This is a genomic window from Streptomyces sp. A 4/2, from assembly GCF_940670765.1.
Classification (GTDB): Bacteria; Actinomycetota; Actinomycetes; order Streptomycetales; family Streptomycetaceae; genus Streptomyces.
The window spans coordinates 1-49,204 of sequence record NZ_CALNVW010000054.1; the positions used below are offsets into that span (position 1 = coordinate 1).

Annotated in this window: 43 protein-coding genes; 29 read left to right on the forward strand and 14 right to left on the reverse strand. The window is 70.6% G+C overall.

Annotation, left to right across the window (positions count from 1 at the left end):
• Positions 1-58: 58 nt before the first annotated feature.
• The 3 genes from NBY69_RS34375 to NBY69_RS34385 form a co-directional block, all read right to left on the reverse strand.
• A complete protein-coding gene (locus NBY69_RS34375; protein ID WP_250306073.1) occupies positions 59-1,255 on the reverse strand; it encodes a cytochrome P450 in 1,197 nt (398 codons plus the stop codon).
• Positions 1,256-1,519: 264 nt separating this feature from the next.
• Positions 1,520-2,980: an MFS transporter gene (locus NBY69_RS34380; RefSeq protein ID WP_250306074.1), complete on the reverse strand. Its 1,461-nt coding sequence runs from the start codon at positions 2,978-2,980 to the stop codon at positions 1,520-1,522.
• A 200-nt stretch (positions 2,981-3,180) separates the two neighbouring features.
• A complete protein-coding gene (locus NBY69_RS34385; protein ID WP_250306075.1) occupies positions 3,181-3,708 on the reverse strand; it encodes a flavin reductase family protein in 528 nt (175 codons plus the stop codon).
• A gap of 231 nt (positions 3,709-3,939) precedes the next feature.
• On the opposite strand from NBY69_RS34385, the gene NBY69_RS34390 reads away from it, so the two are divergent.
• Positions 3,940-4,215 (forward strand): acyl carrier protein, encoded by a 276-nt coding sequence (locus tag NBY69_RS34390; protein WP_250306076.1) that lies wholly within the window; start codon positions 3,940-3,942, stop codon positions 4,213-4,215.
• 97 nt (positions 4,216-4,312) lie between these two features.
• On the opposite strand, the gene NBY69_RS34395 is transcribed toward NBY69_RS34390, so the two are convergent.
• From NBY69_RS34395 to NBY69_RS34410, 4 genes are all read right to left on the reverse strand, one after another.
• The gene (locus NBY69_RS34395) at positions 4,313-5,737 is read right to left on the reverse strand and encodes an MFS transporter (RefSeq protein ID WP_250306077.1); all 1,425 of its coding nucleotides are present in this window, start codon (positions 5,735-5,737) and stop codon (positions 4,313-4,315) included.
• A 175-nt stretch (positions 5,738-5,912) separates the two neighbouring features.
• Positions 5,913-7,034, reverse strand: a complete 1,122-nt coding sequence (locus NBY69_RS34400) for an acyl-CoA desaturase (protein WP_250306079.1) — start codon at positions 7,032-7,034, stop codon at positions 5,913-5,915.
• A gap of 202 nt (positions 7,035-7,236) precedes the next feature.
• Positions 7,237-7,443 carry a hypothetical protein gene (locus NBY69_RS34405; RefSeq protein WP_250306080.1) on the reverse strand — a complete coding sequence of 69 codons (207 nt, stop codon included), beginning with the start codon at positions 7,441-7,443 and terminating at the stop codon, positions 7,237-7,239.
• 54 nt (positions 7,444-7,497) lie between these two features.
• Positions 7,498-8,496 (reverse strand): bifunctional lysylphosphatidylglycerol flippase/synthetase MprF, encoded by a 999-nt coding sequence (locus NBY69_RS34410; RefSeq protein ID WP_250306081.1) that lies wholly within the window; start codon positions 8,494-8,496, stop codon positions 7,498-7,500.
• Between the two features lie 398 nt (positions 8,497-8,894).
• On the opposite strand from NBY69_RS34410, the gene NBY69_RS34415 reads away from it, so the two are divergent.
• From NBY69_RS34415 to serS, 11 genes are all read left to right on the forward strand, one after another.
• Entirely contained in the window at positions 8,895-9,887 is a 993-nt protein-coding gene (locus NBY69_RS34415; protein WP_250306082.1) for a diacylglycerol kinase family protein, read from the forward strand.
• Positions 9,838-11,307, forward strand: a complete 1,470-nt coding sequence (locus NBY69_RS34420; RefSeq protein WP_250306083.1) for an MmgE/PrpD family protein — start codon at positions 9,838-9,840, stop codon at positions 11,305-11,307. Before NBY69_RS34415 ends, NBY69_RS34420 begins: the two co-directional genes overlap by 50 nt.
• A gap of 99 nt (positions 11,308-11,406) precedes the next feature.
• Positions 11,407-13,008 carry an aldehyde dehydrogenase gene (locus tag NBY69_RS34425; protein WP_250306085.1) on the forward strand — a complete coding sequence of 534 codons (1,602 nt, stop codon included), beginning with the start codon at positions 11,407-11,409 and terminating at the stop codon, positions 13,006-13,008.
• A 41-nt stretch (positions 13,009-13,049) separates the two neighbouring features.
• Complete coding sequence (locus tag NBY69_RS34430; RefSeq protein ID WP_250306086.1) at positions 13,050-14,189, forward strand: acyl-CoA dehydrogenase family protein; 1,140 nt, start codon at positions 13,050-13,052, stop codon at positions 14,187-14,189.
• 61 nt (positions 14,190-14,250) lie between these two features.
• Positions 14,251-15,537, forward strand: coding sequence for an aspartate aminotransferase family protein (locus NBY69_RS34435; RefSeq protein WP_250306087.1), 1,287 nt, complete (start codon positions 14,251-14,253; stop codon positions 15,535-15,537).
• The gene (locus tag NBY69_RS34440; protein ID WP_250306089.1) at positions 15,537-16,019 is read left to right on the forward strand and encodes a type II toxin-antitoxin system RatA family toxin; all 483 of its coding nucleotides are present in this window, start codon (positions 15,537-15,539) and stop codon (positions 16,017-16,019) included. Before NBY69_RS34435 ends, NBY69_RS34440 begins: the two co-directional genes overlap by 1 nt.
• A 9-nt stretch (positions 16,020-16,028) precedes the next feature.
• A complete protein-coding gene (locus NBY69_RS34445) occupies positions 16,029-16,583 on the forward strand; it encodes a hypothetical protein (protein ID WP_250306090.1) in 555 nt (184 codons plus the stop codon).
• A 60-nt stretch (positions 16,584-16,643) separates the two neighbouring features.
• Positions 16,644-17,642: a VlmB-like protein gene (locus NBY69_RS34450; RefSeq protein ID WP_250306091.1), complete on the forward strand. Its 999-nt coding sequence runs from the start codon at positions 16,644-16,646 to the stop codon at positions 17,640-17,642.
• Entirely contained in the window at positions 17,639-18,646 is a 1,008-nt protein-coding gene (locus NBY69_RS34455) for a beta-ketoacyl-ACP synthase III (RefSeq protein ID WP_250306093.1), read from the forward strand. Before NBY69_RS34450 ends, NBY69_RS34455 begins: the two co-directional genes overlap by 4 nt.
• Before the next feature lie 22 nt (positions 18,647-18,668).
• Entirely contained in the window at positions 18,669-18,899 is a 231-nt protein-coding gene (locus NBY69_RS34460; protein ID WP_250306094.1) for an acyl carrier protein, read from the forward strand.
• 69 nt (positions 18,900-18,968) lie between these two features.
• Entirely contained in the window at positions 18,969-20,243 is a 1,275-nt protein-coding gene (serS, locus tag NBY69_RS34465) for a serine--tRNA ligase (RefSeq protein ID WP_250306097.1), read from the forward strand.
• A gap of 69 nt (positions 20,244-20,312) precedes the next feature.
• Here serS and NBY69_RS34470 read toward each other — a convergent pair whose 3' ends face one another.
• Positions 20,313-21,101: an AfsR/SARP family transcriptional regulator gene (locus NBY69_RS34470; protein WP_250306098.1), complete on the reverse strand. Its 789-nt coding sequence runs from the start codon at positions 21,099-21,101 to the stop codon at positions 20,313-20,315.
• Between the two features lie 290 nt (positions 21,102-21,391).
• Between NBY69_RS34470 and NBY69_RS34475 the strand changes: the two genes are divergently transcribed.
• From NBY69_RS34475 to NBY69_RS34515, 9 genes are all read left to right on the forward strand, one after another.
• Positions 21,392-21,763, forward strand: coding sequence for a nuclear transport factor 2 family protein (locus NBY69_RS34475; RefSeq protein WP_250306100.1), 372 nt, complete (start codon positions 21,392-21,394; stop codon positions 21,761-21,763).
• Between the two features lie 86 nt (positions 21,764-21,849).
• A complete protein-coding gene (locus NBY69_RS34480; RefSeq protein WP_250306102.1) occupies positions 21,850-23,292 on the forward strand; it encodes an MFS transporter in 1,443 nt (480 codons plus the stop codon).
• 138 nt (positions 23,293-23,430) lie between these two features.
• Complete coding sequence (locus tag NBY69_RS34485) at positions 23,431-23,817, forward strand: acyl carrier protein (protein WP_250306104.1); 387 nt, start codon at positions 23,431-23,433, stop codon at positions 23,815-23,817.
• A gap of 74 nt (positions 23,818-23,891) precedes the next feature.
• Positions 23,892-29,783, forward strand: coding sequence for a type I polyketide synthase (locus NBY69_RS34490; protein WP_250306105.1), 5,892 nt, complete (start codon positions 23,892-23,894; stop codon positions 29,781-29,783).
• Positions 29,784-29,815: 32 nt separating this feature from the next.
• The gene (locus tag NBY69_RS34495; RefSeq protein WP_250306106.1) at positions 29,816-31,426 is read left to right on the forward strand and encodes a long-chain-fatty-acid--CoA ligase; all 1,611 of its coding nucleotides are present in this window, start codon (positions 29,816-29,818) and stop codon (positions 31,424-31,426) included.
• A 140-nt stretch (positions 31,427-31,566) separates the two neighbouring features.
• Positions 31,567-32,550, forward strand: coding sequence for an LLM class flavin-dependent oxidoreductase (locus tag NBY69_RS34500; protein ID WP_250306107.1), 984 nt, complete (start codon positions 31,567-31,569; stop codon positions 32,548-32,550).
• Between the two features lie 20 nt (positions 32,551-32,570).
• Entirely contained in the window at positions 32,571-33,341 is a 771-nt protein-coding gene (locus tag NBY69_RS34505) for a thioesterase II family protein (protein ID WP_250306131.1), read from the forward strand.
• A gap of 90 nt (positions 33,342-33,431) precedes the next feature.
• Positions 33,432-34,643, forward strand: coding sequence for a cytochrome P450 (locus tag NBY69_RS34510; protein WP_250306108.1), 1,212 nt, complete (start codon positions 33,432-33,434; stop codon positions 34,641-34,643).
• Between the two features lie 5 nt (positions 34,644-34,648).
• Entirely contained in the window at positions 34,649-35,479 is an 831-nt protein-coding gene (locus tag NBY69_RS34515) for an alpha/beta fold hydrolase (RefSeq protein WP_250306110.1), read from the forward strand.
• Positions 35,480-35,617: 138 nt separating this feature from the next.
• On the opposite strand, the gene NBY69_RS34520 is transcribed toward NBY69_RS34515, so the two are convergent.
• Positions 35,618-36,196: a TetR/AcrR family transcriptional regulator gene (locus NBY69_RS34520; RefSeq protein ID WP_250306111.1), complete on the reverse strand. Its 579-nt coding sequence runs from the start codon at positions 36,194-36,196 to the stop codon at positions 35,618-35,620.
• A 90-nt stretch (positions 36,197-36,286) separates the two neighbouring features.
• On the opposite strand from NBY69_RS34520, the gene NBY69_RS34525 reads away from it, so the two are divergent.
• Entirely contained in the window at positions 36,287-36,730 is a 444-nt protein-coding gene (locus tag NBY69_RS34525; protein ID WP_250306112.1) for a DUF1772 domain-containing protein, read from the forward strand.
• A 300-nt stretch (positions 36,731-37,030) separates the two neighbouring features.
• A complete protein-coding gene (locus NBY69_RS34530; RefSeq protein ID WP_250306113.1) occupies positions 37,031-37,456 on the forward strand; it encodes a DUF4267 domain-containing protein in 426 nt (141 codons plus the stop codon).
• A gap of 120 nt (positions 37,457-37,576) precedes the next feature.
• Here the strand turns inward: NBY69_RS34530 and NBY69_RS34535 are convergent, their stop codons facing one another.
• The 3 genes from NBY69_RS34535 to NBY69_RS34545 form a co-directional block, all read right to left on the reverse strand.
• A complete protein-coding gene (locus NBY69_RS34535; protein ID WP_250306114.1) occupies positions 37,577-38,275 on the reverse strand; it encodes a restriction endonuclease in 699 nt (232 codons plus the stop codon).
• Positions 38,276-38,563: 288 nt separating this feature from the next.
• A complete protein-coding gene (locus tag NBY69_RS34540; RefSeq protein WP_250306115.1) occupies positions 38,564-39,124 on the reverse strand; it encodes a GNAT family N-acetyltransferase in 561 nt (186 codons plus the stop codon).
• Between the two features lie 472 nt (positions 39,125-39,596).
• The gene (locus NBY69_RS34545; RefSeq protein WP_250306117.1) at positions 39,597-41,120 is read right to left on the reverse strand and encodes a tetratricopeptide repeat protein; all 1,524 of its coding nucleotides are present in this window, start codon (positions 41,118-41,120) and stop codon (positions 39,597-39,599) included.
• A gap of 528 nt (positions 41,121-41,648) precedes the next feature.
• On the opposite strand from NBY69_RS34545, the gene NBY69_RS34550 reads away from it, so the two are divergent.
• The 6 genes from NBY69_RS34550 to alaS all read left to right on the forward strand — a co-directional run bounded on the left by NBY69_RS34550 (position 41,649) and on the right by alaS (position 48,138).
• On the forward strand, positions 41,649-42,491 hold the full coding sequence (locus tag NBY69_RS34550; protein WP_250306119.1) for an aspartyl/asparaginyl beta-hydroxylase domain-containing protein: 843 nt from the start codon (positions 41,649-41,651) through the stop codon (positions 42,489-42,491).
• A gap of 38 nt (positions 42,492-42,529) precedes the next feature.
• Complete coding sequence (locus NBY69_RS34555; protein WP_250306121.1) at positions 42,530-43,441, forward strand: hypothetical protein; 912 nt, start codon at positions 42,530-42,532, stop codon at positions 43,439-43,441.
• Positions 43,438-44,040, forward strand: coding sequence for an LOG family protein (locus NBY69_RS34560; protein WP_250306123.1), 603 nt, complete (start codon positions 43,438-43,440; stop codon positions 44,038-44,040). The genes NBY69_RS34555 and NBY69_RS34560 overlap by 4 nt, the downstream gene beginning before the upstream one ends.
• Positions 44,037-44,591: an orotate phosphoribosyltransferase gene (locus NBY69_RS34565; RefSeq protein ID WP_250306124.1), complete on the forward strand. Its 555-nt coding sequence runs from the start codon at positions 44,037-44,039 to the stop codon at positions 44,589-44,591. Before NBY69_RS34560 ends, NBY69_RS34565 begins: the two co-directional genes overlap by 4 nt.
• On the forward strand, positions 44,588-45,256 hold the full coding sequence (locus NBY69_RS34570) for an HAD family hydrolase (RefSeq protein WP_250306125.1): 669 nt from the start codon (positions 44,588-44,590) through the stop codon (positions 45,254-45,256). Before NBY69_RS34565 ends, NBY69_RS34570 begins: the two co-directional genes overlap by 4 nt.
• Before the next feature lie 227 nt (positions 45,257-45,483).
• Positions 45,484-48,138: an alanine--tRNA ligase gene (gene alaS, locus NBY69_RS34575; RefSeq protein WP_250306126.1), complete on the forward strand. Its 2,655-nt coding sequence runs from the start codon at positions 45,484-45,486 to the stop codon at positions 48,136-48,138.
• 14 nt (positions 48,139-48,152) lie between these two features.
• Here the strand turns inward: alaS and NBY69_RS34580 are convergent, their stop codons facing one another.
• Positions 48,153-48,371 carry a hypothetical protein gene (locus tag NBY69_RS34580; protein ID WP_250306127.1) on the reverse strand — a complete coding sequence of 73 codons (219 nt, stop codon included), beginning with the start codon at positions 48,369-48,371 and terminating at the stop codon, positions 48,153-48,155.
• Positions 48,372-48,505: 134 nt separating this feature from the next.
• Positions 48,506-49,033: a DinB family protein gene (locus tag NBY69_RS34585; protein WP_250306129.1), complete on the reverse strand. Its 528-nt coding sequence runs from the start codon at positions 49,031-49,033 to the stop codon at positions 48,506-48,508.
• Between the last annotated feature and the right edge of the window lie 171 nt (positions 49,034-49,204).

Consider the following 49,204-nt stretch of genomic DNA (forward strand, 5'->3'; position numbering starts at 1 on the left):
GGGGAAGGCTGCTGATGCGGAACTGATGTTCACCTCGACCCCTGACTTCCGGCCGCTGCTACCAGGCCACCGGCAACCTGTCGAGGCCGTAGACGATGGTGTTCTGGCGGAAGGGGACGTCCTCCAGGGCGATATCGAGGCGCAGGGTGGGGAAGCGGGTGAACAGCGCCTTGAGGGAGACCTCCAGTTCCATCCGGGCCAGCGGAGCACCCGGGCACAGGTGCGTGCCGAAGCCGAAGGCGATGTGCTGCCGGGCTTCCTTGCGGTGGATGTCGACGGTGTGGCCGCCGGGGAAGACCGACTCGTCGTGGTTGGCGCTGGGGATCGCCACGATGACGCCCTCGCCCTTGCGGAGCAGTGCGCCGCTCAGTTCCACGTCTTCGGCGACCACCCGGACCTGGTTGTCCTGGGAGATGGACCAGTAGCGCAGCAATTCGTCGACGGCGGGCCCGAACAGTTCCGGATCGGCGCGGAGTTCGGCGAGCTGGCGCGGCTCCTGGAGCAGGCTGAGCACGCTCAGGCTGATCTGGTGGGCGGTCGTCTCGTGCCCTGCCACGAGGAAGAACCGGGCCATCGACACCAGGTCCTTGTGGTCGAGCTCGCCGCTCGCCACGTACCGGGTGGCGAGCCGGCTGAGCAGGTCGTCCTTCGGGGCCCGTTCGCGCTCCGTGGTGAGCTGGTCGAGGAACTGGCTCATGTCGACGAAAGCGGCGTAGGCCTCCTCGGGCGAGGCCACCTGGGAGAGGATCGTCTGGCTCTGCTCGGTGAAGATGTGCTCGTCCTCCTCAGGCACACCCAGCATCCGCGCGATCACCAGCGACGGCAGTTTGATCGCGAAGTTCTCCACCAGGTCGACGGGGTTGGGCCCGCTCGCCAGGTCGTCGAGGAGCCGGTCGACGAGCGCTTCGACCTCCGGGCGCAGGGCGCGGGTCCGGCGGGCGGTGAACTCGGTCATCGCCATGCGGCGCAGCCGGCCGTGCTCCGGGTTGTCCATCCGGTTGAACGACATCACGCCGGGCTCCGGCGGCAGTTGGATGCGCACGGGGAATCCGGGCTGCTGGTCGTCGGCGCTGAACCGCGGATCGTTGAGTACCTGGCGCACGTCCGCGTACCCGGTGATCAGCCAGGCCTCACCGCCGCGGATACGGACCTTGACGGGCGGTCTGTGGCGCAGCGAGGTGTACTCGTCCGGTGGCGCGAAGGGACAGGAACGTGGCATGGGCCAGTCCGCGAGCTTCTCCTGGGTGGCTAGCATCTGTTGCCTCTCTGGCTTGACTCCGATGGCTGAGATGTTTCGCCGGTCAGTCTTAAAGCCCACCCTGACGGAGCACTGACAGGCCCCTGACCTGCATAAATGCCCGTATCAACTCATGGGTAACTCTTGGGGGAGGCTTGAACTCCAGGCCGCACAAAGAAGAGGTGCCCCCGGAGCCAAGGCTCCGGGGGCACCCACGGGGAGGGATACGGATCGGGCGGATCCGACATCAGGTGGAGAGGGTGGAGAGGGCTGCCGTGGCGGTCAGTTCTGCCGCGCCGGGCGGGGCAGCAACTGCACCAGGGCCGCGACCCCCACACAGATGGCGGCCTGGACGAAGAGGCCGGAGGAGAACGCGTCGGCGAACGCCCCCGGGCCGTGCCGGGTGCCCAGGGTGTTGAAGAAGACGACACCGATGGCGGCGATGCCCACGGCGTTGCCCATCTCCTGGGCGGTCGAGAACACCCCGGACGCCGCAGCCGCGTGCTCGGGCGCCACGCCTTCGAGCACCAGCGAGGTCAGCGGCGCCACGACCAGGCCCATGCCGATGCCGCAGAACAGCATCGCGGGGATGCACCAGGCCACGGACCCGTTGTCGATGTGCAGGGCGGTCTCGGCGAGCGCGACATCGCTGACGGCCAGGATGAGCGCGCCCAGCGCGAGAACCTGCCGGCCCAACTTGGCTGCGATCCGGGGAGCCTGGGTGGAGGAGAGGAAGAAGCCGATACCCAGCGGGACGAACAACAGCCCGGAATCGAGCGCCGAGACGCCGTGGCCTTCTTGCAGGAAGAGCGCGAGCACCAGGAAGAAGGAGGCCATGGCGGCGAAGAACACCAGGATGCCCACCACTCCGACCCGGAAGGCGCGGTCGTGGAAGAGTGCCGGGCTCACCAGGGGCGACCTGCCACGGGCGTGCAGCCGGCGCTGGTGGATCCAGAACGCGGCCAGCAGCGGTACGGCGGCGATCAGGCACTCCCAGGTCCACGTGGGCCAGCCCTGCTCCCGGCCCTGGACCAGGGGCAGGATCACCGCGGTGAGACCGGCGGTCACCAGCACCACACCGGTCAGGTCGAATCCGGTGCGGCCCTCGGCCTTCGACTCGGGGACGACGCGCGGCGTGATCAGCAGGACGGCCGCGCCGATCGGAACGTTGATCAGGAAAATGGAGCGCCAGTCGAGGCCGAACACGTCCGCCTTGATCAGCAGGCCGCCGATCAACTGGCCGAAGACCGCGGACGCCCCGAGGGCCAGCCCGAATCCGTTGAAGGCCGTGACCCGGTCCTTGCCCGAGTAGGTGGTGGTGAGGATGCCCAGGACCTGCGGGATCACCAGCGCGGCAGCCGCGCCCTGGATGCCCCGGGCTCCGATGAGCACGCCCATGTTCGGCGCGAGGCCGCAGGCGAGCGAGGCCAGCGTGAACAGCGCGAGGCCGATCGAGAAGATCCGCCTGCGTCCGTAGAGGTCACCGAGGCGGCCACCGGTGATCAGCGCGGCGGACAGGCCGATGTTGAAGGTCGCGGCGACGAACTGGATCTGCGCCGAGGACGCGTTCATGTCCGACTGCAGTGACGGAATCGCCACGTTGACGATGAAGAAGTCCAGGTTGGTGATGAACAAGCCCGCGAGCACGACCAGCAGCGCACCCCACGACCGTCTGCCCGTCGTGGTGTCCGGTGGTGGCGTGGTCGCCGTCCCCGTCTGCGCCGGGGTTGTTTCGGTGGCCATGTGCAAGCCCTCCTGGCCTGTCGCGTGCGGTCATTCAGACCCTTCCGACAGGTATGTCGCCTGCAACGGCCCAGCCGACGGGCAGGAGTCGGCGCAGCTCCCTGTCGGAGCGATTGCAGCGCACCCGGCCGGAGTATCGCTGGAGTACGGGTGGGGCCGTCTGCCGGCCCCCGGAGGTACCTGCCCGCGGCGGCCGGTGGTCAGTGGGGCACGCCTGTGGGTACGGGCGTGTGGAAGTCACGTGCGTACCACAGCAGCGGCGCCGCGGCGGGGCTGCTGATGCGGATCTCCAGCGGAGTGCCGAGCAGCAGGTCGTGGTCGCCCGCGCGGATCACGTCCACCGTGCGGCAGCGCAGCCGCACCTTGGCGTCCGGCAGGTACGGGAGGGCGACGCCGCCCTCCCAGGCGCCGAAGTCGCCGGGGGCGAAGCGGTCCTCGCCGTGGGTGGCGAAGCGCTGGGCGACCGGCTTGTGCCGCTCGCCGAGGACGTTGACGGCGAACTCCTCGGCCGCCGACATGGCGGCGTGGCAGCTCGAACCGAGCGCGATGCCCACCATGACCAGAGGAGGGTCGAGGGACACCGACGACACGGAGCTCGCGGTGAACCCCCAGCGCCGCCCCGCCCCGTCGAGGGCGGTGACCACCGAGACGGGGGTGGCGAGCAGCGCCATCGCGTCCTTGAACAGCTGGGCGTCCGCCACCGGTAACTGCTCCTGGGCTGTGCTCATGAGTTAGCTCCTTGGGGATGGGCCGTGGGGCACGGGGCCGGGGCTTCAGCACGCTCCTGGGCCGGGTTCTGAAAGTTCCGGCTCAGGGACCATCGCAAGAACCGCTCAAGACCCACTCGAAACGAAGGGGAGCGAAGGGGCCCGGAGGTGCCGGGTCAAGCCGGGGTTGAGTGGCGGGCAGCAGGATGAGGGGGAAGGCACGGTGCCGACGGATCACGTAAGGAGCTGCACATGGCGGACAGGGAGCCGGTCATGCCCGAGGGGGAGATCCTCGGCTGGCTCGCGGAGAGGCTGGGTACCCACGTGTCCCTGCCGTTGTCAGAGATCAACCCCGATGTCCCGTACGTCGAGTACGGCCTCGACTCCGTCGCCGCACTGGGCCTCTTCGGGGACATCGAGGAGAAGTTCGGCCTCGTCCTCGACCCGATCGTGGCGCTGGAGCATGCGACGGTGCGGCAGCTGGCGGCCTATCTGGCCGTCGAGGCGGCGGAGGCCGTCCACAGCTGAGTGCCGCGCCCGACACCGGTCGGCGCCATCTGACAACGCTTCGCCCCGTCGCACCGCGACGGGGCGAACTGCGTGGCCCTGGTGCTCCTGGTCGGTCTCAGTCGTGGTCGACGGAGACCCCGGTGGTCCTGCCGCCCAGGACCAGCACCGTCACCACCAGCAGGGCCATGCAGCCCGCGATGACGGCGAACATGGGGCCCGCTCCGTGCTGTTCGAGCACCGGCAGCAGGACGAAGGGCAGCGCCCCGGCGCTGAGCTTCGACAGCGAGTACGCGAGGCCGGTGGCCGCCGCCCTGATGTCGGTGGGGTACTGCTCGGCCAGATAGACGTGCGAGACCGTGGAGAACACGTTGCTGACGAGGGTGTAGGCGATCCCGAAGAACATCACGACGGCCACCGAGCCCGCGTACGCGAATCCGAAGCCCGCCAGCGCCATCGCCAGGGCCGAGAGGGCGAGGAGCCGTTTGCGCTCCATTCGGTCCATGATGGGCACCGACACCAGGGAACCGATCGGGTAGCCGATGAAGGACACCGCGGTGAAGCCGAGGCCGGTGACCACTCCGTACCCCTTGGCGGCCAGGATCTGGGGGGCCAGCGCCCCGAAACCGTAGTAACCGACCACGGACAGGGTGGAGAACAGCCACAGCATGGCGGTACGGCGCCGGAACCTGGCCTGGAACACCACGCCGGGGCCGGTGCGCCGGGGCAGCGGCGGGGCGGCGGCGTCGTTCGGGCGCTCTTTCACCGTGGCCGCCGCGGGCCGTGTCTCCGCCCTCGTCTCCGCCCTCGTTTCCGCCAGGACGTGCGCGGGCAGCTCGGCCTCCATCATGGCCACGAGCTTCTCCGCCTCCTGGTGGCGTCCCTGGGTGGCGAGCCAGCGCGGCGACTCGATGAGCCTGCGCCGCAGTCCCCAGACGACGGCCGATCCGGCGGCGCCCAGCACGAACAGCCAGCGCCAGCCGTCGATGCCCAGCGGGCTCAGCGGCACCAGCCACAGTGCGGCGAAGCCGACCGCGGGCACCCCGCAGAACGCCAGGGTGTACGCCCAGGCGGTGTACCGGCCACGCTGCCCGGCGGGCAGTACGTCGGCCAGGTAGCAGTCGGACAGGGCCTGTTCGGCGCCGATTCCGACCCCGGCGAGGAAGCGCGTCACGATCAGCCAGGCGGCGTTCGGGGCGAACGCGCCCAGCAGCGAGAACCCGGAGTACAGCGCGAGGTTGATCAGGAAGGCCCGGCGCCGTCCGAAGCGGTCGGCGACCCGCCCGAGCACCAGGGAGCCGAAGAACTGCCCGATGAAGGCCGAGGCCAGGACGAGCTTGAGGGTGGTGCCGTTGAAGGCGAAGTCCCCCTGCAGCACTTTCGAGATCGTTCCGGAGAGGTTGTTCTCGAAGGTGTCGAAGAGCAGCCCCACGCCGACCACGGCGGTGAGCATGCGGTGCGTGGGCGTGACCGGCATCCGGTCGAGCCGGTCGCCGATGGTGCGCGCCGCGGGCGGGGGCCTCAGCGGCGTCTGCTGTGACATGGTTCAGAGCTCCTCAAGTCTCCGGTGAGCGTTCGGCCGTGTGCCTCCGCCCCGGCGCGTTACGCGTGGGCGGAGGCGGAGTGCCCCCTCCGGTCGTACGGGAGGGAGGGGGCGTGTACGTGATGTGCTGCGGGGGTCCGGCGGGGGCGGTGCCGGGGCTGTCGTACGGCGTCCGTCAGACGGCGGCGCCGATTTCCTTCTGCCGCGTCGGGGCGCTGACCTCGTGCAGGAACGTGGCGACCTGGTTGTAGGACTCCCAGAACCCGACTTCGAGATAGGGGATGCCGCGCTCCGCGCAGTAGTCGCGGGTCAGCTCCCGGGCGCGGGCGAGGTTGCGCTTCGGCATCGCCGGGAAGAGGTGGTGCTCGACCTGGTAGTTGAGGCCGCCGTACAGGAAGTCGATCCACCAGTTGGGGCGGATGTTGCGGGAGGTGAGGACCTGGCGCTCAAGCCAGTCCAGGGTCTCCTTCTCGCCGTCGCGGACCTCCATGCCCTTGTGGTTCGGGGCGAACATCAGGCCGAAGTAGACGCCGAGCGCGGCGTGCTGCACCGCGATGAACACGATGGCCTGCAGGGGCGTCAGGACGGTGAAGACGGCGGTCAGGTAGATCGCGGTACGCAGGACGACGAGGCCGATCTCGACGAACCGGCGCTTGGCCCCGCTCTTGGCCAGCTCCTTGACCGTGGTCTTCTCCATCTTGTAGCCCTCCAGGACGAGGAGCACGAAGAAGAGAATCCGCTGGTGGCGGACGATGAAGCGCTGCGTCCGGGTGCGGGTGGCGTACTGCTTGATGTCGAAGATCGCGGTGCGCCGGCCGATGTCGGGGTCGAGCGTGAGGTGGTTGGGGTGGCTGTGGTGCCGGTTGTGGTGGTTGACCCACCAGGCGTAGCTCACCCCGCTGAAGAAGTTGGCGTGGAAGTACGCGACGAGTGTGCCGACCTTCTTGTCGCGGAACATCGCCTTGTGGCCGACCTCGTGCCACATGTAGGCGCTCTGAACGCCGCAGAGGCCCATCCACACCGCGACCGGCATCTGCCACCAGGACTCGCCGATCAGGAGGAAGGCGACCAGACCGGCCAGGATGAGGGACATGTTCAGGGCGAGCCGGCGGTAGTCGTAGCCCGTGTTGAGGTCGAGCAGTCCCTCGGTCTTCACGCGCTTCAGCAGCTCACCGAAGGTGGCGGAGGCACCTTGGCTGCTCGCTTCGCCCGTCGCGACCGCGAGGCCGGCTTCGAGCGGCCGTTGGGTGTCTGACTCTTTCTCGCTGGTGGTCTCACTGATGTTCGGAGACTGCATAGAAGGATCTCCTTGAGCAGGACGGGTCCCGGCACGGGGCACCGGGCGAAAGCAACTTGAGCGTCGGGCACCGCACTGATGTGGCGCTGATGACTGCCTGGAACACCGCCGGGGCGGGGCTTGCACCGGGCGGCCCGTGGCACAGCTCCCGTGCGGGAGCTGTGCCACTACGGGCGGGCGGTGCGCGCGGTGCGGCGGCGCGTCACGCGGCTGCGGCCTCCTGGGCGAGCCGTGCGTCCAGGGTGCGCAGCAGCTCGTCCGAGGCGCGGGCGACGTCCTGGTCGTCCGGGGCCCCGATGATGTCCATCAGGGAATGGACCAGCTGCTCCTTGAGGGCGTCCGTCTCGCTGGGTGCAGGCGCCTGCTCGGCGTCCTGCCCCAGGGCCTCGGTGGTCTGCTCGCTGGACATGGTTCTTCCTCCTTGCTGGGTGCCGCCGTGCCGGGCGGCTCGGGTGCGGTGGGTTCAGAAGGCGTTGCAGGCGCGGAAGATGTGCGCGAAGGCCGACAGCGAGGCGGGCCCGTCGAAGGCCACGTACTCGGGGACGGGAGCCTCCGGCGCCCACTTCTCCTTGTAGGTGAGCTGCGTCTGGGCGGGGTAGAGAGCCGCGCCCTCGGCCCACAGGAAGTGCATCAGCCACTGGAAGGACGGGCTGTGGCCGGGGAGTTCGTTCTCCTCCGCCAGGCCGGTGAACGGGGTGAAGCCGAAGTGCAGCCACTCGGCGCCCTCGGCCCGCAGCACCTCGATGACGTGCGCGTTGATGGCCTCCATCAGGCCCGGGGTGTCGTCGGGGATGCGCCGGCTCAGGTCGTGCATCCAGCCGGCCCGGCTGCCGTAGACGGGCGAGTACGAGATGTAGCCGACCGGCTTGGAGTCGATGGTGCCGAGGAAGAGCCTGCGGTGCTCCTGCGCGGGGCCGCCTATCTCGCCGACCAGGAACTCCAGCTGCCGGGCCTCCTCGCCCTTGGAGCGCAGCCAGGCCTGGTCGATGTGGGTGATCGCCTCGGTCAGTTCCTCCGGCGACACCTCGCTGACCTGCAGACCGCTGCGGAGGGCGCGGGAGATCTTGTTGCGCATCCGCATGAACCGGGTGCCGCGCATGGTGAAGTCGGGCAGGTGGACCACCCAGGAGGAGCCGAACTGGTTGACGGTGAAGCCGCGCCGGGCGTACACCTCGGCGTCAGGGCGCTGCAACTGGGCGCCCACCACCTTCAGGCCCTGCTCATGGGCATGGGCCACGAAGCGGTCGAGCAGGGTGTCGTAGTCGTCCGGGGCGGCGAAGGGGCCGCCGAGCTGGACCAGGTACTGGCCGGCCCTGCGGTAGGCGATGATGCCGTCGAGTCCCGGCGCGGTGAACGCGCTGGTCCCCTGGCTCATGGTCAGGAACGCGCTGGAGTTCTCGGACTGCGTGTGTTGACGGATCGATGCGAGAACGGTGTTCTCGGCCGTTGCTGTAGGAGACATTGGCCCTCTCTCTTCCGATGACGAGCACAGGAAAGTAGAGCACCTGCAAGATGAGCCCCGGAAGAGCCGAAATTGTCTGCCGGGGAGATGTCAGCCGCCTGTCAGCCGGATATCAGAGCGGGCTGGAAATGTAATCCAGGCAACCGGGAGACAATGGCTTCCGGAAACCAGGAGAGGTGCCCGGAGTGGTTTATCGGGGACCGGAGCACGCTTCAGTCGGGCGAAAGCCCACGCAGGTTCGAATCCTGCCCTCTCCGCTGCGGGCCGTGCTGCCGCACCGCCGGAAGCCCGCCGGAAGCCCGCCGTACGCGACCTGCTCGCGCCGAGTGCGCCACGCCGTCGGGCCCGGAGCGGCGCCGGCCGCCGATCGCCGATCGCAGCGTCTGGAGAATCGCCTCATGCCGACCGCGGCATCCCCCGCCCCACGACGGGCACTTGTCGTCGCCAACCCCACCGCGGGCACCGTACGCGCGGGCCTGTTCGACGAGGTCGTACGGCTCTGCCGCGACCGGCTCGACAGCGTCGAGGTGCACCGCACGACGCACCGAGGCAGCGCCACCGAGGCCGTCCGCGCCGCCACGGCCGCGGACCTGGTGATCGCGGTCGGCGGCGACGGCACGGTGCGCGAGGTCGTCGAAGGACTCGTCGCCCGGGACCGGCCCACCGCGGCGGCCCTCGCCGTGGTCCCCGCGGGCACCGGCAACTCCAACTACCGCATGCTGTGGGCCGACCGGCCCTGGGCCGAGACGCTGCAAGCGACTCTGACCGCCGACGCGGAGCGGGCCGCACTGCGCCGCATCGACCTGGGATCGCTCGCCGAGACCGGCGAACTCGTGCTGCTCGGCGCCTGCTCCGGGCTGGTCGCCGAGGGCCTGATCACGGCCCGCACGGTCCAGGCCACCGGCCGCGAGCGCTACACCCGGGCCCTGCCGGACGCGGCTGCGGCCCACCGCCCCTACCCGGGGCGGGTCACGGTCGACGGCACGGTGCTGCACGAGGGCGCCACCGTCCTGGCCAACGTCGGCGGCGGCCGGTACCGCGGCGGCCAGTACCTGGTCCTGCCCCACTCCGAGCTGGACGACGGGCTGCTGGACGTCTGCGTCGTCGGCGCCGAGGTGCCCGCCACGGACATTCCCCACCTCGCCACCGAGGGCCTGCTGCACGAGCAGCCCGGAGTGGTGTACGGCCGCGGGCGGCGCGTCGTCGTCGAACGCCTCGACGGGCGCCCCCTGTGTTTCGAGCACGACGGTGAACTGCAGCAGCTCAACTGGACCAGCATGTCCGTCGATGTGCTGCCGGGTGTGCTGCCGGTCTGGGGTGCTCCGACGAAAGAAGTGACGCGTGTCGATACTCAAGGAGCTGTGCCGGTGGGCGGCCCGGCTGCAGGCTGAGGACGTCCCCGCCCCCGTACGCTCCCTGGCGAGCAGCCAGTTGCTCTCCCAGCTGGCCTCCATCCGGGCCGGCGCCGCACACCCGCTGGGCCGCCGGCTCATCGAGGCCTTCGGGCCGCCCCTGCAGAGCGATCCGCGTACGTCGGCGTGTGTGCTGGCCGGGCTCGGCTCCTGGCTGAACCTCGACGACACCGCGTACGCGGGCCATCTGTCGAACTCCACGGTGTCCGTCCCGCTCGCGTACGCCTACGCGCGCGGCCTCGACGGCGCCTCGCTGGTCACCGCGGTCGTCGCCGCCAACGAGTTCGCGGCGAGGATCACCGCGGCGGCCACGCTCGGGCCGCTGCGCGGCCACAGCGCCGTGCACACGCACCTGGCGGGCACGGTCAGCGGAAGGCTGCACTGCGAGGGCGCCGACGAAGCGGTCTGGAGCAACGCCCTCGGCCTCGCCTTCGCCATGCCCAACTGGCCGCTGATGCGCGCCTTCCTGGCCAGCGACGCGCGGCTGTTCAACACCTTCACACCGGTACGCACCGCGATGGACGCCTGCGACGGGGCCCGCGCCGGGCTGCGGGGCGCCGTGGACATCCTGGAGCACCCGGACGGTTTCCTCGACCGGTTCTCCTCCGTACCGCTGCCCGACGCCGTCAACGCGGGCCTCGGCCTGCGGTGGCACACCGAGACCCTCTCGTTCAAGATGCACCCGGGCGGTCCCGGGATCGACGCGGCGGTGGACTGCGCCGCCGCGCTGCACCGCGACATCGGTCCGTGCCGTCCCGAGGACATCGAGGAGATCGTCGTCGAGGCGTCCCTCTACACGCTGTTCGCGGGCAAGAAGGCGGCGTCGTACATCGTCGGGCCGGGCTCGCCGCTGGGCGCGCTCGTCCTGCACACCCCGTATCCGGTGGCCACCGCCCTGCTGACCGGCGGTCTGACGGTCAACGACTTCGCGGCGCCGCTGCTCAGCGAGCGCGTCCGCTGGGACGTCGCGGAACGGGTGCGGCTGGTGCACGACCCCGAGCTGACCCGGGCGCTGTTCGCCTCGGAGGCCCCGTTCGGCGAGGCCGTACGGCAGGCCGGGCCCGCGGCGGAACCCTGGCTGCGTTCCTTCGGCGGCGAGGAGGTGGCCAGGCTCGCCCAGGAGGCCGCGGGCGACAAGGCACGGGCCGACTTCACCTCGTCCGCCAAGGCGACCGGCGCCCGGGTGACGGTACGGCTGGCCGACGGGCGCACCCTCAGCCGGGAGCGCATGATCCCGCTCGCCGCCGCCGGCCCCCACACGCGGGCCCACCACGCCGAACTGATGCAGCAGAAGTTCCTGGAGTACGGCGGGACGCCCGAGGTCGCCGAGGCGGCCGAGCACCTCGATTCGATGGATTCCGATGATCTTCAGGAATGGATCGCATCAGCGCTGCGGTAATCCGCGAGGCGGGTGTCAGCGATGAGTCAGCAGGCGCTGCGAACATCGTTTCACGGTGGACAGTGAGCAGGGAAGATCGGACTTGGGAAAGGTCCTTTGATGCCTGAAAAGGAACTCCGCAGTTACAAACTTTATATCGCGGGCAAGGACGTCGAAGGCGACGGCTGGGTATATACCGTCAGCGCCAAGTCCATGCTCGAAGATGTATTCACGAGCGTCAGTCTCAAACGGGAACTGGAAAAGAATCCGGATTCCGAGTCGGCGGATCACCCCTATGTGGTGGGCCGTTGCGCAATCGCCAGCGATGCTTCGATCGATCTCGCCACGGAGGCCGCCGCTGCTGCTGCGGGCGCCTGGGCCGAGGTCCCCCTGGAACGTCGGATGCGCCTGGGCAGGATGTTCCGCGAGGAGCTGATGCGCCGCGAGGACGAGTTCCTGGACATCCTCACCTCGGAGTCGCACCCGCTGCGGCTGGCCCGCTGGGAACTGAGCTGCATGAAGCAGATCTACAGCGAGGAAAGCCTGTACTGGTACCGGCAGCGGATGCACACCGAGTTCGAGCACGAGGGACGGCGCCTGATCGTCCGTCGCCAGCCCGACGGTGTGGTGGCCTTCAACCCGCCGCAGAACGCGCCCGCGCCGAGCGCGGCCCTCGCCGTTCTCGCGCTGATGGCCGGCAACGCGGTCGTGATGCGTGCCCCGCGCAGCATCGCGCTGAGCACCATGTGGCTGATGCGCGACGTGGTGGCGCCGCTGCTCGAAGAGATCTCCGCGCCTCCCGGCATCCTCAACGCCATCTGCTCCAACCCCAAGCAGACCCTGGACCGCTGGGTCGAGTCGCCGCTGATCAACGACATCTTCTACATCGGCGGCAGCGAGGAGGGCCTGCGCTTCCAGGAGAGCTGCGTGGCCAACGGCAAGAAGCCCATCCTGGAGCTGGCCGGCAACGACACCATCGTCGTGTGGAAGGGCGCCGACCTGACGAAGGCGGCCGAGGCGATCTGCGAGTCCTTCTACGGCTCGGGCCAGATCTGCATGGTGCCCAACTGCGTGCTGGTCCACCCCGAGATCGCCGAGGAGCTCATCGAAGCGGTCAAGGAGCGCGTCAAGGTGGTCCGTCCGGGCTACCCGGAGGACGAGGACGTCCTGCTCTCCCCGGTGCGCCGCAGCGAGAAGTTCTTCGCGCTGCTCAAGCAGTCCCTGGACCGCGGCGGCGAGATCATCACCGGCGGCCTGCGGACCGAGGTCGACGGCACCCCGTCGGAGACCGGCGTCTTCCTGCAGCCGACCGTGGTGCGGGTCGACGGTCTCGAAGGGGCCCGCCTGCACGACATCGTCAGGAGCGAGACGTTCTTCCCGCTGCTGCCGATCGTCGTACCCGAGGCGACCGACGACGACGACACGCTGCTCAACTCGTTCATCGACTTCGTCAACTCCAACGAGTACGGGCTGCGCAACTCGCTCTGGGTCAAGTCCGCCCGGGTGATCAACGCGTTCGTGCAGCGCATCACCAACGGCGGCCTGCTGAAGATCAACGACTCGCACATCGGCTTCCTGCCGTATCTGCCCAGCCACGGCGGAACCGGCCTGACCGGCGGTGTCTACGGCGAGGCCAACTACCCGATCCTCAAGACCTCGCACATCCAGGGCGTCAGCATCGCCACCGACGTCAGCCCCCACGAGGCCGTCTTCGGGGCCTGAACCATCCCCCCGCTCCACCGATTCAACGGAGGTGTCCCCCCGTGCGCTCCCTCGACTCCGCCCGCTCGCTCTGCGACCGGTACCATCCAGGGCTGCTCAAGGCCCTGGAAGAGATCCCCTTCGCCGAGCGGGAGGCTCCCGGGAGTCCCGCGATCGACCTGTTCCGCACCCACGGCGGTGTGGGGCTGCTGGTGCCCACCGAGTTCGGCGGGCACGGCGCCGACCCGGTGGACGCGGTGCAGGTGCAGCGGGCCATCGGGGCGGTGTCACCGTCGGTGGCCGCCGCGGTGACCATGCACCACTTCACCGTCTCGATGCTGTACTCGCTGGCCGAGCGGTCCGGGCGGCTGGCGGAGGGTCAACTGGAGCTGCTGCACCGGGTCGTGCCGGAGCAGATCCTGATGGCCTCGGGCTGGGCCGAGGGCAAGACACAGCAGAACATCTTCGCGCCGTCGGTCGTCGCGGTGCCGGCCCCGGGCGGGTACCGGCTCAACGGCATCAAGAAGCCGTGCAGCCTGGCCCATTCGATGCAGCTGCTCACCGCGAGCATCGCCGTGCCCGGCCCGGACGGCACCCCCGAACTCGCCCTCGCACTGGTCCCGGCCTCCTCCGAGGGCCTGACGGTCCATCCGTTCTGGGGCAACGACGTGCTGGCCGCCTCGGAGAGCGACGAGGTACGCCTGACCGACGTGTTCGTCCCGGACAACATGGTCGTACGCACCACCGAGGACGACCCGGACCGGCTCGACGAGCTGCAGACCGCCGGCGTCATCTGGTTCGAGATGCTGATCTCGGCCGGTTACGCCGGAGCCGCCGCCGCCCTCGCCGAACTGGTCGTCCAGCGCGAGCGGGGCAGCGTGAGCGAGCGGTCCGACGTGGTCATCAACGTCGAGAGCGCCTTCCACCTGCTTGAGGGCGCCGCCCGCGCCGTACGGGACGGGCTCGACAGCGAGGAGGCGGTGGCCCAGGTGCTCATCGCCCGCTACGCCACCCAGGACCTGCTCGCCAAGGTCTCGGACAAGAGCCTGGAGCTGCTGGGCGGCATCGACTTCATCCGCAGCTCGGACCACGCCCGCCTCGCGGCCTCCGTACGTCCGCTGGTCTTCCACCCTCCGGGGCGGTCCGCCACGGCCGGACAGCTCGTCGACTACGTCGCGGGCAAGCCGCTCGACCTCTCCTGAACCGCATCCGGCCGATGCACCGGTCGAACCCCAACAGCCCGTCGTATCCAGGGAGTTATCCGTGACCGTGACCCAGGACATCCGGGTCGACACCGAGGCGGACATCCTCGGTCTCTACCGGGCCCACCTCAGCAAGGGCCGGGCCACCCTCGCCGAACTGTTCGGCAGCCACATGGAGGTGGAGTCCTCCGGCGCCTGGCTGACCACGAGCGACGGTGAGCGCTTCCTCAACGCCGGGGGCTACGGCGTCTTCATCATGGGCGCCCGCCACCCCATCGTGATGGAGGCCGTCGAGCGCCAGCTGCGCACCCACCCGGTCGCCACCCGCATCCTGCTGGAGCCGACGGTGGCCCGCGCCGCCGAGGCCCTCGTCTCGGTCATGCCCGAGGGCCTGGACCGCGTGCACTTCTCGCTCTCCGGCGCCGAGGCCGTCGAGACCGGCCTCAAGCTGGCCCGCGCCAACGGCCGCAGGCGGACCGTGTCGATGCAGGGCGGCTACCACGGCAAGACGATGGGTGCCCTTTCGGCGACCGCCAAGGAGGTCTACCAGAAGCCCTTCCGGCCGCTGCTCCCCGACGTACTGCACCTGCCCTTCGGCGACGCGGACGCCCTGGAGGAGGAGCTGCGGGCGCACCCGGGCGAGGTCTGCGTGATCCTGGAGCCGGTGCAGGGCGAGGGCGGCGTGATCATCCCGCCCAAGGGCTACCTCAAGCGGGTCGAGGAGCTCGTGCGCGAGTACGACGGCTTCCTCATCCTCGACGAGGTACAGACCGGCATGGGCCGGCTCGGCGAGTGGTGGGGCGCCGACACGGAGGGCGTCGTCCCCGACGTACTGCTCGCGGGCAAGGCGCTCGGCGGCGGTGTGGTCCCGGTCTCGGCGGCCGTCGCCACCCGCAAGGCGTTCCGCCCGTTCGACAAGGACCCGTACATCCACACCTCGACCTTCTCCGGGCAGCCCCTGCTGATGGCGGCCGTCCAGGGCGCCGTCCGCGCGATCGAGGAGGAGCGCCTGGTCACCCGGTCCATGGACCTGGGCGCCCGGCTGCTGCCCCGGATCGCCGAGATAGCCCGCCGCAACATTCCCGACCTGGTGGTCGACGTACGCGGCCAGGGCCTGCTGATCGGCGTGGAGCTGACCGAGGCGGGCCTGGCCGGGGAGCTGCTCATCGAGCTCTTCAACCACGGCGTGGTCGCCAACCACTCGATGAACGGCAGTTCGGTGGTGCGGTTCACCCCGCCCGCCACGCTCACCGACCTCGACGTGGAGTACCTGCTCAGCTCCTTCGACAAAGCAACCCTCGATCTGGTCGCCGGTTCGGCCAGGATGCCGGAAGGCGGAAACAACTGATGCGTCATGTGGAACTGGACGCCGTGGTACTGGGAGAGAACGCCAGGACCGTCTTCGAGTCCGTCGCCAGGTTCGACCGATTCCCCGAACTGGCCCCGCACGTCAGCTCCACCACGGTGCACGGCACCCTGCCCGATCCGCAGGGCAGCTCCAGCTGGGAGCTGCACTTCCGCAGCGGCCTGCTGCGCTGGACCGAGGAGGACCGCTTCCTGGAGGACGAGCTGGAGATCCGGTTCGAGCAGGAGGACGGCGACTTCGACGTCTTCGAGGGCAAGTGGGCGGTGATCCAGGAGGACGAGAACGTCGTCGTCCACTTCGAGGTCGACTTCGACTTCGGTATCCCGAGCCTCGAAGGCATCCTCGACCCGATCGCCGAGCGCGTCATCAAGGAGACCGTGGCCTGGGCCGTCACCGGGCTGTTCGCCCGCACGGAGCTGCGCAGCGCGGTCGAGCTCGGCACGCCCGCCGACGCGGCAGCGTAGGGGACGGCCATGGACCAGGCGAACCCGTTCGAGACCCCACGGACCTTCTCCCTGCACCGCGCCGAGTACCTCGTCGGCTTCGCGGTGAGCACCGGCCTGATCATCGAGCACTTCGGCGACATCCGCTGGCCCGTGTGGATCGGTCTGTTCCTCTACATCGACCTGATCGGTTACATCCCGGGGGCCATCGCCTTCCGCCGCAGCGGGGGCAGGCCCATCTCCAAGGTCTTTTACGTCCTCTACAACGTCATGCACAGCCTGATCACGCAGAGCGTGGTCGTCGGCCTGTGGTGCTGGCTGGTCGGACCGGAGTGGGCACTGCTCGCGGTCGCCTGGCACCTGAGCGGTGACCGGGGGCTGTTCGGCAACTTCATGAAGTCGTTCGCGCTGCCGTACGAGCCCGTCCGGCAGAAGGGGTACCTGCGGCTCCTGGACGACCTGGGCCTGCAGCACCCCAAGCCGGTGGGCCACGCCCAGGACCCGGAGCCCGTCGGCCACCTGCCGGCCCGGCCCGCGCCCCGCAGCCGGAACGCCGACCGCGCGGTGTCCCCCGCAGGCCGCTGACCGCAGACCCGTCACCTCCCGGGCAGTGAACCCGGGCCGACAGAAGGAGCACACGCCGTCATGACCGAATCGCCGCAGAGCGCCGTGGCGCAGGAGGCCGACTGGGAGACCGCTCCCGGTCTGCTCGACGGGGCCAAGGAACTCACCCTCGGACCCGAGGAGTGCAACCTCGCCTACTGGATCACCCAGGTCGCCCAGGGCACTCTGCGCGATCGCGGCGTCACCGGCCACCACGAGTCGGCGCTGGTCCCGGACTTCCTCAAGGCGCCGGGTCCGCTGCGTGAGGCCCTGGTCCTCGAATTCGGCTTCCGCGGGCTGTCGGAGGAGGTCGCCACCCGGCTGCTCGCCCCGTACGTGGAGATCGCTCCGGGCATCCCGGAGATGGAGTTCTACGCGACCCAGCTCCTCGACGAGGCCCGGCACGCGCGGGTGTTCCGCAACCACCTGGTCGAGCTGGGGATGCCGGAGGCGACCCTGCTGCGCGACATCGAGGACATGGCGGCCGACTACCAGCGCGAAGTGCTGCAGCCGGTCATCGACTTCACCCTCGACGTCGTCCAGAAGCAGCGCGACTTCCCCGGCGCGGTGGCCGTGTTCGCCATCGTCATCGAGGGCGTGCTCGCCCCGGCGGCGGAGCTGAGCGAACGCAAGTGGACCCCGCTGTCCCCGGCCACCGGCGAGATCTCCCGCGGCACTGCGATCGACGAGATCCGCCACCTGACGGTCGCCAGCACCATCCTCCGCGACCACGTGCGCAAGCACCCCGAGTACCGGCCGCGGCTGGTGGAGATCCTGCAGGCCGGCGTCGCGCTGTGGGACGACATCGACGACCGCAAGTTCGTCATCCACCGCGAGGAGCTGTTCCAGAAGGGCATGGAGGAGCACGCCGACCGGATCGGTGACTACGAGATCTGGCCCGGCACCCGGCTTCTGGACACCACGCCGGAGCAGCGCTACGACATGGCCGAGCAGTGGACGGACGAGATGGCCGCCGCCCGCATGGCGTACATGGGCCTGCCCGTCGAGTGGCTCGGCTCCCCCGCACAGGGGGACGCGTGAAGTCCGCTGTCATCGCGGGCGCCGGGGTCTATCTGCCGCCGAAGCTGGTCACCAACCAGGACCTCAGCGAGCGCCTCGACACCAACGACGCGTGGATCCGCACCAGGACGGGCATGTCGGTGCGGCACGTCGTCGAGCCCGGCGGTGCCACCTCCGACCTGGCCGTGGAGGCCGGGGAGCGGGCCCTGAAGTCCGCCGGGGGCGGCGGTGCGGACGTGGTCATCCTGGCCACCACCACACCGGACCACCAGGTCCCGCCCACCGCACCGGACATCACGACCCGGCTCGGCCTGGGCACCACCCCGGCGTTCGACCTGTCGGCGGCGTGCGCGGGGTTCCTGTACGGACTGGCGACGGCCTCCGGCCTGATCGCCACCGGCACGGCCGAGCGGGTGCTGCTGATCGGCGCGGACGCCTTCACGACCATGGTCGACCCGGACGACCGCGGCACCGTGGTGCTGTTCGGGGATGCCGCGGGCGCGGTGGTGCTGCGCGCGGGTGAGGCGGACGAGCCCGGTGCGATCGGCACTCCGGTGCTGGGCAGCGACGGAAGCCTCGCCGGGCTGATCCAGGTCCCGGCCGGCGGCTCCCGGTCGCGCTCCAGCGGGCCGGTGACCGAGCTGGCCGACCCGTCCGACGCGTACTTCAAGATGAACGGCCGGGAGACCTTCCGGCACGCCGTGCAGCGGATGAGCGAGGCCTCGCGCGCCGCCGTGCGGGCCGCCGGGTGGACGCTCGACGACGTGGACCGGCTCTGCGCCCACCAGGCCAACTCGCGCATCCTCACCGCGGTCGCGGACGAGCTCGGCTTCCCCGTGGAGCGGCAGTTGTCCAACGTCGCCGAGGTCGGCAACACCGCGGCGGCGTCGCTCCCCACGCTGCTCGCCATGTCCGCGGCGAACGGCACGCTCCAAGCCGGTCACCGGGTGCTGCTCACCGCCTTCGGCGGCGGGCTCTCCTGGGGCGCGGCCACCCTCGTCTGGCCCGACATCGACGTCGTCTGACCCCACCGAAAGGAAGCCCGTCATGTTCGAGATGCTCAAGGAGATCCTGGTCGACAAGCTCAAGGTCGCCCCGGACCTGATCACCCCGCAGGCCACCCGCGAAGAGGTCGAGCTGGACTCGCTCGCCGTCGTCGAGCTGTCGATGCTCCTCGACAAGGAGTACTCCATCGAGATCAGCGACGACGAGCTGATGGAGGCCGGAAACATCGGCGAGATGGCCCAGATGATGAGCGAGCGCCGCGCGACGGTCTGAGGGGCTGTCGGGTGACCCCCGCGCGCAGCCGCCCAGGACCGGGACCGGCCCGGCACTCAAGGAGAGTTCATGCATGACGTACGTGAGCTGATCGAGCTGGGTCCCGAAGCGGTGCGGCGCCTCGCGCGGCGCCGGTACGGGCTCGACCTGACCGGCGTCGAGGAGGCGCACCGGCGGCGCGCGGCGGCCCTGACATCCGTGTCCGACCTGCGCGCCGCCCTCAAGGCGGCCTCGCGCGGCCACGGCGGCAAGCCGTCCGAGGCCGCGCGTGAGGAGTCGCGGCGGCTGCGGGAGCAGGTGCAGCAGGCGGAGTCCGCGGCGCGCGAAGCCGAGGCGGCCCTGACCGATCTGCTGCTCGCCATTCCCAACTTCCCGCTGGACGAGGTGCCCGACGGGCACTCGGACCAGGAGGCCGTCGAGGTGGCGCGCGGCGGCCCGCCCGTGCGTGCGGGGGGCCCGGCCCGCCATCACGCCGACCTCGGCGAGACGCTGAACATCTTCGACGGCTCCCGCGCCGCCCGCCTCTCGGGCGCCCGCTTCACCGTGTCGCGCGGCGCCGGAGCCCGGCTGGAGCGTGCGCTCGGTGACTTCTTCCTGGATCTGCACACCCAGGAGCACGGCTACGTCGAGCACTCCGTGCCGTACCTGGTGAACCGGCAGACCATGACCGCCACCGGCCAGTTGCCCAAGTTCGAGGAGGACCTGTTCGCCACCCGGGTCGGTGACCGGGAGCTGTTCCTGGTGCCGACCGCCGAGGTCCCGCTGACCAATCTCGTCGCCGGTGACCTGCTCGTCGCCGCCGACCTGCCGCTCGCGTTCACCTCCCGCACCCCCTGCTTCCGCGCGGAGGCCGGCTCGTACGGCCGTGACACCCGCGGCATCCTGCGCCTGCACCAGTTCGAGAAGGTGGAGCTGGTACGGATCTGCGCGGCGGACGAGGCCCCCAAGCAGCTGGAGCTGATGCGCTCCCACGCCGAGGAGTGTCTGCGCCGCCTCGAACTGTCCTACCGGGTGGTGCAGTTGCCGGCCGGTGATCTGGGCTTCTCGGCCCGGATGACGTACGACATCGAGGTGTGGCTGCCCGGCAGCGGCGCCTTCCGCGAGATCTCCTCCGTGTCGGACTGCGGCACCTTCCAGGGGCGGCGCGCGGGCATCCGGGTGCGCACCGGGAGCGGGGCCAAGGAGGCTGCCGCGACGCTCAACGGCTCGGCGCTGCCCATCGGCCGCACGGTGGCCGCGCTGCTCGAACAGGGGCAGCAGGAGGACGGGTCCGTCGTCCTGCCGGCGGCGCTCACGCCGTACACCGGGTTCTCCCGGATCCTGCCGGGCGGGGCCACCGCATGACGTCGCCCGGCCCTCGGTGGTGCGTTCCGTGACACGGAACGCATTACCGGGGGCCGGGCGTTGACGCGGTCAGGCCGAACGCACCAGCTGCGGGGAGGCGGTCCGCCGGCCGGGGAGGAGCGGTGCCTGGTTGAGGATGGCGAGGAACCGTTCCCTGAGCTGCGGCGAGGGCTCGATGCCCAGTTCGTCGACCATCCGGCCGCGGGCGGTGTGGTACGTCTCGATCGCCTCGGCCTGCCGCCCGTACCGGTACAGGGCCAGCATCAGCATCTCGGTGACCCGCTCCCGCCACGGATGGACGATGCTCATCCGCTTCAGTTCCCCTATGGCGGAGGGCACGTCGCACTCGAAGTCGAACCAGAGCTTGTCCTCCGTCGCGGCGAGGTGCTCCTCCTCCAGCTGTACGGCCACCGACCGGCACAGCGGCCCGCCGGCGACGTCCTGGAGCGGGGCGCCGCGCCACAGGCCGAGTGCCTCCCCGAGGAGTCCGGCGGCCCACGCCGAGTCGGTGGGCACGGCTCTGCGGGCCTCGGCGACCCGGCTCCTGAAGACGTTCATGTCGAGCTCCTCGGCGGGGAACTCCAGGGCGTACCCGGTGGACCGGGTGACCAGCGAAGGGGCGGAGCTGCCCCACTCCTGCAGGGTGCGGCGCAGCCGTGAGACGTGCGCCTGCAGGGCGTTCTCCACGGTCAACGGCGGCTCCGTGCCCCACAGTTCGGTGTAGAGCTCCTCGGCGGGGACCAGTCGGCCGCCGCTGACCAGCAGCGCGGCCAGCAGCGCCCGCTGCTGCCCGCCCCGGACACTGCGGAAGTGCCCGTCCACCTCGACGCCGACGGAGCCGAGAATTCTGAACTTCACTGACTGCTCCTCCCTGCCTGACGCCCCCGGGGGGTGCCTGCCGCAGCGGCAGGCGGGGCGGTACGGAGTGTGTTGTCCGCGTTGAACGTGACACCGCTCCCTTGAGCCCCGCTTGAGATCCGGCGTGCGCCGGGCGGAACCGGTTCCGTCGCGTGCCGGGCCGCCCCAGGAGGCCCGCGACGGCTCCACCGGTTCTTGAGCGGCCCCCTGGCAGAGTGGCGGAGGAGCCGCCCGGGGCCGCGCGCGTCCGGTCGGCGAGACAAGTAATCGCATGCGACCAAGGAGTACCCGTGAGTGACCTGACCGAACTGGCCGGCCGTTACATCGCCGCCTGGAACGAGGCGGACGCGAGCAAGCGTGCCGCGGCGATCTCCGAGGTGTTCACCGCGGACGCCACCTACACCGACCCGCTCGCCGACGTACAGGGCCACGAAGGCATCGGGGCCGTGCTCGCCGGAGCCCAGGAGCAGTTCAAGGGATTCGAGTTCCGCGTCCTCGGCGACGTCGACGAGAACCACAACATCGGCCGGTTCCAGTGGGAGCTGGTGCCCGCCGGCGGTGGCGAGAACATCGTCATCGGCTTCGACGTCGTGGTGACCGACTCCCAGGGGAAGATCAAGAACGTCTACGGCTTCCTCGACAAGGTTCCCGCGGGCGCCTGAGCGCTCTCACGGCCCCCCTACCGGGCGGATCGCTGCCATCAGGGCGCGTCCGCCCGGTCTCCGTTCCCCCCTCAAGGAGCACCACGATGACAACGGAAACCGGGACGTCCACCAGGGCCGGAGAGCCGGTGGTTCCCAAGAACGGTCCTGGCTGGGGCGCTCTAGCCGTCGTGATGGTGGGTACCTTCATCACGGTCCTCGACTACTTCATCACCAACGTCGCGGTGCCTGCGATCCGGCTGGACCTGCGGGCCAGCGACGCCCAGTCCCAACTGGTCATCGTCGCGTACGGGGTGACCTTCACCGCCGGCATGATCACCGGCGGGCGGCTCGGTGACCTCTACGGCAGGCGGCGGATGTTCACGCTCGGCCTCGCCGGGTTCACCCTCGCCTCCGGGCTGTGCGCGGTGGCGCAGAGCGCCGACGCGCTGGTCGTCTTCCGGGCGGTACAGGGCGTCACCGCCGCGTTGATGGTGCCCCAGGTCCTCGGGATCATCGGTGTCGTCTACGACGGTGCCGCGCGGGCCCGTGCCTTCGTCGTCTACGGCCTGGTGATCGGCCTCGCCGGCGTCTTCGGACAGGTCATCGGGGGTGCTCTGATCTCGGTGGACGTGGCGGGCCTCGACTGGCGGACCATCTTCCTGATCAATCTGCCGGTCGGCGTGGTGACGCTGCTCCTGACCCGGCGGCTGATCCCCGAGTCCCGCAACGCCGAGGGTGGGCGGATCGACCTGACCGGTGCCGTGCTGGCCACCTTGGCCCTGGCGGCCCTGGTGCTCTCGCTCGTCGAGGGCCAGCAGCAGGGCTGGCCGCTGTGGAGCTGGCTGCTGCTCGTGGCCGTGCTGCCGCTGGGAGTCGGCTTCGTCGTGCAGCAGCGCCGGCGGCAGGGGCGCAGCCCGCTGCTCGACCTCGCGATGTTCCACAGCCGGACCTTCTCGGTGGGCCTCATCGCCATGCTGACGTACTTCCTGGCCATGGGGTCGTTCTTCTTCATGCTGGCGCTGTACCTCCAGGAGGGCAAAGGCCTTTCGGCCGCCGAGGCCGGGCTGGTCTTCCTCACGCTGGGCTCCGGCTACTTCGGTTCGTCGCTGCTGTCCGCCAAGCTGGCCGCGCGCCTGGGCCACGGCCTGGTCTCGGTCGGTCCGCTGACCCTGGGCATCGGTTATGTCCTGACGGGGCTGGTCGCCTCGCGGCTCAGCACGGACGGCAGTGTGCTGTGGCTGATCCCGCCGCTGGTCGTCGCCGGAATCGGGATGGGCATGACCACGGGTCCGCTGACCGGTGCCGTCCTGGGAGGCGCCGATCCGCAGCACGCCGCTTCGGCCTCCGGCGCGACGAACACGGTGCAGGAAGGCGGGGCCGCCATCGGTGTGGCCCTGGTCGGCGCCGTGTTCTACCCCGCGCTCGGCGACGCCAGGCCGAGCGACTACCCGCACGCCTTCATCATGGGGCTGATCCCCCTGGTCGTCTTCAGCCTCGCCGTCTCCGTGATCGTGAGGTTCATGCGGCCGAGCGGCGGACAGAGCTGAGTACCCGGCCCGCATCCGCGGGCTCACGACGGCCGAGCCGACGCCTTGTGCGGCTCGGCCGTCTTTGCGTTGCGCGCCCCGGGCGCGCAGACCACGGACGGGCGAGCGTCAGGTCAGCGGCGTGTCAGGAGGCGGTGGTTGGCTGAGAACTCGTTCACCGGCGCAGCCATCGCGCGCCCCGCATCCGGATCGGTCACCGCCATGTCTGAGACGCACATATCCGTGCGGGAGCTGCGCGAGCTGCCCCTGTACGAGATCAAGGAAGAGCTGGAGGAACTCGTCTCCGGGCTGTTCAGGGGAGCCCTCCTGATGGACGACGACGACGAACTCCCGCTGGAGACGAGCTACTTCGACCTGGGCCTCACGTCGCTGGCGCTGGTCGGCCTCAAGCAGAGCCTCGAAGAGCTGCTCGAACTGAGCATCAACGCGAACGTGCTGTTCAACGAACCCACCGTCGAGCAGCTGGTGTGCTACCTCACCGACCTCCTCGCCGGCGCGCCCGCCGAGAGCCTGCCCGCTCAGTAACAGATCGTCCGGACCGGCCGGGGGAACCGGCGCGACCGGGAAAACCGGAAGAACCGGAAGAAGGAGCCGCGGACATGTCTCGCGACAACCGCCATGCCACTGCCGAGAGCCCGCGTGAAGAGACGCACGGTCCGATCGCGATCATCGGTGTGGGCCTGCGCTTCCCGGGCGGAGCCACCTCCCTCGACGAGTTCGAGGAGTTCCTCCGCACCGGGAGTTCCGGCATCGGGCCACTGCCCGAGGACCGCTGGGACGTCGCCGCGTTCACTCCCTCGGGCCCCGACGACAAGGGCAAGATACGGGCCACGGCCGGTGGCTACCTGGACCGGATCGACCTGTTCGACGCGGGCTTCTTCAACATCTCGCCCAAGGAAGCCCAGTACATCGACCCGCAGCAGCGCATGCTCCTGGAGACCGCCTGGCAGGCCCTGGAGCACGCCAACGTCGACCCGACACCGCTGCGGCGCGGCAACGGCGGCGTCTACGTGGGCGCCAGCTCCGTGGACTACGCCCTGGAGCTGGACTCGCTGCCGTACGAGGAACTCGACGGTCACCTGGCGTCCGGCATCACCCTCTTCCCCCTCTCGGGGCGCATCTCCTACTTCCTGGGCTGGCGCGGGCCGAGCATCAGCGTCGACACCGCCTGCTCGTCGTCGCTGGCCGCGCTGCACATGGCGGTCACCGCGCTGCGCCGCGGGGAGTGCGACATCGCGCTCGGCGGCGGCGTCAACCTGCTGCACAACCCGCGCATCCCGGTGATGTTCTCCAACGCCCAGATGCTGGCGACCGACGGACAGTGCAAGACCTTCGACGAGTCCGCGGACGGCTACGCGCGCGCCGAGGGCTGCGGCGTCATCGTGCTCAAGAGGCTGGCCGACGCCACCCGCGACGGCGACAACGTCCTGGCGGTGATCCGCGGCACGGCGGTCGGCCAGGACGGCGACAGCGCGGGCCTCACCGTGCCCAACGGCCCCGCGCAGGAGCGGGTGCTCGGCCTGGCCCTGGCCGACGCCGGACTGGCCCCGGGCGACATCCAGTACGTGGAGGCGCACGGCACCGGCACCCCGCTGGGCGACCCGATCGAGCTGGGCGCCATCAGCAACGTGTTCGCCGATTCCCACACCAAGGACGATCCGCTGCTCGTCGGCTCGGTGAAGACGAACCTCGGCCACATGGAACCGGCCTCGGGTCTGGTCGGCGTCATCAAGGCCCTGCTGCAGCTCCGCTCGGCGACCATCTACCCGCATCTGAACTTCTCGCAGCCCTCCGAGCGCATCCCGTGGGAGGTCTACCCGGTCCGGGTGCCGACCGCGTGCGAGCCGTGGAAGGCGCCGGTGCGCCGCGCCGTGGTGAACAGCTTCGGCTTCGCGGGCACCATCGGCGCGGTCGTCCTGGAGCAGGCTCCCGACCGCACCGGGTCCGAGGACCCGGCCGACGGCTCCTCGGACGCCGCCCCGCTGTTCACCCTCTCCGCGAAGAGCAGCACGGCCCTGCGCGAACAGGCCGAGCAGTACCGGCAGTTCGTCGACGGGCACCCCGACGCGGATGTGGCCCGGCTGAGCTACACGGCCAACGTGGGCCGCGCCCACCTCTCGCACCGCGTCGCCGCGCCCGTCGCCGACCGCGAGCAGCTGCTGAAGGTCCTGGACGCGGCGCGGCAGCCGGAGAGGACGGTCGAGCCCTCGGGCATCCGCAAGGTCGCCTTCATGTTCACCGGGCAGGGCGCCCAGTACCCGGGAATGGGAGCCGCCCCGTACGCGCGCTTCCCGCTCTTCCGCGCGGCCGTGGACGAGTGCGACCGGCTCTTCGAGCCCCATCTGGGCCGCTCCGTACGGGACCTGCTGCTGGGCACCGGCGAGGATCCCGAGGCGATCCACCAGACGCAGTACACCCAGCCCGCGCTGTTCACCCTGGAGTACGCGCTCGCCCAGCTGTGGCTGTCGTGGGGGGCCACGCCCAACGTCCTGATCGGGCACAGCATCGGCGAGGTGGTGGCCGCCGCGGTGGCCGGGCTGTTCTCGCTGCCCGACGCGGTGACCCTGGTCGCCGCCCGCGCCCGGCTGATGCAGTCCGTACGGACCGACGGCGGCATGGCCTCCGTCAGCGCCCCGGCGGAGCAGGTGCTGCCGCTGCTCGCGGACCACCCGGACCTGGCCCTCGCCGCGGTCAACGGCCCCGAGAACTGCGTGATCTCCGGCGCGAGCGAGGCGCTCGCGGCGGTGAGCGCCCAGCTGAGCGGGACCGGGCTGCGGGTGCAGCCGCTGGAGGTCTCGCACGCCTTCCACTCGCCGCTGATGGCGGAGGTGTTCGACGAGTTCCGCACCGCGCTGGAGTCGGTCACCTTCCGCGAGCCGTCCATCTCGCTGATCTCGAACGTCACCGGCAAGGTCGCGCGCATCCGGGACATCGGCAAGGCCGAGTACTGGGTGCGGCACATCGGTGAGCCGGTGCAATTCATGGCGGGGATGCGGGCGGTGGTCAAGCGCGGCCGGCACGCCTTCGTGGAGCTGGGCCCGTCCGCCATGCTCACCGCCCTCGGCAAGCGCTGTGTGAACACGGGCGACCACCTGTGGCTGGCGAGCCTGCGCCGCCAGGACGAGAGCGGCACCGCGACGCTGCGCGCCCTCGCCGACTTCTACGCCGCCGGGATGACCGTCGACTGGACCGGCTACCACGCGGGCCACACCCTGCCCAAGGAACAGCTGCCCACCTACGCGTTCCAGCGCAAGCCGTACTGGCTGCCGGTGAGCACGAAGCGCGCGCGCCGCTCCGGCGAGGGACCGGCGCACCACCCGCTGCTCGGACAGCGGACCGCCCCGGACGCGCTCCCGGACTCCGGCGCGGCCTCCACCGAATCCGCCGAATCCACCGGCTTCACCACGGAGTTCACCGCCGACTTCACCCCGGCCGAGCTCGGCGACATCGCCCTGCACCGCGAGCGCAAGGAGCCGGTGCTGCCCTCCGCGGCCTGGATCGACCTGCTGCTCGCCCTGCAGGACGCCGAGTTCGGGCACACCCGCGCCAGGATCGAGACGCTGCGGCTGGCCCAGCCGCTGCCGCTGACCGGCGAGGGCGTGGTGCGTCTGACGACCCGGCTGCGTACGGTCGCCAAGGGCACCGCGGACGTCGAGGTGACCGGCACGGTCGAGGGCGAGAGCGAGAGCGAGAGCGAGGGCGAAGACGGCGAGGAGCGCACCTTCGTGGCCGCCCGCATCGCCCCCGGAGCGGACGCCGACCCCGGGCTGCTGGCGCTCGCGGCCACGCCCGGCGCGGTCCTCGACCGGGCCGACGCCACGGACACCGCCACCGACCTCGCCGCCGTCGACCGGGGCTTCACCGACGGGAGCTCCACCGACGGGTCCGAGCGCATCCTGCACGTCGCCCGGCACGCCGACGGCGTGGTCAGCGGCGAACTGACGGGCCGGGACGCGGCTGCGGTGGAGCACCTGCCCGCGGCCCTCCTGGAGAGCGCGCTGCAGGCGGCCGTCGCACTGGACGACGAGGGCCCGGTGTTCGTCCTGCGCGGCGCGCAGAGCGTAGGACTGTTCAAGAAGCCGCGCGGCGAGCGGTTCCGCTTCATCGCCCGGGTACGCCCCGACGGACCCGGCCGCCGCGCCGACCTGCTGCTCCTGGAGGGCGACGACCCGGTCGCCGAGCTGCTGGGCGCCGAACTGGTCCGGGCGGCGGGCCCCGGCGGTGGCCCGCACTTCACCCACCGGCTGGCCTGGCTGCGCCGCGCCCTGCCCACGCCCGTACAGACCCAGGAGCGGCACGTCGTGATCCCGGGCGCGGACACCGTGCCGCCCGCCCTGCTCGCCGCGCTCACCGAGCGCGGCGCCGGACAGGGGGTCCGGGTGTCGCCGGTGGCGGACGCGGCGGCGCTGCGCTCGGCGCTCGAAGAGCACGGGTCGGTGACCGATGTCGCCTGGTTCTGGCGACCGCTGGACGGAGCGATGTCGTACGAGCGGCTGCGCGCCGAGTGCCGGGAGAACCTCGTCGACCTGCTCGACGTGGTGGCCGCGGCGAACGCCCGCGACCCCCGGCACGCGCCGCGCGTGTGGCTGGTCACCGAGCGCGCCCAATGGCTTCCCGGCGACCGGGCGGACGGCGACGAGCAGCCGGCGGCCGGCACCCTGTGGGGATTCGGGCACGTCCTGCTCAACGAGTACCCGCACCTGTCGGCCACCCTGGTCGACGTGGAGGGCGACGCCGGGCACGCGAGCACCGCCCTGCTCGCCGAGTGGCTGGCCCCGGAGCCCGACGAGCACCAGATCGCGTACCGCGCGGGGCGGCGGCACGTCCGCAGGCTGCTGGCCGCGGACGGCACACCGTCCTGGCAGGGCCCGTTCGAGGTGCGCGCGCCGCTGTCCGGCGCTCCGGCCGCGCCCACCGTGCTGCCCGTACGGGAGGACGCGCCGCAGGGCGACGAGGTCCGGATACGGGTGGCGGCTGCGGCACTGACGCAGCGGGACGTACCCGCCGCCGAGGACGAACCGGCCACCGCCGGGGAGGCGACGGGCGCGGCCCTGACCGCCACGGCGTACGCGGGCACCGTCACGGCAGTGGGACCGGACGCCACGCTCTCCCCCGGCACCGAGGTGACGGTCCGCCACCACGGGCCGCTCGCCTCGACCCTGGTGGCGCCGTCGGCCGCCGTGACGGTACGCCCGGACGGCGCGCTCCCGGCACGGGCGGCGGCCCTCGCCGCGGCCGGCCCGGCGACGGCCGACCCCGGTACGTACAGCTCCGACACGTACAGCATCGACGAGGTGGACGAAGCGCTGCGCGCGCTGACACGGAGCCCGCACCCCGTGGTCGTCGCGCTCGACGCCGGACAGCCGGGCGCCGGACAGCCGGACGCCGAGAGCCGGACGGCACCGACCGTCAGGGACGACCGCACCTATGTGATCACCGGCGGCCTCGGCGGCCTCGGACTGGTGACCGCCCGGAAGCTGGTGGACCTCGGGGCCCGGCACCTGGCCCTGGTCAGCCGCAGCGGCCGGGCCACCGACGAGGCGGCCGACATCCTCGCGGAGCTGTCGGAGCGGGCCGAGGTGTCCCTGCTCAAGGCCGACATGGGCAGCGAGCAGGACGTACGGCGCCTGGTGGACGAACTGCACGCCACGGCGCACCCGGTGGGCGGCATCGTCCACGCGGCGGGCGCGATCGGCAAGAGCCTCATCGCCGAGCTGACCTGGGAGGCCATCGACGAGCAGCTGGCGCCCAAGGTGTACGGCGGCTGGCTGCTGCACGAGGCCTCCGCGTCCTTCCCCGAGCTGGACTTCTTCACCGTGTACACGTCCATCGCCTCCGTGGTGGGCGGCGCGACGCAGGCGCACTACGCGGCGGCGAGCTCCTTCCTGGACGGCCTGGCCGACTGGCGCAGGCACCAGGGCCTCCCGGGCCTGGCCGTGAACTGGGGCTCCTGGGCACGGGTCGGCATGTCGGCCCGCCTGGAGGCCGCGTACATCCGGGAGATCGAACGCAGCGGTGTCCGCTTCTTCTCGCCCTCCTGGGCGCTGCGCACCCTGCACCGGCTCTGGTCGGCCCCGGTGGCGCAGCGGGTGGTGAGCCGCTTCGACTGGCCCGCGTTCGTGGGACAGCTGCCGCTCACCAACGCCCTGTACGAGCGGGTCGCCGACGCCCGGGAGGCGGTCACCGCCGGCGGCTCGCGGGTCGACCTGGCCGACCTGCTGACCCGGCCCGAGCCCGAGCGGCTGAAGCTGATCGGCCGGACCGTCGCCGAACGGGTCGCCGCAGTCCTGCAGTTCGGCTCGGTCGACGAACTCGATCCCGGGGCCGACTTCATCACCCTCGGCCTGGACTCGGTGATGGGCATGGACGTCAAGTCCGAGCTGGAAGCGGACTTCGGCCTGACGCTGCCCGCCTCACTGACCTTCGACCACCCCTCGGCGCGCAAGCTCACCGAGTTCCTCGACACCCAGCTCGTCCAGGACGCGGAATGACGCCAGGCGTACCGACCACCGGAGAAGACGGCATGAACCACGACCCCCGCTGGACCCTGGCCCAGGCGTCCGCACGCAACGCGGCGCTGCGCCCGGACCACCCGGCGATCATCTGCGAGGGCCGCCGCACCAGCCACGCGCGGCTGCACCAGGACAGCAACCGGGCGGCGCACGCCCTGCGCGCCGCGGGCATCGGGCGCGGCAGCCGGGTGGCCTACCTGGGCCGCGAGTCGGAGCACTACTACGTGACCATCCTGGCCTGCGCCAAGGCGGGCGCGGTGATCGTGCCGGTGAACTGGCGCCTGACCCCGGGCGAGGTGACGCACATACTGCGCGACTCGGGTGCCGAACTCCTCTTCCTGGAGGACGAGTTCAAGGCAACGGCCGACGCCGCAGCGGCCGGCTCGGCGACTCCCGCGCTGCACACCGTGATCCGCCTGGACGGCCCGGCGGACGACGGCACGACGGGCCGCACCCGGGAGCGCGGGGCGGGGCTGTGCGCCTGGTACGCGCAGGAGTCACCGGACGACCTGGACCCGGGCACCGGCCCCGACGACGCGGTCCTGCAGATCTACACGAGCGGCACCACCGGTCTGCCCAAGGGCGTGGTCCTCGCGCACCGGACGTTCTTCACGCTGCCCGCGGCGGTGCGCACCACCGGCGCCGACCCGGACGACTGGATCGACTGGCGCGAGGACGACGTCAGCCTGATCTCGCTGCCGGGCTTCGGCATCGCGGGCATCGGCTGGTTCCTGTACGGGTTCTGCGTGGGCGCCACCAATGTGGTGATGCCGATGTACGTGGCGCAGGAAGCGGTCCGGCTGATCGAGGAGTACGGGGTCACCATCACGTTCGTGGCGCCCGCGATGCTGCAGATGATGCTGGACGAGCAGAACGCCGGGCCGAAGGCCTTCGCCTCCCTGCGCAAGATCGCCTACGGCGCGGCGCCGATCTCCGAGTCACTGCTGCTGCGCAGCCTGGAGGTGTTCGGCTGTCAGCTCGCCCAGATCTACGCGAGCACCGAGGCGGGCAGCGTCGCGGCCTGTCTGCCCCCGTCGGACCACCGGCCGGGCAGCCGGCTGCTGCAGGCCGCGGGGAAGCCCTGCCCCGGCAACGAGATCAAGGTGATCGACCGCGACGGCAACCGGCTGCCCCCGGGCGAGATCGGCCAGGTCTGCGTCCGTACCCCGGCCCACATGATCGGCTACTGGAACCGGCCCGAGGCCACCGCGCAGACCCTGGTGGACGGCTGGCTGCACATGGGCGACGCGGGCTACCTGGACGAGCAGGGCTATCTGTTCCTGTGCGACCGGATCAACGACACGATCATCGTGGCCGGCCAGAACATCTACCCGGCCGAGGTGGAGAAGCAGCTCAGCGAGCACCCCGCGGTCGCGGACGTCGCGGTGGTCGGCGTCCCCGACGCCCGCTGGGGCGAAGCGGTGCATGCCGCGGTGGTGCTGCGGGCGGGCGCCAGGGCGAAGCCGCGCGAACTGCTGCTGTTCCTGCGCGGACGGGTCGCCGACTACAAGATCCCCCTCGCCTACCACGTCCTCGACACCCTCCCCCGCAACCCGTCCGGCAAGATCCTGCGCCGCATGGTCCGGGAACAGCTCGGCGAGGCCCAGCGGACCCCGGCCTGACCGGCCGGACCGGCCCGAGGAGTTCGACCGGTCTGCCACCGGCCTGACCGGCCCCCGACCGCACCGGCCCCCGACCGGCCACGACTCGGAACACCACGAGACCCGATCCCGATCCAGAACATCCCGAACGGAGTCCGACCATGGGCACCTTCCACGGCCCCCCGTCCGTCGGCATGCTGCTGCCGACCCGGGAGCAGGCCATCAACGGCACCTACGCCGCAGCGCCGCTGCTCGATTTCGCCCGGCAGGCCGAGCAGCTCGGCTTCGACTCGCTGTGGGCGGGCGACTCCCTGATCGCCCGGCCGCGCCTCGACCCGCTGGTCGTGCTGTCCGCGGCGGGCGCGGTCACCAGCCGGGTCACCCTCGGCACCGCCGCACTCACCCCGGCGCTCCGGCATCCACTCACCGGCGCGCACCTGGCCGCGAGCCTGGACCACGTCTGCGGCTCTCGGCTGGTGCTCGGCCTCGGCTCGGGCTTCCCGATGCCGGAGACCGAGGAGGAATTCGCCGCTGTCGGCGCCTCGTTCAAGGGCCGCGCGGGCCGTCTCGACGAGATCGTCTCGCTGTGGCGCACCGCCTGGAAATCCGGTGAGCCCGGTGCCCCGACGGACTTCACCGGGACGCACTGGCAGGCCGAGGGACTCGACCGGCTGCCCGCCCCGCAGCGGCCGGGCGGTCCGCCGCTGTGGCTCGCGGGCAGTGACACCCCCCGGGTGCTGGAACGGGTGGCCCGGAAGTACGACGGCTGGCTCCCGTTCCTGCCCAGTGCGGAGAGCTACGGGGCGGCCTGGCGCCGCATCACGGAACTCACCGCCGAGGCGGGCCGCCCCGCCGACGCGGTCACTCCGGCCATGTACGCCACCATCACGGTCAACGAGGACCCGGCGCGCGCACGTGCCGAGCTCGACCACTACATCACGCACTACTACGGGCGAACCCTGGAACAGATGGCGACGGTGCAGGCCTACGCCTGGGGCAGCGCCGAGGAGTGCGCCGACGCGCTCGCCGCGTACGTCCGCGCGGGGGCCCGCCACCTGATCGTACGGATCGGATCCCTGGACCCCGAGCCGCAGTTGAAGCAGATCGCCGACGTCGTACTGCCCCGTCTGAAGGAGATCCAGTGAGTGACACCATCGGTCAGAACATGTCCACGGCCGGGCACTGGTTCCACCCCGTCGAGCCGGATCCCGACGCGCGGATACGGCTGTTCCTGCTGCCGCACGCGGGCAGCGGCGCCATCATCTACCGGGACTGGCCGAGCCTGCTGCCGTCGGACGTCACCGCTCAGGCCGTGACGCTGCCCGGACGGCACAACCGGCGTGAGGAAGAGACCTTCGCGGACTGGGACCCGCTGGTGGACGCCCTGTACGAGGCGGTGCTCGACGAGCTGGACGACGACCGGCCGTTCGCGTTCTTCGGCCACTGCCTCGGCGCGCAGCTGGCCTTCCGGGTGGCGGTCCGGCTCGAACAGGAAGGGGAGCGGAGGCCGCTGGCGATCGGCATGTCCGGCTGGTCACCGATCGGCTTCTACCAGCCGACCGAGGAACAGAGCCGGATGCCGGACGCCGAGATGCTGGAGTGGATCAAGAAGTTGGGCTCCTTCCCCGCCGAGGTCTACGACAACCCGGAGATGCTCGCCCTGGTGGTCCCGGCGCTCCGCGCCGACCTGCGGGTCTCCGCCCAGTACACCGACGATGGCGCGACGGTCTCCTGCCCGCTGGCGTCCTACGGCGGCAACGCCGACCCGTTGCAGGAGGACGCGGACGCGATGACCCACTGGGTCGACCGCAGCCCGCAGTACCTGGGGCACAACGAGTTCCCCGGCGGCCACTTCTACATCGACAACCACGCGCGGGCGGTGACCACGGACTTCACCCGCCACCTGCAGCGCTTCGCGGCGGCCCTTACCCGCTGAGCCTCTGCGCTCCGGACCCGCCCGTACCGATGACGACAGCCAGCGCCCGATGCACCGTTTGCACCCCCCATCGATCTGAGGAGCAACCGCATGCTCAGCGACGCGACCGACGTTGCCGACTGGCCCTTCCCGCGCACCTGCCCCATGTCCCCTCCCCCGCAGCTGGGCGCCGGCTCGGACGTGCCGCCCCGCGCGGTACGTCTGCCGGCCGGGGCCGTGGACTCCCGGCTCGCCTGGCTCGTGACCCGGCACGCCGATGTGAAACAGGCCCTGGCGGATCCGCGGTTGAGCGCGGACGAGACCTTGCCGGGCGCACCGGTACGGATCCAGATCCCGCCGGGCGAGCGGGCGAGCTCGTTCCTGCGGATGGACGACCCGGAGCACAACAAGCTGCGCTCGCTGATCACTTCGGACTTCACCGCGCGCCGCTCACGGCGCCTGGAGCCGGACATCAGGCAGCTCATCGACGACCTGCTCGACGGCCTGGAGGCCACGGAGGAGAAGCCCACCGACCTGTGCGAGGCCTTCTCCAGCCGGCTGCCGACCCTGGTCATCGCCCGGCTCCTGGGCGTGCCCGCAGAGCACAACCACTTCTTCGTCGATGTCACCCGGCGTACCTTGGCGCAGGACGACTTCGAGCAGTCCTACGCCGCCTACCAGGAGATGACCGCTTTCCTGACCGGCCTCGCCGAGGAGAAGGCGGCCCGTCCCGCGGACGACCTGATGAGCCGGCTGGCCTCCAAGCACCTGGCGAGCGGCGCCATCACCCTGGACGAACTGGTGGGCATCGCCCGGCTGGTGCTGGTCGCCGGCCATGAGACGACCACCAACCAGATCGCCCTGAGCACGCTCAGCCTGCTCCTCGACGACGAACTGCGCACCGAGGTGTTCCGCGACGACGCCAAGCTGCTGCCCCAGTACGTCGAGGAGTCGGTGCGCTTCTGGTCGATCTCGCAGGACGCGATCGTCCGGCTGGTCATGGAGGACCTGGAGCTGGGCGGCGTCTCCATGGCCGCGGGCGATGCCGTGGTGATCTCCATCCCGGCCGGCAACCACGACACGGCCGTCTTCCCCGATGCCGGGCGCATCGATGTGCACCGCGACAGCAGCGACCACATGCAGTGGGGCTTCGGGGCGCACTACTGCCTGGGCGCCCCGCTGGCCCGCCTCGAACTCGAACTCGCCCTCAAGGAGCTGTTCAGGCGCTTCCCGACGCTGCGTCTGGGCTGCGACCGGGACAGCATTCCCTTCCGCCGGAACACGGTCTTCTACGGACTGACCGCGCTCCCCGTCACCTGGTAGGCCTCATGCCCTTCCTCACCGTCAAGGACGGCACTCAGCTCTTCTACAACGACTGGGGAACCGGCCGTCCGGTGGTGTTCCTCGGTACGGCGATGATGAACTCCCGCATGTGGGAGTTCCAGGCGCCCCGTCTGGCGCAGCGCGGCCTGCGCTGCATCACCTACGACCGGCGCGGCTTCGGCCGCTCGGACCGGCCGTGGGAGGGCTACGACTACGACACCCTCGCGGACGATCTCGCCGGCCTCATCGACCACTTGGGACTGCGCGAGATCACGCTCGTCGGGTATGCGATGGGCGGCGGAGAGGCGGTGCGCTATCTGTCCCGGCACGGTTCGGGACGTGTCGCCCGCCTGGCGCTGGTCAGCTCCACCACGCCGTATCTGATGCGGGCACCGGACAACCCGGACGGCCTGGACCTGGCCGTCTTCGAGCAGATCGCCGACGGCATGACGAGGGACCGGGCCCGCTTCGTCGCGGAGCTGACGGGTCCCTTCTTCGGCGGCCCCGGGGCCGATCCGCAGGACCTGCCGATCTCGTCCGAGCTGGCCCACTGGCTGGCGCAGACCGCACTGGACAGTTCGCCGCGCGCCTCGGTGGAGGTCTACCGCACCCTGTTCACGGAAGACCTGCGCGAGGACGTGCGCGGCGTGGACCTGCCGACGCTGATCGTGCACGGGGACGGGGACATGGGGGCGCCCTTCGAGCTGTGCGCGCGGAAGACCGCGCCGCTGATTTCCGGGAGCCGTCTCGTCGTGTACGAGGGCGCCGCGCACGGCCTGTTCGCGACACACGCGGACCGGCTGAACGAGGAGCTGCTGGCGTTCGCGGGGGCGTGAGACCGTCCGGGGTCCGGGTGCGTGGGGCCCCGGCGGTCTCCGGCTGCGCGGTGCGGGTACGAGTGACCGGAAGCGATGCCGCAGGCGGGCAGCGGCGGGGGCCGGGGCCCCGGCTGCGTGCCCGCCGGGACGGTGTGTTCAGACCATGGCGAGCCGGTCCACCAGGAGCTCCACCCTCGGCTCGGTGTCCTCCGGCGGCAGCCGTCCGGCCCGGGTCAGGGTGGCCAGCCCGTGGAGGGCCGCCCAGAACGTCTCGGTGAACAGCCCGGGGTGGACGCCGTCCCCGGCGACCTCGCCGAGGCTCTCCAGCAGCGCGGCGAAGGCGTCCTTGAGAGGCGCCGGGGTGTCCTCGTGCGCGAACGCCAGGCCGCCGTCGAGCTGGAATATGGCGTCGTAGACCGCAGGGTTGCGTTCGGCGAAGCCGAGGTAGGCGCGGGCGAGGGCGGCGACCCGGGCGCGCGGGCCGTCCGCGACGGAAGCCGCGGTGCGCACCGCCGCGGCCAACTCGGCCGCGCCTTCTAGGGCGACGGCGCCGATGATCTCCCGTTTGCCGCGGAAGTGGCTGTAGAGGACGGGCTGGCTGTATTCGATGCGCTCGGCGAGCCGGCGGGTGGTGACCGCGTCCCAGCCCTGCTGCTCGGCGAGTTCGCGGGCTGTCGCCACGATGAGGCGCTCGCGCTCCGCCCGTTCGCGCTGCTTGCGTTCCTGAACCGACATGACTCGATCCTAGCACCGCTAGACAAGTGAGCGGCGGTAGCGCTAGCGTTGCCTCATCACCTAGCGGCGCTATATTCCAGAGGGGTCGTCATGCTCGACGCACTTGAGGTCGTCACCACCGTGGTCGTCGGCGTGATGGTGGGGGTGGAGTTCTCCGTCGCCTTCGTCATGAACCCGATTTTCAACGCCCTCCCGGAGGACAGCGGCCAGCTCGGCCACGCCCACGGGGGCCGGATGCTCGGCGCCGTCATGCCGTTCTGGTACATCGGCTCGCTCGTCCTCGTCGCGGTCTGGGCCGTCGCCGGACGGCACCACGGCACCGGCCTCGTCGTCACCGCCGGCGCGCTGCTGCTCCTCAGCGTGGTCATGTCGATCCTGCTGCTCGTCCCGATCAACAACCGGAACAAGACGTGGACCCCTGACAACCGGCCCGCCGACTGGAAGCAGCAGATGAACCGCTGGAACCGCTTCCACTACCTCCGCGTCGCCGTCATCATCGCCGCCTTCGCCCTGCTGGTCGCCGCCCTCGTCTGACCTCGCGGCCGACCTCGCGGCCGACTCCGCGGCCGACTCCGCGTCGGTGGCGCGTCGGTGGCGCACGAGCCCCGCTCCCCCGGGCGGCAACTCAACGCTGCCCTCAGCCGCCGAAATCCCGGCATCCGGGAGTGCTTCCGGCATCCGGGGGTGCAGCTGCCGGTCAGATCCCACCACTGCGATCCCGACGAACCACGCCCCGCGATCAGCCGCGTCCGTGCGGGGCCTGATCAGGCCCCGCACGGCTCAGCAAGCTCCACGAAACTCACCAGGCCGACGAAGAATCGCAAGGGAAGAACAATGTCGCTGAAGAACGTCAACACCGTCCTGGCCACCGCCTTCATCCTCTTCATCCTCTGGTTCGGGACGGAGTTCATCCTGAGCCCGGAGACGACGGCGCCGAGCTTCGGCCTGCCGATCTGGCCGTCCGGCGACGGCGGCGGCTTCCTGATCATCAAGGGAATCCGCGATGTCGTCCTGGCCCTGGTCCTGGGCATCCTGCTGATGACGGGCCACCGCCGGGCGCTGGGCTGGGTGCTGCTGGTGGAGGCCCTCGCCGCGTACGGCGACATGACCACCGTGCTGGCCCACCACGGCTCCGTGGCCACCGCGCTCGGCGTCCACGGCCTGACCGCGACACTGATGGTGGTCAACGGCCTGCTGATCATGCGCGAGACCCGCGAGGCCGCGGTCGTTCCGGCAACACCCGCCCCGCAGCCCGCCTGACGCTCGCCCGATCCGCTCACCCCGGAGGAAGCCGACCGCCGCCGGCGCCTCCAGAAAGCTCGGGCCTTGCTCGGACGACCTCGGTGGTCTCGCCCTTCGAGAGGGGCGTCCATGAGACTGCTAGCGGCTCCTACGGGGCCGGGGAACCTTCGCCAGCAGCTCCCACAACGGCTGCCCGGAGCCGGCCCAGGCGGCGAGCGTGCGCCGGTCGGCCAGGTGCATGTGCAACTGCGCGGCCAGGGGCGCGCAGCGCGCGGAGAACCGCCCGTTGGTGACCACCAGGACGACGTCGGCGCCGTAGAGCTGCCGCGCGCAGCCGTTGACCCGCTGAAGGTCCGGTGTACCGACCGCCGAGCCCTTGTCGCCGGCCTTGCGGTGCTTGCACTGGATGACCCAGGTGCGCCCCAGGGGGTCGGTGGCCAGCACGTCCGCCCCGTTGTCCCCGGCGCCGCCGATCTGCCGGGCGTCGTCGCAACCGTCGCGGCGCATCAGGTCACGTACCGCGTACTCGAAGTCCCGGTGGTGCAGAGCATCCAGCTGCCCCAGCCCGTAGCGCAGGCCCTGCTGCCGTGTCCGCTCCCACAGCAGTGCTTGCCTACGGCGGTGTGCCCACACGGTGACGGCAGCCACCGCACCGGCCCCCAGCGCGATCAGCACCCACGGATTCGCCGACAGCCAGGAGACCAGCGCCGACACCAGGGTGAAGCCCACGACGCCGGCGACCGCCAGACCGATCAGGATCAGCTGGCCGCGCTCCCGCCGCTGACGCTTGCTCGGGCGCCGTTTCCTGGGCCGTCGTGCAGGCGAACGTCGTGCCATCACCTCTCACCACCGTGGAAGGGGAACCGCTGCGTTCCGTCCGCCCGGCTGTACGGCTTGGTCCACGGCACCCGGTCTCCCCCTCGACACGCTCTGCTGGTGACCCTCCATCGTGGCACCGTCCGCTGACAGCGCGTCAGGCAATGTGGATCACCGGCCGGAAAGAAGCAGCTGAATCCAGCCGCACCATCGCCAACTGGTCAGTAGAGGAACGAACTTGGACGTTGGCTGACAGTGGTGCCGTCTACGGTGATGAGGCGCCTGGACTTCCCACCGCACCACTCGCGCCTACGGGCGTTGCTTCCACGCGGCCCGGGTGAGTTCGTACTCGACCTCACCGTGCTCGGAGCCCTCGATCGCCTCGGGCCAGTCCCCGGTGAAGTTCCGGACGAACGACAGGCCCGACTTCTCCATCACCCGCCGGGATCCCGCGTTGACCGCCATGGTGTTCGCGGTCACCCGCTCCACTCCGAGATCCGTGAATCCCTTGTGGATCAGGGCCCGTGACCCCTCCGTGGCGTAACCATTGCCCCAGGCGGCCTTGTGCAGCCGGTAGCCGAGTTCGACCACGGCGGGGCTGTGGTCGTCCAGGGGCCGGAATTCGAACCAGCCCAGGAAGGCCCCGGTCCCCCTCTCCTCGGCCGCCCAGTAGCCACGGGTCCCGGTACACGGGTGGTCGTGCAGGAGTCCGGGCAGGGTCCGTGCCCGGGTCGCCTCGTGGCTCGTCGGCCGACCGCCGTTGATGAAGCGCATGACGTCGGGGTCGTTGTCCAGCGCGAACAGCGGGTCCACGTCGGCCTGGGTGAACGCGCGCAGCACCAGCCGATCGGTCTCCAGGAAGATATGCATGCCGAGATCTTCGCGACCGGCAGCCGGTGTGACCAGCGAATATCCGCGGCATACCCGGCCCCCGCCGGCACGTGTGCTTGACCGTCAGCCGCTCGTCAGTGGGGTGTCAGGGGGTGGGGGCATGCTTATGGATGTCGGAAGGGAACGGCACGGGAAACCGGATCGTCCCCCCAGGACAGGGAGAGGTGCCCGGAGTGGTTTATCGGGGACCGGAGCACGCTTCAGTCGGGCGAAAGCCTGCGCAGGTTCGAATCCTGCCCTCTCCGCACAGGACACCGGCCCGCCACTGGCGGGCCGGTTCTGCGTCGTCCCCGATCATGCCCGGTCAGGGCTCGCAGACCCGGGCGGGCCGGCCTCCTCCCCGCCGACCGTCATGCGGATGCTGCGTGAGCTCGATGAACGCGTGGCCGTCGTGCGGCCGGATCACTCACGAAGAGCGGGTTCCTTGCACGGGGCGGTCACGGTGTCTCGGCTACAGCGTGTCAGCGCGTTCCTTGAGTTCGACGACACCGCACACCCCGTGGAAGCGGTCGAGGCGGGCACGCATATCGTGCAGGGCGTCGTGGACCTTCATGGAACGGATGCCGACGGTGCAGTCGAGGAACTCGTTCCACGCGGTGAGTGCGCCGTCGACGTCGTCGCGGCGGAGTCGCACTTGACCGAGGTCGGCGAGAACCATCGCGCGCGTTCGCTTGCGGTCGACCCCGTGCACGTCAAGTGCGTAATGGAGATGTTCCTCAGCCGCACCGAGGTCGCCGAGCCGGGCGAGGATCATGCCGGATTCATGGGCCCACCGGCCGGGTGAATAGTGGGCGGCCCACGATTCACCCGGTGTCTTGGGCGCTAATTCGATCGCGATCTGGGACGCGGCCAGTGCCTTGGTGGCAGTGCGGCGGTCGCCGTCGGTGGCTGCGGCATTGGCCAGGGTGGCGTTGTAGTACGCGATGGCCCGTGGTTCGTCGAGGCCATGGGAGAGGCGGACGCATTCCTCGGAGATGCGCACACCGGCCGCCCGGTAGCCGAGGTCGACGCACTGTACGGCGAGTCCGCGCAGCGCGGTCGCGGCCAGCTCGGCGTGCCCGGCCTCCCGGGCGATCTGGTACGACTCCTTGAAGTACTCCTGGGCCATGCCCTGGTTGCCTTCGTCCTGCGCCATCCAGCCGGCGAGGTGGATGAGCTGGGCGACCGCGGCGAAGAGGTCGCGGCCGGTGGCCTGGGTGAAAGTGCCCTCCAGCCAGGGCCGGACATCCTCGGTGAGGTAGCGGACGGCCAGGTGGCGGGCGTGGCCGCCGCCGAGTTCGGCGGCTGCGTCGCCGAGTGTGGTGGTCATGTGCCGTACGGCCGCGACCTCGCCTCGGCCGACGTTCACAGCGGCGGTACCGGAGTCCGCAGCCGCTGTGCGGCGGGTGATGCTGTCGGGGTCGGGCAGGGAGAGCGCGCTGAGGGCCGCGCCGCTGGAGGCCGCGAGGAACTGCCGGCGTTGCACGTCGAACTCTCCTAACCGGATGACCGAGGCCACGCTATCGGCCCATGGCATACCGCCGGGGTGGTCGACAACGAATTGCGGCCCGCCGTCCGGCAGTTCCCCCGGTGTGGAGAATCGGCAGGTCTGCGGCACCCCATACTCGAACGGAACCTGATCGTGCCCAAGGATGATCACAGAGGAGCGATTCGGCCCGAAGCCGCTTATCGCGGACTCGCCGGGAGGATCGGCCGTGATCCGCCACTGCCCCTGCCGGGATCCGGGCATCTCGTTGTCCGTGCGAAGCGCGGGCGGTGGGCCGACCTGGGCGATCGGGGAGTAGTCGTGGGCGAAGCCCAGTGCCATCGGGCTGGTCGCGAACAGACGGCACAGGAGGTCCTGGGTCTCGGCGATCGGCAGGACGCCGGCCTCCCAGTCCTTCCATGAGCGTTCGGTGACACCGACGGGCCTCAGCTGCTGGGTGGCGACGAGGTCGTGGAGCTGGGCGACAGCCCGGACGACGGTCCAAGTCATGGCGAGGCGCCGGCATTTCAAAGGCCGGTGTCCGCAGTGTTCTCCGATCTGTGTGGCGATGGCCTCGATCAGCGCAGGAGGCGGCGCGGTGGCTTCGGCAACGCCGCTCTGGCCGAGCATGCGTTCGCGTATCCGCCGTCCACAGGCGGCGTCGTGTACCGGCCGGTTGGGTGGGCCTGTAGTGGCGGTCATCGTCGGCTCCCCGCTGGGTCGCGCGCGAACAGCGAGTGGGGTTCGCGGCACGGCATCTGTGAGGGCTTGCCTTCCCGAGATCCTCCCCAAACCTCAAACCCCGCAGGCGATTTGACCGCCCGTGGTGGGAGGCGGTACCGCCCGTGGCGGGCGGGAAACTCTCACTACCTCGACGAACGGCGCCGGACCAGGCTGTTGGACAGGCGCCGCGTCCGGCCGACGGACCCACAGCCGATCCGTCTCCACGCCCGTGGGCACCAGCCGGACGCGTCGCGCCTTCCACGCCTTACCGAAGACCGCTCACCCCGTCCTCAGGGCGGGAGTTGGGAGAACATAATGGTCGACACCCGATCGATTCCGGCGCAGGCCGGGCAGATCGCCCAGTTGGATCGCCTGGACCTGCTGCGCATCGAACGCCTCCGGCACGAAGCACTGACCGTACCCGCCCAGTGGACGGCCGAATACGGTGCATACCAGTCCGGCGGCTGGTGGACCACCTCGCTGATGAACGCCTCCGGCAACGCGGCGGACGTACGCATCGGCGACTGCACCGCCCGTCCCACCGCCCTGCTGGAATCCATGCCGGCCACCGCTGAACTGCTCGCTGAGCTCGGCCTGTCATACATGTGGGTGCGCCTGGCCCGGCTGGAGGCGAACGCGTTCTTGTGGGAGCACCGCGACTACGACGAACTCGACCAGATCGAACGCCACCGCCTTCACATCCCGTTGCACACCAACTCCTCCGCGTTCCTGGTCACCGGCGGAACGAAGGTCCACATGACCGGAGGGTGGATCTGGCGGCTCACCCCGACCTACGCGCACGGGGTGTGCAATCTGCTCGGACCGGACCGTATCCACCTGATTGCCGACGTGTACGCGGACGACGCCTACCGACTCCTGGCCCAGCGGGCCCAGCTGAATCCGTCGGCGGCCAAGCCCCTCCCTGCGGCCTCGCGGGCGCTGCTTGCCGCCAAGCTCGCCGATGCCCGGCTGCTGGCGGAGCTCGGCTACACCGGCGCGGCCGAACAGCTGCTGTTGCGGCTGTTCTACTGCTTCACCCTGCCCGAGGGCACCACGTATGACCTGATCGCCGAGCTGCACACCGCGCTCGGTGACGCCGAGGCCGCCGCCCGCTGGAGCCGGGCCAAGACCACCCTCCTCGCGCTCGCCGAGTCCTGACCCTCGCACCCACCTCTCGCGACGGAAGGAAAATTCGCATGTCGCTTACCACGCTTGCCCCCGCCGCTCCCGCGGTCGCGGCCGAGTTTCAGCTGGCTGCGCTCGTCGAGGCCAACCGTCCCGCGCAGATGCCGCTGGTGACGCGGATCGCCAGGGCCCTGTCTCCTTCGCCGGCCCTCACGCACCTGCTGGTGCGTGGCTCGCTCGCCTCGGGCACCGCCGACCGACTCTCGGACGTCGACTTCGTGGTCGGCGTCAAGGACGCCGCGCTGCCGGCCTTCGCCACCGGCCTCAACGATCTGATGACCGTGGCGGCCGGGGCCCTGCTGCCGGGCTGGCCCGACAGCATCGTCACCGACCTCGGCGGACTGGGGTTCGTGTTCCTGATCCCGTACGACGGCAAGCTGCAGCAGGTCGACCTCTACCTCGCCCCCGCCTCCGCGATCCCGGTCCTGCGCCGTCAGGTGACCTGCGTCGCCGTCCTCGACCGCGCACCCGTGCCCCCCACGGATGATGAGTGGCGGCGGGCGGCGGCCTTCGTGGCCGAACGGGCCGCGCGAGCGAAGACGTGCACCGAGTTGCTGATCGAGCACCTGGTGCTCGCAGTGCTCCTGCACAAGCGGATCCAGCGCGGACAGCGGTTCGTCGCGTACGCCGAGTGGCACCTGATGCACACCGCGACCAAGGACCTCCTCAAGGCCGCCCTTGCCCCGACCTCGCGGTTCTGGGGCTGGTACCAGCTGCGGGAGGAGATCGCGCTCACCCCGATCGGCCGGGCCTGCCTCGCGGACCTCGACGCGGCCGTCGCCTCCCCGGCCGTGCCCTCCGCCGCCGACGTCGAGAGGGCCCTGGACCGCGTGTTCACCCTGGTCGAGCGGGCCTGCCCGCACGCAATGGACGGCCTGTCCGATGCGATCACCGCCTACCGCACCTACCGGGAGCTGGCATGACCATGGCCGAAGTACGTCCCTCCACCAGCACGAGCGAGCACCGGGACAAGAGGGCGGTGTTCTTCGGCGGGGTGATGCCCGCCTCCGCCGCTGAGAAGCACATGGCCGAGCAGATCGGCATCCTGCTCGCCGCGTCCGGGTTCACGCTGGTGCACGGCGGCTACAACGGGCTGATGGAAGCCGCCGCCCACGGCGCTGCGACGAAGGGCGGGCGGATCTGCGCGGTCACGCTGGCCGCCAAGTGCGAGGAGTGGGGCGGCTTCAACCCCTACGTCACCGAGGCCGTGCACCTGGCCTCCCTCGGCGATCGCCTGAACCACTACTTCGACCAGGCCGACCTGGTGGTCGCGATGGGCGGCGGGGTGGGCACCCTGCACGAGCTGACCGCGGCCCTGTACTACGCGGGCAACATCCGCCCGCTACCCGTCCTCATCGCCGGGCCGACCGCGCTGCGGCTGCTGGACTTCCTGCGCCGGGAGAAGTGGCTCTTCGCCTCCCCGACCCGGCAGCTGGGCTTTATCACCGAGGCCACCGACATCGCAGCGCTCGCCGCCGCGCTGCCGGCCGTGACAGCAGGACCGAAGGGGGGCACGTCATGACGACCGCTGCTCCCAACCCGGTGTCCCTCGCCGACCGGATCGCCGCCACCGCGCTGGTCAACGGCCCGTTCGCACTGAGCGATGGGCGACGGCTCTCCTCGTACTTCGACGAGTACCTCCTGGCCGGCGATCCGCAGCTGCTCACCGAGACAGCCCGCGCGATGGCCGGCCACCTTCCTGCCGACACCGATGTTCTGGCCGGAGTCGAACTCGGCGGTATCCCGCTGACCGTGGCGCTGTCCACCGCCACCGGGTTGCCCGCCGCCTTCGTCCGGCGGCGGCCCAAGGAGTACGGCTCGCTCCGCCAGTTCGAGGGCACCGAGATCCAGGGACGGCGTGTCGTACTGGTCGACGATGTGATCCGTTCCGGGACCAGTCTGTTGACGGCGGCCCGCCGGTTGCGGATTGCCGGGGCCAAGGTCACCGACGTGCTGTGCGTGCTGGAGCGACCCCTGGGCGGCCAGGTGTTGCTGGCCGAGCACCACCTCACCCTGCACCCGCTGCTGACCGAGGCCAATTTCCCGGCCGCGAAAGGAGGCGAGCAGGCATGAAACGCGCCGCGCTCTTCGACCTCGACGGCGTGCTCGCCGACAGCCACCATGCCTTCCGCCTCACCCTCGCCGGATTCGCGACCTTCCACCTGGGCCGCCGCATCACCATCGCCGACCTGCCGACCGACGTGGCGATCGCCCCACGCGACCATGTCCTCGCCGCACTCGGAGTGACTGAGCCCCTCGACGAGGAGGGCTGGGACGCTGCGACGGCGACGGCCACCTTGACCGCGCGGGTCTTCCCCTACGTCGTGCCGGTTTTGACCGAGTTACGGGCGGCCGGCTGGGCCACCGGGATTGTCACTGCCCGCACCCAGCGCCGGGTGCCCTGGCTGCTCGGCGACGACATCCGCTCACTGATGGACGTGATCATCTGCAGCGACGAAGCCCCGCTCAAGCCGGCCCCCGACGGGATATTCCTCGCGTTGGACCGGCTCGCCGTGCCGCCCGACCAAGCGGTGTTCATCGGCGACATGCGCGCCGACGTCCTCGCCGGGCAGGCAGCCGGAGTGCACACGATCGGTGCCGGATGGGGCTTCACCCCACCCGAGCAGCTGGCCGACGCGGGCGCCGACCTCGTACTGAACGACCCTGGCCAGCTCGTGCCCACGCTCCTGAAGTGGGCGGACGCCGGGCAGCCGACCGGCCACCGTAAGCGATCTTGATGTGCGACCCGCTACAGTCGGTGGTACAGCAGACCCGGCACTCGGTGCCCTGTTGGTCTGCTGCACCACTGGTGAGCAACGGAGCGGGAGTCACGGTGTACCCCCTGGGGGCGCGAGCTATCTGCGTCGAGCTGGAGAACTGAGAACTACCTCAGTCCCGTTCTCGGCCCGGCTCGGCGTGTGATCCCCCACCACCTTCCGTGACTCTTCCGTGAGGCCATGCCGCCATGCGCTCGACGCAGATCCGCCAGACGTTCACCGACTTCTTCACCTCCCGCGGCCACCACTCGGTGCCCTCCAGCCCGCTGGTCCCCGACGACCCCACACTGCTGCTCACGAACGCCGGGATGAACCAGTTCAAGCCCTACTTCCTCGGCGAGACCACCCCCGCCTTCCCACGCGCCACCAGCATCCAGAAGTGCGCCCGCACTTCCGACATCGACAACGTCGGCCGCACCAACCGTCACGCGACGTTCTTCGAGATGATGGGCAACTTCTCCTTCGGCGACTACTTCAAGGAAGACGCCATCGCCTATGCCTGGGAACTCCTCACCCAGGGCTACCAGTTGGAGAAGGAGAAGCTCTGGATCACCGTCTACGAGGAAGATGACGAGGCCGAGCACATCTGGCGCCGCATCGGTGTCCCCGCCTCCCGCATCCAGCGGCTCGGCGTGGAGGACAACTACTGGTCCATGGGCGTCCCCGGCCCCTGCGGTCCGTGCTCGGAGGTCAACTACGACCGCGGCCCCGCCTTCGGTAAGGAGGGCGGCCCGGCCGTCGACGGCGAGCGCTACGTCGAGATCTGGAACCTGGTATTCATGCAGTTCCAGCGCGGCGAGGGCGACAAGAAGGGCAACTTCCCCGTCCTCGGCGAGCTCGCCCGCAAGGGCGTGGACACCGGGCTGGGCCTGGACCGGCTCGCCGCAATCCTCCAGGACGCGCAGAACGTATGCACCACGGACCTGCTGCTGCCCACGCTCCACACCGTGCAGGACCTCGCCGGGCGTGCCTGCCCCGCGGAGGGCGAGGAGAGGGTGTCCTTCCAGGTCGTCGCCGAGCATGCCCGCTCCATCGCCTACCTCGTCGCCGACGGCGTCCTACCGTCCAAGGACGGCCGCGGCTACGTTCTGCGCCGCCTCATGCGCCGGGCCATCCGTCACGCCCGCCTGCTCGGCATCGACGGGCCCGTTCTGCCGACCGCGACCGCCAGCGTCATCGGGAATCTCGGTGACGTGTGGCCGGAGCTGCCCGCGCAGGCCACGCTGATCGAGCAGGTCGTCTCCGCGGAGGAAGAGTCCTTCACCCGCACCTTGGCCCAGGGCACCCGGCTGCTGGACGCCGCGATCAGCCGTACTCAGCACAGCGGCTCCGACGCGCTGCCGGGCGAGACGGCCTTCGAGCTCGCCGACACCTACGGCTTCCCCGTGGAGCTGACCATCGAGGCCGCCCGCGACGCCGGGCTGACCGTGGACGAGGACCGCTTCGCGAACCTGCTGGACGAGCAGAAGAAGCGCGCCAAGGCCGGTGGCAAGGCCAGGACCACCGACGCCCTCAAGAAAATGGACACCTACCGCGAACTGTCCGCCGCCCTGCCACGTACGGAATTTCTCGGCTATGAGCACCTGACCGCCGAGGCCACCGTCACCGGCCTCATCTCCAGCGGCACCGTCGTCACTGCCGCCGACGCGGGCAGCGAGGTCGAACTGGTCCTGGACCGCTCACCGTTCTACGCCGAAGCCGGCGGACAGGTCGGCGACACCGGCACCCTGACCCTGAGCGACGGAACCCGGCTCCAGATCACCGACACCCGCTACGGCCTGGAGGGCTTCCGCGTCCACACGGCTCGCGTACTCGAAGGCGACCTGCGCATCGGCGCCCGCGGCGAGGCCGCAGTCGATGCCGTACGCCGGGCGGGCCTGATGCGCTCGCACTCCGCCACCCACATCCTGCACGCCGCCGTCATGGCCACCCTTGGCGACCACGCCCGCCAGCAGGGCTCCCTGGTCGAGCCCGACCGGCTCCGCTTCGACTTCGCGCACTTCACCGCACTCACCCCCGACCAACTGAGCGAGATCGAGCAGGCCGTCAACGGCCACGTCCTGGACGATCCTGCCGTACACGCCTGGCACGCCGACCGCGCCGAGGCCGAAGCCGCCGGGGCGATCGCACTGTTCGGCGAGAAGTACGGCGACACCGTCCGCATCGTCGACATCGGCAACTTCTCCCGCGAGTTGTGCGGCGGCACCCACGTCGCCCACGGCTCTCAGGTCGGCACCTTCCGCCTGCTCTCCGAGTCCTCCGTCGGCTCCAACCTCCGCCGCGTCGAAGCCCTCACCGGGCACGGCGCCCTCGCCCACCTTGACACCGAACGACGCCTGCTGACCGAACTGTCCGGCCTCCTCGGCAGTCGGCCTGCCGATGCCCCCGACATCCTGCGCAGGCGCCTGGAGGCGCTCGCCTCGGCCCAGAACGAATTGGCCCGCCGGCGCACGGCCGAGCTCGGCCGTCAGGCGGCCGACCTTGCCGACCATGCCCGGCCTACCGGGCGGGGCCGGCTCGTCGTCCGACCCGTCACCGGCCTGGCCCCGGACGAAATGCGCGCGCTGGCCGCCGATATCGTCACGCGCATCGGCACCGAGGCGGCCATCGTCATCCTGGCCACCGAGCACCGGGCGAAGGCCCTGCTGGTGGCCGCCGTCTCCGGCCCCCTGCACCAAGGTGGAACCGAGGCCAGTCAGCTCCTCACCGGTGCCGCACGAATCGTCGGTGGGGGATCTGGGGGACGAGGGCCGATCGCGAACGCCGGCGGACGCGCTCCCGAACACCTCGAACAAGCCCTGGCTGTCGCCGGCCAGGAAGCCGAACGCCTGCTGAACGACTGACGCAGGCTACGCGCTCACGTACTCCGCTCGGCGTGGGCGCAGCCCCTGAGGGTCTGGGCGGCGAGCAGGCAGGACCGGCTTCCGCCTGCTCGCCGAAGCCGCTCGACCAGGGGTTCCTTCGCCAGTTCGGCGTTGTGCAAAGTCAGGACCTCGATCTGGTTGACGTACGTGACGGTGGTGTCTCTGAACTCCGGTAGCCCCCATTTCCGCAACGGCTCAGTGAACCCGGACAACTGCGTGTCGCCTCCTTGCCAGATCTGATCTGTCCAGATAGCGCCCGCGTTCGCAGAGGGTTCAGGAACCTGCGTGCGAAGACTGGTTCACCAGCCGGTGCACAAGCCACGACGGACCGGCTGGAAACGTCGGCTCAGTCGCCCGTTGTTCCGTCCGTGCGCTCTCGCAGGAAGTCGGCGTGTCCGTTGTGGCGGGCGTACTCCTGGATCATCTGCATGTAGAGCCAGCGCAGGCTGAGGGCAGCGCCCCGCGCGGACGTGAACGTCTCGTCGAGGTCATGTCCGGCTGCCGCGGCGTCGCACGAGGCGACCTCGGCCCGGAACCTCTCGAAGTCCCGTTCCGCGTGGACCTCGTGGATTCCCTCAATGCCCTCATTACCGTCTCCCGGGTCGGTGAAGACGTTCCCGGCGTCCTCACCCGCGAAGCGCCGACGGAACCATGTCCGCTCCACCTCCGCCATGTGACGGACGAGGCCCAGCAAGGTGAGGCTCGACGGTTCCACGGTGGTCCGCGCCAGTTGGGCGGGCTCCAGCCCCTCGCACTTGGCCAGCAAGGTCTCGCGATGCCAGTTCAGCCAGCCTTCCAGCATCTGACGCTCAGGTGCGACGGCCAGATCACCGATCCGCGTAGTCCGCTCGATCTGCGGCGCTGTCCATGTCATGCGCCTACCCTGACCGACCACCTCACGGAAGCACCAGGGACACACGCGTCGATGGTGGCCAAGTCGCGCCGCACGATCAGCGACAAACTCGGTCACACCCACCATCCACGGGTGAGCGGATCCCCGTGACGAACTGGCCTGCCGGCACGTGTGCTTGACCGTCAGCCGCTT

Bases quoted from the DNA above. Each gene is read 5' to 3' on its own strand.
- NBY69_RS34375 (WP_250306073.1), bottom strand. From the start codon at position 1,255: ATGCTAGCCACCCAGGAGAAGCTCGCGGACTGGCCCATGCCACGTTCC.
- NBY69_RS34380 (WP_250306074.1), bottom strand. From the start codon at position 2,980: ATGGCCACCGAAACAACCCCGGCGCAGACGGGGACGGCGACCACGCCA.
- NBY69_RS34385 (WP_250306075.1), bottom strand. From the start codon at position 3,708: ATGAGCACAGCCCAGGAGCAGTTACCGGTGGCGGACGCCCAGCTGTTC.
- NBY69_RS34390 (WP_250306076.1), top strand. From the start codon at position 3,940: ATGGCGGACAGGGAGCCGGTCATGCCCGAGGGGGAGATCCTCGGCTGG.
- NBY69_RS34395 (WP_250306077.1), bottom strand. From the start codon at position 5,737: ATGTCACAGCAGACGCCGCTGAGGCCCCCGCCCGCGGCGCGCACCATC.
- NBY69_RS34400 (WP_250306079.1), bottom strand. From the start codon at position 7,034: ATGCAGTCTCCGAACATCAGTGAGACCACCAGCGAGAAAGAGTCAGAC.
- NBY69_RS34405 (WP_250306080.1), bottom strand. From the start codon at position 7,443: ATGTCCAGCGAGCAGACCACCGAGGCCCTGGGGCAGGACGCCGAGCAG.
- NBY69_RS34410 (WP_250306081.1), bottom strand. From the start codon at position 8,496: ATGTCTCCTACAGCAACGGCCGAGAACACCGTTCTCGCATCGATCCGT.
- NBY69_RS34415 (WP_250306082.1), top strand. From the start codon at position 8,895: ATGCCGACCGCGGCATCCCCCGCCCCACGACGGGCACTTGTCGTCGCC.
- NBY69_RS34425 (WP_250306085.1), top strand. From the start codon at position 11,407: ATGCCTGAAAAGGAACTCCGCAGTTACAAACTTTATATCGCGGGCAAG.
- NBY69_RS34440 (WP_250306089.1), top strand. From the start codon at position 15,537: ATGCGTCATGTGGAACTGGACGCCGTGGTACTGGGAGAGAACGCCAGG.
- NBY69_RS34445 (WP_250306090.1), top strand. From the start codon at position 16,029: ATGGACCAGGCGAACCCGTTCGAGACCCCACGGACCTTCTCCCTGCAC.
- NBY69_RS34450 (WP_250306091.1), top strand. From the start codon at position 16,644: ATGACCGAATCGCCGCAGAGCGCCGTGGCGCAGGAGGCCGACTGGGAG.
- NBY69_RS34460 (WP_250306094.1), top strand. From the start codon at position 18,669: ATGTTCGAGATGCTCAAGGAGATCCTGGTCGACAAGCTCAAGGTCGCC.
- serS (WP_250306097.1), top strand. From the start codon at position 18,969: ATGCATGACGTACGTGAGCTGATCGAGCTGGGTCCCGAAGCGGTGCGG.
- NBY69_RS34480 (WP_250306102.1), top strand. From the start codon at position 21,850: ATGACAACGGAAACCGGGACGTCCACCAGGGCCGGAGAGCCGGTGGTT.
- NBY69_RS34490 (WP_250306105.1), top strand. From the start codon at position 23,892: ATGTCTCGCGACAACCGCCATGCCACTGCCGAGAGCCCGCGTGAAGAG.
- NBY69_RS34495 (WP_250306106.1), top strand. From the start codon at position 29,816: ATGAACCACGACCCCCGCTGGACCCTGGCCCAGGCGTCCGCACGCAAC.
- NBY69_RS34500 (WP_250306107.1), top strand. From the start codon at position 31,567: ATGGGCACCTTCCACGGCCCCCCGTCCGTCGGCATGCTGCTGCCGACC.
- NBY69_RS34505 (WP_250306131.1), top strand. From the start codon at position 32,571: ATGTCCACGGCCGGGCACTGGTTCCACCCCGTCGAGCCGGATCCCGAC.
- NBY69_RS34510 (WP_250306108.1), top strand. From the start codon at position 33,432: ATGCTCAGCGACGCGACCGACGTTGCCGACTGGCCCTTCCCGCGCACC.
- NBY69_RS34515 (WP_250306110.1), top strand. From the start codon at position 34,649: ATGCCCTTCCTCACCGTCAAGGACGGCACTCAGCTCTTCTACAACGAC.
- NBY69_RS34520 (WP_250306111.1), bottom strand. From the start codon at position 36,196: ATGTCGGTTCAGGAACGCAAGCAGCGCGAACGGGCGGAGCGCGAGCGC.
- NBY69_RS34525 (WP_250306112.1), top strand. From the start codon at position 36,287: ATGCTCGACGCACTTGAGGTCGTCACCACCGTGGTCGTCGGCGTGATG.
- NBY69_RS34530 (WP_250306113.1), top strand. From the start codon at position 37,031: ATGTCGCTGAAGAACGTCAACACCGTCCTGGCCACCGCCTTCATCCTC.
- NBY69_RS34535 (WP_250306114.1), bottom strand. From the start codon at position 38,275: ATGGCACGACGTTCGCCTGCACGACGGCCCAGGAAACGGCGCCCGAGC.
- NBY69_RS34540 (WP_250306115.1), bottom strand. From the start codon at position 39,124: ATGCATATCTTCCTGGAGACCGATCGGCTGGTGCTGCGCGCGTTCACC.
- NBY69_RS34545 (WP_250306117.1), bottom strand. From the start codon at position 41,120: ATGACTTGGACCGTCGTCCGGGCTGTCGCCCAGCTCCACGACCTCGTC.
- NBY69_RS34550 (WP_250306119.1), top strand. From the start codon at position 41,649: ATGGTCGACACCCGATCGATTCCGGCGCAGGCCGGGCAGATCGCCCAG.
- NBY69_RS34555 (WP_250306121.1), top strand. From the start codon at position 42,530: ATGTCGCTTACCACGCTTGCCCCCGCCGCTCCCGCGGTCGCGGCCGAG.
- NBY69_RS34560 (WP_250306123.1), top strand. From the start codon at position 43,438: ATGACCATGGCCGAAGTACGTCCCTCCACCAGCACGAGCGAGCACCGG.
- NBY69_RS34565 (WP_250306124.1), top strand. From the start codon at position 44,037: ATGACGACCGCTGCTCCCAACCCGGTGTCCCTCGCCGACCGGATCGCC.
- NBY69_RS34570 (WP_250306125.1), top strand. From the start codon at position 44,588: ATGAAACGCGCCGCGCTCTTCGACCTCGACGGCGTGCTCGCCGACAGC.
- alaS (WP_250306126.1), top strand. From the start codon at position 45,484: ATGCGCTCGACGCAGATCCGCCAGACGTTCACCGACTTCTTCACCTCC.
- NBY69_RS34585 (WP_250306129.1), bottom strand. From the start codon at position 49,033: ATGACATGGACAGCGCCGCAGATCGAGCGGACTACGCGGATCGGTGAT.